Here is a 55,351-nt window from a genome sequence, read left to right as displayed (position 1 = left end):
GTGGCCGACCACGTGCACGGCGCCGTCGTCCGCCTGTTCGGCGATCGACGCGGCGGCCCGGTCCACGACGCGGCCCGCGGCCGCGGACAGCGTGTGGTCGTCGGAGGCGAAGAGGACGTCGGAGGCCAGCGTGACCGTGACGTCCCCGTCCTCGGCGGACGTCGTGGACCCTGCGTCGTAGGCGTGGGTGAAGGCGCGCAGCTCGGTGGTCCACGCCTCGCGGGCGCCGCCCACCTGGTCGACGGCGTCGTCGAAGCCCTCGGCTGCCGGGACCACCGGCACCTGCACGGTGCCGAACCCGGGGAACAGGACGTCCACCGACTCGTTCTCGGGCGCGGCGAACACGGCGGTCGCCGCGCCGCGCACGGCGTCGTCGTCGGAGTCCACCGGCTCGATCGTTGTCGCCGGGGAGCCGTCGGGCGTCAGCGCCACGGGATGGACCACGCCGTCCGTGGTGTCGAAGAGCCGTACGCCACGGCCGTCGGTGACGGAGTTCCCGAGCCCGCCGAACGCCAGCAGCACGGTGGACGACCGCAGCGGCCGCTCGGGGTCGACGGGGGTCGCGGTGAAGTCGTACCGCAGGACCGCCAGGTCGCCGTCCACCTCGACGGGACGCACCTCGAGGTGCATCAGCGCGTCGTGCCACTCCCTGTCGACGGCGACGACCTCGCCGGGAGACGTGGTGTCTCCCGGCGAGGCCGTGGGCGCCGGTGCGCCGGACGGGGGCTCGGTCGGCCCGCTCGGTCCTGGGTCGACCAGCCCGCAACCGGACAGGACTCCTACCAGGCCGGCCGCGAGCGCGGTGAGCATCATCCGGCGCATCAACACCTCCGTCGTCGTGGTCAGGACTACTCGCCGCCACCGCCGCCGGCGCCGCCGATGTCGGTGACCGCCTCGGTGAGCTGCGTGACGATCGCGTCGCCCACCTCGGTGCTCGCCGCGATGACGATGCCGACGACCGCCACGACCAGCAGGACGGCGCCGACGTACTCGACGGTGCCCTGCCCGCGCTCGTCGTCCTGCGCACGGAGCACCGCACGCGCCACGTGGTCCCGCAGGGCCGCCTTGGCGGCGACTGTCTTCTCGGTCAGCTTGTTCATGAGGTCCTCCATACGTCGAAGTCCGGTCGTCGGCCGCTCTTCCGGGCTGCGGCCACACCAGCAAACCTAGGGAGCGGCGGTCCGGACGCCCAGGGTTCCCGGCCCTACCCGGGGGCCCGTTCCGGCTGGGCCCACGGCACTAGCGGCGCTCGGGCCGGACTGGAGCCAGCGCACGATGGCCTGGCTCCTCGTGGTCACGCCGAGCTTGGCGAAGAGGCTGTTCACGTGGTTCTTCACGGTCTTCTCCGAGATGAACAGCAGGGCCGCGATCTCGCCGTTCGACAGCCCGTCGGCGACCCGGTCCATCACCTCGGCCTCGCGCCGGGACAGCAGGCCGCGCACGGCCGGGGCGGTACCGGGTGCGGTGAGTCCCGCGGAGACGCCGGAGACCACCTGGCTCCCGTTCCGGCACAGCCGGATCGCGTCCACCATCGCCCGGGGCTCCAGCGCGCCGTGCACCAGGTACCCGGCCGCGCCGGCGGCGAGCGCCTCGGACACCGTGGCGGCGTCGTCGGTGTGGGTGAGCATCACGACCGTCGCGTCGGACAGGCGTGGGAGCAGCTCGAGGCCGCTCGTGCGCGGCATCCGGACGTCCAGGAGCACCACGTCGACGTGGCCGCCGCGTACCTGGGCCACGGCCTCGTCGGGGTCTCCCGTGTCGGTCACGGACGTGACACCCTCGGTCCCGTCGAGGAGGGTCCGCAGCCCCATCCGGATGATCGGGTTGTCGTCCACGGCGAGTATTCGCATCACGCCACCTCCGCTGTCGGTTGACGGTTGCCGCCGTAGGGCCGCGGCGTCCGGTTCGGCGCGGCGCGGGTCGCGCCGCCTTGCTCGTCGCCCGGGGTGCCGGGGGGCTCGGCGGGCAGCACCACCCGGACGACGGTGCCGCCGTCGGGCCCCGGTGCCCAGGTGGCGTCGCCGCCGCACAGCTCCGCCCGTTCCCGGACGCCGCGCATCCCGTACCTGCCGCCTGGTGCGACCCCGCCGGGGAGGCCGACGCCGTCGTCCGAGACGCGTACCTCCACGGTCCCGTCGCGCATGGTCAGGGTGATCTCCACGCGGGAGGCGCCCGCGTGCTTGCGCACGTTCTCCAGCAGCTCGGTCACGACGGCCCGGACGTGCTGGGCGCGGCCGGCGCCGGCCTGGTCCACGCCGGGTCCCGCCTGCACGACCGCCGGCGTCCCGGTGCGGTCCGTCCAGAGCCTGGCGACCTCCGTCACGGGCCCCGCCATGCCGTCCCGTTCGTCGCGCAGGTCGCCGAGGGCGCGCCGGGTGTGCTGGTGCGCCGTCGCGACGGCGCCGCTGAGCGCGCGCGCCACCTCGAGGGTGGCGGGGCGCGCGCCTTCCCGGTCGAGCCGGTCGGCGAGCCCGCGCGCGGTCAGGGCGAGCCCCGCGAGGTCGCCGGCGACGGTGTCGTGCAGGTCGCGGGCCAGGCGCAGCCGTTCCGCGAGGGCCGCCTGGTCCGCGCGGGTGGTCGCCAGCGTGACCGACAGGAGCGCCTGCCTGCGCAGGCGTCGGCCCAGGTGGGTGCCGGTCCAGGTCATGACGACGGTGAGCGCCGCACCGGCGATGCCGGTGACCAGGCCCCGCCAGCCGTCGGTGTAGGCGGTGAGCTGGTACAGGCACAGGGGGCCGGCCATGACCAGGGCGAGCCGGAGCCCGGCGAAGAGTCCCCAGAGGGCCGCGGTCGCCGCCGCGTAGACCGTCATCAGGGGCGACCCGGCCAGCGGCAGCAGCGCCACGACGGCCACGGCGGTGTCGCCGGCCAGGAGGATCCCGTTGCGCGCGTAGGTGCGCCCCCGGGTGTCCCAGTTCAGGGCGGGCACGAACGAGAAGGGCGCGGCGAGGACCACGAGGAACACCCCGAGCCAGCCCGCGCCGTCGAGCAGGGCGAGGACCAGGGCGAACGCGAGCACCGCGAGCCGCACCTGGCACAGCAGCCGCACCGCGGGGCCGATGGCCCGCTGGGTGGTCGCGTCCATGGCGTGGGGCGGGCTCAGCCGCTCAGAAAAGTTCACCGAGCACCCCCGCGTTCGCGATCAGGACCGCGGACACGATCAGGATCAGGGCGCCGGGCAGGATCGTCGCCGTCACCGCCAGCGACACCATGGGCGCCGCGCGCGCCGCGCGCTGACGGATGTTCTCCGCGTGCTCGCGGCGCACGTCCGACGCGATGCTCGTGAGCGCGTCAGCCAGCGGCACGCCCAGCTCCTCGGCCTGCAACAGCGCTGTCACGAACGTCCCCACGGCGGCGGACCGGTTGCGTTCGCGCAGCGCGACGAAGGTCTGCCTCCTGGACGCGCCCACGTTCATCTCCTGCAGCGCTGTGCGCATCTCCGCGGCCAGGGCGCCACCGTGGAAGTCGCACACCCGCTCCAGGGCCTGGCGAAAGCCCAGGCCGGCGGTCACGGTCACGCTCAGCACGTCCAGGAAGTCGGGCAGCTCCGTGTCGATCTGGTGCCGCCGCTTGTTGGCCTCCCCGTAGAGCCAGATCCGCATCCACCCGCCCAGCACCAGCGCGAGGGGCACGCCGATGACCCAGAGGTCCTGGAGCGTGAACAGCAGGCCGAACAGGACGCCGAGCACCACGAGGGCCGTCTCGCGGCGCACGAACATGGTCAGCGTCACGCCCTCCGGCCGCCCGGCGCGGCGGATCGCCGTGTCGAGCCGCTGCAGCCGCTGCCGGCCGAGCATCCGCACCGCGGCGGGCAGCAGCGGCGCCCCGATCCGGTCCAGCACGGCCGCGAACCCGCGCGGCCGCGGCTCCGCGTCCGGCGCGTACTCGGCCTCGATCTCCTCGAGCCCGGTCGTGGTCAGCAGGCGGCCCGCGGCCATCCCCACGACGACCAGCAGTGCGGCGGCCGCCGCGATCAGGAGCTCCAGCACGTCACACCTCCACCCGCGCGAGCCGGCGGACCAGCACGTAGCCGACGACGAACAGCCCGGTCGCCACCAGCAGCACCACCTGACCGGCCAGGTTGGTGAGCATCAGGTCCACCACCCCGGGGCTGAAGGCGTTCATCAGCGCCACGGCGCCGAACGCCAGGACGATCACGGTGTACCCGGAGAACTGGGCCCCCATCGTTGCGGTCACCACCTCACGGCGCAGCCTGCGCCGCTCCTCCAGCGTCTGCCCGATCCCGGACAGCGCGGTCACCAGCTCACCACCGGACCGGCCCTGGATCGTCAGCGTCTGCACCAGCACCGACAGCTCCCGGGACGGCAGCCGGTCGCTCAGCGAGGCGAGCGCGTCCCGCATGGACCGGCCGACCGCCATCTCGGCGCCCACCTGCTCCACCTCGGACGCCGCCGGCTCGGTCATCTCGGCCGCCGCGAGCTCGAGCGACCGGCGCACGGCCAGCCCGGCCGACGCGCCGTTCGCCAGGAGCCGCGCGAGCTCCGGGAGCTGCGCCACGAACCGGTCGACGCGCTGCTTGCGCCGCCGGTCCAGCCAGCGCCGGGCGCCCACCGCCACCACCAGCACGGCGAGCCCCGCCGTCGCCCAGCCGAAGACCGGCAGGATGCCCAGACCCACCACGAGCGCCGCAGCCCCCGCCGCCGTGAGGAACAGCGACGGCGACCAGGCCGGGAGGCCGGCGCCCGCCAGGAGCGCGACCAGCCGCTGCCCCCACCGGAACCGGACCAGGTGCACGTCCAGCCGGGTGAACACGGGCACGCCGGCCGGCTGGTCCAGGTCGGCCGTCTCGACCATGCGCCGCTCGGTCTCGGCGTTGCTCACCAGCGTCGCGACGGTCGCCGCCGCCATCACCAGCGTCACCAGCAGCCCCAGGGCGATCAGCAGCACGGTCATCGGGCGCCACCCCCCTCGGCGGGCGCGGCGACCTGCGAGGTCGGCATGATCTCGCCCGCCCGGCGCAGCCGCTCCACCAGCTCCGACGGGGCGGTGAAGGGCACGAACTCGCCGGCCACCGAGCGGTCGGGGCCGATCGGGTCGGGGACGAACCGCATCAGCGGGGTCAGGGCGTACTCCTCGCGCCGCTGCGAGGTGACCGCCTGCACCTCCGTGACGCGGCGGGACCCGTCCTGCGCCCGCTCCAGGTGCACCACGAGGTCGATCGCCGAGTTGATCTGGTCGCGCAGGGTCGCCGCGGGGAGGTCGAGCTCGCTCATCGACGCGAGCGTCTCCAGCCGGCCCAGCGCGTCCCGCGCCGTGTTCGCGTGCACGGTGGCCACCGAGCCGTCGTGGCCCGTGTTCATCGCCTGCAGCATGTCCAGGGTCTCGCCGCCGCGGACCTCACCCACGATGATCCGGTCCGGCCGCATCCGCAGCGCGTTGCGCACCAGGTCGCGGATGGCCACCGCGCCCCGGCCCTCGACGTTCGCCGGGCGGGACTCCAGCCGCACCACGTGGCCCTGCTGGAGGGACAGCTCCGCGGCGTCCTCGATGGTGACGATCCGCTCGTGGTCGGGGATCAGGCCGGACAGCGCGTTCAGGAACGTCGTCTTGCCCGAACCGGTACCGCCCGACACGACGATGTTCAGCCGCGCCCGCACGCACGCGCCCAGCAGGCTCGCCGTGGTCAGGTCGAGCGTGCCCCGGTCCACCAGCTCGCCCATGCGGAACGGCGTCGGGAACCGGCGGATCGTCAGGGTGGGCCCGTCCAGCGCCAGCGGCGGGATGATCACGTTGACGCGCTCGCCGCTGGGCAGCCGCGCGTCCACCATCGGCGACGACTCGTCCACCCGGCGGTTGACCTGCGACACGATGCGGTCGATCGTCTGGTAGAGCTGCTCCGCCGACGCGAACCGGGCGGGCACCCGCTCGACCTTTCCGTACCGCTCGACGAACACGTCCTGCGGCCCGTTCACCATGATCTCGGTGATGGACTCGTCCGCCAGCAACGGCTCCAGCACGCCCAGCCCGAGCGCCTCGTCCGTGATGCGCTGGACCAGGGCACTGCGCTCGCGAGCCGACAGGACCGGCCCGTCGACCGACAGGATGCGGGACAGGACCCGCTCGAGCCGCACCCTGCGCTGCGACGGCGAGAGCCGGGCGAGCTCGTCGACGTCGATCTCCTCGAGCAGCCGCTCGCGGTACACCTTCGCGAGGTCGTTGTCCTCGTCGTGCCGCTCGTCGGCGGCCAGCCGGTCACGTAGCGCCATGTCAGTCCTCCACCGGGAACGCAGCGGTACGGGTCAGGGAGACGTCGACGAGGTCCATGCCCGCGACCCCGAGCGGCGCGGTCACCGTGACCCGCACGCTCGCGGTCCCGTCGCCGACCGTGGCGGTCACGTCGTGCACGAGCGCGTCAGGGACCGCCTGGTCCACCACGCCCTGCCAGTCCCCGCCCGTGCTCAGGGAACGGGCGCCGTTGCGGGCCGCCTCCTGCGCGATCGACGCCGTCTGGGCGACCGTGATGCCCTGGATCGCCAGGAGGGCCACCAGCAGCATGGCGACCACGAGGCCGACGAGCTCGACGGTCGCCTGGCCGCCTTCCCTGCGCGTCCTGCCGGTCATGGCTCAGCCTTCCCGGTACACGGCGGCCGACGAGGACGCCGACAGGTCCACGCCGGGCAGGATCGTCGAGACCGTCACCCGCACGCTGACCGTGTCCGCCAGCACCTCGATGTCGGAGTCGCCCACCGCCTCGCGCATCGTGCCGGGCAGCCGGTCGCGGACGTCCTCGCGCACCTGCCGCAGGACCTCCTCGCGCGGTGCCCCCACCGCGTCGTAGTACCCGAGCACGCCCACGGTGCGGGCGCCCTCCTGCGCGGCGGCCCGCGCGGCCAGCAGGCCGGAGGCCCACCCGATGCCCTGCACGCACAGCAGCACCACCATGAGCGCCACCATGATCACCACGGGCAGCTCGACCGTCGACTGGCCGGCCTCGGCGTCGGCGCGCCCGGCCCGCCTGCGGCCCGCCTCCTTGGTCCGTCCCTGCCGGGTCGAACCGGTGACCAGCGCCTCCACCTCGGTGGGCCCGTCGGAGCCGCCCTCCTGCGCCGGGGCCGCCTCCGGCCGGATCGCCGCCGCGCCGGCCTTGGCGACCGCCGTGTGCACGGGCGTCGGCGTCTCCAGCAGCGTCGCGGTGTTGACCGCCCCGGAGAACGCGGGACCGCCGTCGGGCACCGTGAACGCGACGGGGCGCTCCACGATCCGCTCCACCAGCGCCGGGGTGACCTCGTCCCGCGGGGTGCGCCGGTTGAGCACCAGCTCCACCGCGGCGGGCCGCCGGATCGCCAGCCGGTCCCACTGCGCGAGGCTGCGCCGGGCGGCGCGCAGCGCCGGGAGGTCCGGCGTGGTGACCAGCAGCACCCGGTCGGCGAACTCGAGCGCCGTGGCGCGCGGCTCGTCCAGGTGGGTGCCCACGTCGATCACCGCGAGGCCGGACTCGAAGCGCAGGGCGCTCACGATCGAGCGGGTCGCCGCGGACGTCATCTCCTCGCCCCGCTCGCCCTCGCTCGGGGCGGGGAGGAGCCGCAGCCCGCCCTGCACCTCATACGTGGTCTCGCGCAGCATGCGCCCGGTGACGTCACCCTCGACGGCGGCGAGGTCCACGATCGAGCGCCGGGTGCGCACGCCCGTGTAGGCGGTCAGGTCGCCGGCCCCGAGGTCGAGGTCGACGAGGGTGGTGTCACCCGAGCGGCCCGCGCGGGCGAGCAGCAGCGCCAGCACGGACGTGCCGACGCCGCCCTTCGCCCCGGCGATCGCCACGACCTGGCCCGCGCGACCGCCGTTGCGCTCCGCCGCGATCGACGCCCTGGCCATCGCCGACCACGACGCGACCGACTCGAGCCGGGTCAGCACCTCCTCCAGGCCCGCGTTCCGGGCGATCACGGACCGGGCGCCGACCTCCATCGCGGCGGCCATCGCCCGGCTCATCTCGGCCGGGCCGTGGGCGTCCACGACCATCACGATGCCGGTCAGCGGCGTGGCCAGCCCGACGCTGCGGGCCACGGCGTGCCCCCGCCCGTCGTCGGCGGCCTCGTCGACCACCACGATCCCGATGTCCGGCTGGCGGTCGAGCGCCGTCAGCACGCCGGCCCCGTCGGACACCGCAGCGGCCAGCTCGAACCCGTCGGACTCGGCGAACACGTGGCCCAGGTGGTCCCTGACCTCGTGCGACGGCGTCGCGAGCAGCACCTTGGTCACCATGGTCACCCCTCGCCCTTCGGCGCGGCGCCGTCGTAGACGCGCTGCTCCGCCGGGAGCATGTCCTCGTCCCCCGCGCCGCGCAGGGCGAGGCGCATCTTCACGGAGAAGGACTCGACGTACGCGAGCGTCAGGGCGTCCTCGGTGCTCAGCGCGAACGTCACGGGCAGGCCGCTGCCGGTGGACAGACCGTCGGGGTCCTCCACGGACTGCGGCAGGCCCACCTCGAGCACCAGCACGTTCGAGACCCACACCCGGGACACGGGCTTCGCGTCCCCGGTGCCGCCCATGGTCGCGATGATGTCCACGTGGTCGCCCGGCTCCACCTTGCCGGCCACACCGGTCTCGGCGTCCACGAGGATGGCCACCTCGCGGAACCCCGGCTGCACGCCGGGCCGCTCGATCAGCATGCCGCCCTGGAGCATGGAGCCCTTCTCGTACGCGGTGGCGGCGACCAGCCCGTCGGCGTCCTCCGCGTCCCGCACCGCGGTCTCGGGGACCCAGCGCTCCGGTACCTCTACCTGCTCCAGCATGGACTCGTCGATGGGCTCGAGGGCGTCCACCGACCGGTTGAGCTGCAGCACGGTCGCCAGCGGACCCACCTGGGAGCTCACGGTGCGGACGTAGTAGAGGACGCCGACGAACACGGCGACCGCGAGGATCGAGGTGACGACGAGAAAGAAGACTCCTCGGCGCTGACGCGGGTTCAACTGACCACTCCCTGGGTGTCGAGCAGGCTCTGGCGAGATGGCTCGCCCCGGTCGGGCCGCGCGGTACGGGCGCGGCGCTCTGTGATGTCGCAGAAGATGCAGGCCCCGGCCACGGCCCGCCCGCAGGCGTCGCACGCGCCCCAGAGGTACGACCGGGACAGCGCGCCGGCGACGGCGGTGCCCAGCGCGCCGTCGATGGTCGACACCTCCAGCCAGCGCGACGCCGTCCAGCCGGCGTCCGCGTCGGTCAGCTCGGTGTCGGGAGTGCGGGGCAGCAGGTCGGCGTCCTCGTCACGGACCACCGGCCGCGCCGAGCGCGCCACGACGAGCAGGTCGCCGCCGTCCGGCACCCCGAACCGGCCGCTGAAGCGGCCTACCGTGCCGCGGCCGGTGTCGACGACGAACGCCGTGCGCGGCAGGTAGCTGCCGGCGTGCTGGCGGAACGTCGGCGTGGGGCGCTGCAGCGAGGCGACGCTCGAGACGAGGGCCCGCGTGGTGGTGCGGGAGAGCACCTCGTCGGCCACCGCCCGCGCCGACGACGCGGTGAGCCCCTGCGCCGAGAGGCCCGCGAGCATCACCGCCCACGCCGTGACGGGGACGTCGACGTGCAGCAGCCCGATGCGTTCCGGGCCGAGCACCAGGCGGGCCGAGCGGGCGAGCCTGCGGGCCGCCTCGTCACGGGTGGTCAGGACGACGTCGTCGGCCAGGAGGCCGGCGACCGCCTCCGTGACTGCCGCCAGCGTGGGCTCCACCCGGTGCACGGCCGGATGTACCCCCTCCGGCCCCCCGATCGCGATCACCTGCACGGTGCCCCCTCGTTGAGTGCACGGTCCCGGTCGACGACCAGACCCGCCCTGACCACTGCCTCCACGCGTTCACGCATCCCACGCAGGTTCGGCACGCCACAGCCACAAAGGCATGTGTTCGGCCACGCCTGCACCACGGACTGTACAGATTCTGTCACTAAACGTATACATGTCGGGCGGTACCAGTTATCTTTTGAGCGTTTTCCCGTACATGCCCGCTCATCTGAGCGGCCTGCTTCCGGCCCTGCCGGCGCTGCCGAGAGGAACGCACGTGACCCAGAACCAGCTCGTGGTGGACGGCCGGACCGTCGCCGAGGTCGTCGTCGCCGACACGGTCCTGACCAGGGCGCGAGGGCTGCTGTTCCGCCGCGTGCTGCCCGAGGCCCTGCTGCTGACGCCCTGCTCGTCGGTGCACGGCGCCTGGATGCGGGTGCCGCTCGACGTCGCGCTCCTCACCGCGGACCTGCGCGTGGCGCACGCGCAGGTGCTGCGCCCCTGGGCGGTGACGAGACCGCGCCGGGGCGTCACCCAGGTGCTCGAGGCCCCGGTCGGGAGCTTCGAACGCTGGGGGCTGCGGGCGGACAGCCAGGTCGCCCTGGGCGAGGGGTAGCCGGGGTGGCGGTTCATGGGGATGTCGGCGCTCATGGGTTGTCGAAGCTCGAGCCACCGCGGAAGGTGGGGGTCGGCGGGGCGGAGAAGTCGCTCGTGTAGTAGTCGTCGGGCGCCTCGAAGTCCTTGGCGCGGCACTGGGGCGCCGGCGAGGTCGTCTGCTTGTTCCCGTCGACGTCGATCACCTCGAACGACGACTCCGACAGCGCCCGGTTCTCGTCGACCGACGTGAAGTCGACCTTGAACAGGTCCAGCCCCTCCCACTTCAGGCCGTACCCGCCGCCCTCGGTGACCCGGTCCATGTCGTACTCGAGCCGCCGCACGTTGGCGTGGTCCTCGGCCGTCTCGTAGAGCTCGCCGCCCTCGGAGTCCTGCCCCTGGATCTCGACGTCGCCCTTGCGCAGCGTGCCGTCGTCGTTGCGGGGGAAGATCTGGTCGATCTTCGGGCCGAGCTTCTCGCGCAGCTCCGGGTACTGGTTGAAGTCGATGATCAGCTCGGTCTTGGAGAGCGTGCCCTCCTCCTCCTGCTTGCTGTACCCGCCGGTCGCCTTGAACCCGTAGGGCAGCACCAGGTCGAGATCGATCCCCGCCTTGTAGAGGGTCTTCATCACCTGGTCGTCCATGGCGATGGTCAGGCGTGACAGCTCGCCGTCCGGGTTCCAGAGCACGGACGTGCTGGTGGTGCCCTTCCACTCGCCGCCGAACTGCCCCTTGCCCTTGCCCTTGCCCGAGCTGTCCTCCTTACCGTTCTTGTCCTTCGTGAACGGCTGCTTGCCGCTGAGCTCCGCCCCGATCAGGAACCCGCCGATGTCGGACGACGTGTAGGTGGCCATCACGCTGCCGTCCGACCACTGCCGGTCCTCTACCTGGACCTCGCCCTCGTAGCCGCCCTCGACGCTGCCCTTGATCTCGACGGGGCCGGTCTTGGGTCCCCACTTCAGGCCGCCCTTGAACTTGACCTTCGTGATGTCGCTCGTCGAGGTGGCGACCAGGTGGTGGTCCGGCTCGTCCTCCTGGAGCTGCATCACGTCACCCACGTCGGGCATGTGGTCCGGCGGTGGCGGGCAGTAGGAGGTCATCATCGGGGGCGGGCAGTTTCGGCCGCCCCCGCTGGCCACGATCTCCGCGGACATGCTGTATTTCTTGTACCAGTCGACCCAGTCCTGGGCCTTCTGCATGTCCGTGAACTCGTACGTGTAGTCCTCGCCGTACCCGGTGATGCCGGCGATGTCGAACGCGATGGGCGTGCCGCCCACGTCGCTGCCGCTCGCGCCGATGCCGAACTCCACACCCTTGAGGATGTGGATGCGCACGCGTCCGTCCCCGAGCTTCTCGATGAGCGTGCCGTTGCTGTCGCCCCAGCGGAAGAACAGGAACTGGATGTTCGTGCTGTCCACGTGGCCGGTGACCTCGACCACGCAGGGCGGCTCCATCGAGGCGTACTTCTCGGAGATGCAGTTGGACAGCTCCCCGGACCGGGCGGCGCGCTCCTTGCCCTCCGGGGCGTCCACGTAGGCGGCCCACTCGGCCTCGCACCCCTTGGGCACCGGCAGCTCACGGCAGCCCACCTGGACCTTGGGCGGCGCGTCCTCGTCGATCTCGCCGCTGGTGGGCATCGCGTTGGCGCAGCTCTCGTCGTTCGGGTTCTCCTGCGGGCCGCCCCGGCCGTCGAGCACGCAGTCCACGAAGTCCTGGATCTCCTCCTCCAGGTAGACGCGGTCGCCGCGGTCGCGGTCGAGGTGCCCCTCGGGCATGTTCGCGGAGAAGCAGATCGTCGGCCCGGGGTACCAGACGCAGTCGATCTGCACGACGGCGGTGTCCCACTGGGACTCCGGCTTGTCCACGAACTCGAACGTGACGTCGTCCTCGCAGTCCCCCGCCGGGGGGCTGTACCCGTCCCCCGGCGACTCCTCGCCGCCCGGATCGCCCGGTCCCCCGCCGGCGCCGTCCCCGCAGTCGTCGGCGCCGTCCTCCTTGACGATCGGCGACACGGCACAGATGAGCTGCTCGCTCACGTCGGCCGCCACCGGCGTGGCCGCGGCGAACACGATGGCGACGACCAGCAGCACCAGCCCGGTCACCCCGACGTACTCCGGCAGCGCCTGCCCGGCCTCGCGATCGCGTCTGGTCATCCTCGAAAACTAGGGGCGACCGGTGAACTCGAACTGTCCGGCAACCGTCCCGCCGGGGTACAGGATCATGATGTTTCCGCAGGTCATAGGCCTGTAGCCCCAGGGCATGGGGCCACGGGCCCACGGCGTGCACGGCTTTCACCCGCGCCGTCACCGCTGCTTGAACTTCACGGTCTTCTTGTCCGGGTCGTAGTCGTAGCTGCCGGTGAAGCCCCAGTTGATCCAGCCGCCGTCGCCCTTGTTCTTCACGGTCCCGCTGTTGAGCGCGATGACGTCCATGCCGTCCACCTCTGCCAGGTGCACGAGGCCGAAGGGGTTGTAGAACGAGAAGTTGTCGAAGTCCTTGACCACGAGGATGTTCTTGTCGGGGAAGGCCGCCGAGTACTCGTCCAGCAGGGAGTGGATCCGGTCAGCCCGGTCACCGGGCACGTCGCCGTCGTAGTCCGTGCCCGGATACGTCCCCTCGGTGAACTTCGGCGTGTCATTGTCCACGTGCCGCGCGCCGATGTCGTGATCGGAGTCTGAGGTCGCCGTCGGCGGGTCGGAGAAGTCGTCGCTGTAGTAGGCGGGCGGCTGCACGAAGTCCTTGTCCTTGCACTTCGGCGCCGGCGACATGGTCTGCTTGTTGCCGTCGACGTCGGTCACCTCGAACGACGACTCCTTGAGCGTCCGTTCCTCGTCCACCGACGTGAACGACACCTTGAACAGGTCGAGCCCCTGCCACGTGATCCCGCCGCTGCCGCCCTCCGTCGCCCTGGTCGCGTCGTACTCCAGCTCACGCACATTGGCGTAGTCCTCCGCATAGTCGTACAGCAGCCCGCCGTCGGAATCGTTCCCGTCGATCTCGACGTCGTCCTTGATCAGGTTGCCGTCGTCGTCCCGCGGAAAGACCTTGTCGATCGTGGGGCCCAGCTTCTCCCGCAGCTCGGGGTACTGGTTGAAGTCGATGATCAGCTCCCGCTTCGAGATGGTCCCCTGCTCCTCGGAGGTGGAGTAACCGCCGCCCGCTGTAAAGCCGTAGGGCAGGGCCACGTCGATGTCGATCCCCGCCTTGAACAGGGTGCGCATCACCTGGTCGTCCATCGAGATGATGAGTTTGGACAGCTCTCCGCCCTTGCCCCAGGCCACGGTGGTGCTCGTGGTGCCCTTCCACTCCTTGCCCACCTGACCCGACCCGGCGCCGCCGCCCGAGCTAGTCGGCTTGCCCTTCTTGTCCTTGGTGAAGGGCTGCTTGCCGCCGAGCGACGCGCCGATCAGGAATCCACCGATGTCCGACGACGTGTACGTGGCCGTGCGGCTCCCGTCCGACCAGCGCCGGTCCTCGACCTGGACCTCACCCTCGTAGCCGCCCTCGACGCTGCCTGTCAGCTCGAACTGGCCGGCCTTGCCGGTCAGGCTCAGGCCACCCTTGAACTTGACCTTCTTGATGTCGCTGTCCGCCTCGGCCAGCTCGTGGTGCTCCGGCTCCTGACCCTCCAGCTCCTGCAGGTCGCCGATGTCGGGCATGTGTTCCCGCGGCGGGCAGTAGCTCTGCGTGGCCGGGTTCGGTCCGCAGTTGCGGCTGATCGGGCTGAAGACGAGCTCCTCGGTCAGGTTGTACTTCTTGTACCAGTCGATCCAGTCCTGGGCCTTCTGCATGTCGGTGAACTCGTACGTCTTGTCCTTCCCGTAGCCGGTGATGCCCGCGATGTCGAAGCTCACGGGCGAACCGCCCACGTTGTCGCCGCTCACGCCTGCACCGGTCTCGACCCCGCGCAGCACGTGGATGCGGATGCGGCCGTCACCGAGCTTCTCGATCAGCGTGCCGTTGCTGTCGCCCCAGCGGAAAAACAGGAACTGGATCTCGGAGCTGTCGACGTGCCCCGTGGCCTGCACGACGCACGGGACCTCGATGGAGTCGTACTTGTCCGAGATGCAGTTGGCCAGGTCGCCGGACCGTGCCGCCCGCTCCTTCCCGGGCGCCGCGTCCTCGTAGGCGGCCCACTCGGCCTCGCAGCCCTTGGGCACCGGCCACTCACGACAGCCCACCTGGACCTTCGGCGGCGCGTCCTCGTCGATCTCGCCGCTGGTGGGCATCGCGTTGACGCAGCTCTCGTCGTTCGGGTCGTCCTGCGGACCACCCCGGCCGTCGACCACGCAGTCCACGAAGTCCTGGATCTCCTCCTCCAGGTAGACCCGGTCCCCGCGGTCCCGGTCCAGGTGTCCCTCGGGCATGTGCTTGTCGAAGCACGCCGTGGGGCCCGGGTACCAGTCGCACCCGATCTGCACGACGGCGGTGTCCCACTGCGAGTCGGGCTTGTCCACGAACTCGAACGTCACATCCGTCTCGCAGTCGCCGGACGGCGGGCCGTAACCGTCACCGGGTGCCCCTTCGTCACCGCCGCCGGCGGCCCCGTCCCCGCAGTCGTCGGCGCCGTCCTCCTTGACGATCGGCGACACCGCGCAGATCAGCTGCTCGCTGACGTCGGCGGCGACAGGCGTCGCGGCGGCGAGCACGATGGCGACGACCAGCAGCACCAGCCCGGTCACCCCGACATACTCCGGCAGAGCCTGGCCGGCCTCGCGATCGCGCCCGGCCCGGCTCGCCCGGGCCGCGCGAGCTACCCGGGCCGCGCGGTCGCGCTGCCTCTGGCGGCGGCAGTTCACCGTGTCGTCGCTTCCCATTAACCCAACGTAGGGAGCGAGACCGCAGGTCACGACGGCCCAGCGACCCAACTCGCACCCAGAGCGGCCTGGGCCCCCGGGCCCAGGCCGCTCCGGCACGGCGGGCCTCAGCGCTGCCGGAACTTCACCGTCTTCTTGTCCGGGTCGTAGTCGTAGGTGCCGCTGAAGCCCCAGTTGATCCAGCCGCCGTCGCCCTTGTTCTTCACGGTCCCCTCGTTGAGGCCGATGACGTCCATCCCGTCCACCGTCGCCAGGTGCACGTACCCGAAGAGGTTGCTGAACGAGAAGTTGTCGAAGTCCTTGACCACGAGGATGTTCTTGTCGGGGAAGGCCGCGGAGTACTCGTCGAGCAGCGAGTGGACCCGCTCGGCCCGGTCGCCGGGCACGTCGCCGTCGTAGTCGGTGCCCGGGTAGGTGCCCTCGGTGAACTTCGGCGTCTTGTTGTCCACGTACTCGGTCCCGATGTCGTGCTTCGAGTCCGCGTTGGCGGTCGGCGGGTCGGAGAAGTCGTCGCTGTAGTACGCCGGGGGCTCGACGAAGTCCTTGTCCCGGCACTTCGGTGCGGGCGACACGGTCTGCTTGTTGCCGTCGACGTCGGTCACCTCGAACGACGACTCGTTGAGCGTCCGTTCCTCGTCCACCGACGTGAACGACACCTTGAACAGGTCGAGCCCCTGCCAGGTGAGACCACCGTTACCGCCCTCGGTGACCTTGGTCGCGTCGTACTCCAGCTCGCGGACGTTGGCATAGTCCTCGGCGTTGTCGTAGAGCACGCCGCCGCTCGAGTCGTTCCCGTCGATCTCGACGTCGTCCTTGATCAGGTTGCCGTCGTCGTCGCGGGGGAAGACCTCGTCGATCGTGGGTCCCAGCGTCTCCCGCAGCTCGGGGTACTGGTTGAAGTCGATGATCAGCTCGCGCTTGGAGATGGTCCCGGCCTCCTCGGACTTGTTGTAGCCGGCACCCAGGGTGAAGCCGTAGGGCAGCGCGACGTCGACGTCGATGCCCGCCTTGTAGAGGGTGCGCATCACCTGGTCGTCCATCGAGATGATCAGCTTGGAGAGCTGCCCCTCCTTGTCCCAGGCGACGGTGGTGCTGGTGGTGCCCTTCCACTCCTTGCCCACCTGGCCCGACCCCGACCCGCCACCGGAGCTCGTCGGCTTGCCGTTCTTGTCCTTGGTGAAGGGCTGCTTGCCGCCGAGCTTCGCGCCGATCAGGAACCCGCCGATGTCCGACGACGTGTAGGTGGCCGTGCGGCTCCCGTCCGACCACCGGCGGTCCTCGACCTGGATCTCGCCCTCGTAGCCGCCCTCGATGCTGCCCGTCAGCTCGAACTGGCCGGCCTTGCCGGACAGGCTGAGGCCGCCCTTGAGCTTGACCTTCTTGATGTCGCTGTCCGCCTCGGCCAGCTCGTGGTGCTCCGGCTCCTGACCACGCAGCCTCTCGGCGGCCTCCTGGTCGCTGTAGTCGCAGTGCACACCGGCGCTCACGGACCAGCAGTACGGCTGGGTGGCGTTCACGTTGTCATATCTCTTGTACCAGTCGATCCAGTCCTGGGCCTTCTGCATGTCGGTGAACTCGTACGTCTTGTCCTTCGCGTACCCGGTGATGCCGGCGATGTCGAAGCTGACGGGCGCGCCGCCCACGCCGTCGCCGCTGAGCCCCGCGCCGGTCTCGACCCCGCGCAGCACGTGGATGCGGATGCGCCCGTCGCCCAACTTCTCGATGAGCGTCCCGTTGCTCCCGCCCCAGCGGAAGAACAGGAACTGGATCTGGGTCTCGTCCACATGGCCGGTGGCCTGCACCACGCAGGGGATCTCGATGGACTCGTACGTGTCGGAGATGCAGTTGGCCAGCTCCCCCGACCGGGCGGCGCGCTCCTTGCCCTCCGGGGCGTCCACGTAGGCGGCCCACTCCTCCTCGCACCCCTTGGGCACCGGCAGCTCACGACACCCGACCTGGACCTTCGGCGGCGCGTCCTCGTCGATCTCGCCGCTGGTGGGCATCGCGTTGACGCAGCTCTCGTCCTCCGGATCGTCCTGCGGACCTCCGCGGCCGTCGAGCACGCAGTCCACGAAGTCCTGGATCTCCTCCTCCAGGTAGACCCGGTCGTCACGGTCCCGGTCGAGGTGCCCCTCGGGCATGTGCTTGTCGAAGCAGACCGTCGGCCCGGGGTACCAGACGCACCCGATCTGCACCACGGCGGTGTCCCACGGCGAGTCCGGCTTGTCCACGAACTCGAAGGTCACGTCCTGCTCGCAGTCGCCGGACGGCGGGCCGTACCCGTCCCCCGGTGCCCCCTCGTCGCCGGGCTGCCCCGGCCCGCCGGCGCCGTCCCCGCAGTCGTCGGCGCCGTCCTCCTTGACGATCGGGGACACGGCACAGATGAGCTGCTCGCTCACGTCCGCCGCCACCGGCGTCGCCGCGACCAGCACGATGGCGACGACCAGCAGCACCAGCCCGGTCACCCCGACGTACTCCGGCAGCGCCTGCCCGGCCTCACGATCGCGTCCGTTCCGGCCCGCCCTGCCGCGCACCGTTGCGCGGGGGTTCACCTCCACGTCACTGCTCATTAACTCAAGGTAGGGACCGACGTCGCAGGTCACGACGGCCCGACGGCCCAACTCGCACCCAGGCCGGCTGGGCCCGTGGGCCCAGCCGGACTGCTGCGCGGTCAGCCGCCGGCGGTCGCGCCGTCCGCCATGCGGGCACGAGCGCGGTGGTGGCGCTTCTCCACGGGCACCAGCTCGGTCGCCTTGGGCAGGCCCATAGCAGGAGTACCGACGAACACGCTCTCCGCCCGCTCGACGAGGAAGGTCTCGTGCCACACCCCGACGGCCTCGGGATGCTTTCTCGCCATCGCGTTGAACCTGGCCCATGCCGGGCGGTGGCTGCGCGAGCCGGCGGACGCGTAGTCGTAGAGCTTGTCGGCGGAGGACCAGTACTGCACGGCGAACGGTCCCCGGCCGTTGAAGAGGAGCTCGTAGCCGAGCAGCCCCGAGTCCGGGTCCTCGACCAGCTCGCGCATCATCGGCGGCATCGCGAGGAAGACCGGCATCCAGAGGTCGGGACGCCACCACTTGTTGAACGTCATGCCGATGTGGAACACCACCAGCTCGCCGTCGTACCGATGGGTGACGCGGCCGGGAACGATCTTCGACATGTCTTCTCCTCAGTTAGAGAGTGGCACTATCCAGATTAGATAGTGCTACTCTCGAATGCAAGGGGGTAGTGCAGATGCGCATGGCAGAGCTGTCCGCGACGTCCGGGGTTCCGGTCGCGACCATCAAGTACTACCTGCGGGAGGGCCTGCTGCCGGAGGGTGTGCGCACGTCAGCCACGCAGGCCAGCTACGGGGAGGCGCACGTCCAGCGGCTCAGGGTGGTCCGAGCGTTGGTCGACGCCGGCGTGAGCGTCGCCGGCGCACGGAAGGTCGTCGCGACGCTCGAGGAACCACCGGACGACGCGTCGGAGCTGCTCGGGGCGGCGCACGCGGCGGTCGCGCCGCAGGGCGACGCCGACCTTCCGCTGGCCGCCGCCGAACAGCTGGCCGCACGGCTCGGCTGGGAGCCGGGGATGTGCGAGACCGAGCGCCTCGCGGAGCTCGCGAGAGCCCTCGACACGCTGCGCAGGGCCGGGTTCGAGGTACCACCGCACGTCATGGACGCCTACGTGGCGGGCATGCGGAACATCGCCGCCGCCGAGATCGAGGGCATCCCCACCGACAGCCCCGAGGAGGCGGTCCGGTACGTGGTGCTGGGCACGGCGCTGGCCGAACCGCTCCTCCTGGCACTGCGCCGGGTGGCCGAGCAGGTCGCCTCGTCCGAACGGTTCCCGCCGGCCCGCTGACGACGCCCCGCGCGGCGTGACGCACGCCTCGGCGCCGGCCTGTTGACCGTGTTCTCACCACACGGTTTCTACTGACGTGCATCGGCGATCCCGCCGAGCGAGAGCCACCCCGCGCTCACCGCGCCACGTCGAAAGAGACGCCAGTGTCAGACTTCAACCCTTACGAGGGCCTGCAAGACCTCGTCGCGCACGTGCCAGAGCTCGTCCAGCCACTCGTGGTCGCCCTCGCAGGCGCCATCCCGTACATCGAGGGTGAGGGGTCTGCGGCGCTGGGCATCTTCGCGGGCATCCACCCGGTGGTGGCCGCCGTGTCCGGCGCCACGGGCAACATCATCGCGGTGCTGCTCGTCGTCCTGCTCAGCTCACGGGCCCGCACCGCCACCCTCGCGCTGCGCGCACGCCGCACCGCGGCCGCGACGGCCGCCTCGCCCTCCGCCGTGCCCGGTGGCACCACCCTGCTGGCGGAGGCACCGGCCGGCACGCCTGGAACCGGCACGACGGACCAGCCGTCCGACGGCGAGGAGAGCGAGCCGTCCGGACGTCGCGCCAAGGGCCAGAAGCGGCTGCGCCGCTGGCTGGTCCGCTTCGGCGTCCCCGGAGCGAGCCTGCTCGGCCCCCTCGCCCTGCCGACGCACCTCACCGCCGCGACCCTCGTCGCCTCGGGCGTCAGCAAGCAGTGGGTCATCCTCTGGCAGGTGATCGCGATCGTCCTGTGGACGCTCCTGCTCACCCTCGGCGCGACCGGCCTGATGACCGCCGTCGAGGCCGCCTGAGCGCACCCGGAACCGGGCAGCCGCGCCCCTGGTGCAGCTCCCGGCACGGACGTATCGTCGAGACGAGCCGCGATCAACGAGGATCGCGCGCCGGATCACCGAGGAGATCGGCCATGTCCAGGAACCACTCCACCATCGTCCGGCCGGCCGCCGCAGCGGCCCTCGGCCTCGGGCTGGCGCTCGTCGCGGGACCACCCGCAGCAGGAGCACCGAACTCCGTACCGCTCAACGTGGGCCAGGAGACCACGGGCTCCAACACCGGCGCGAGCGGTTCGTTCACCTACACCATCGACGGCGACACCCTGTGCTTCACGCTGACCGCCCGGAACTTGTCCGTGGACGCCACCGCCGCGCACATCCACGTCGGCGCCCGGAAGGTGGCGGGCCCCATCGTCGTACCGCTCGACGTCGGCGCGGGCACGGACTTCAGCGTCAGCGACTGCGTGACGGCCGACCCCGCGCTGCTCGGCGCGATCGACGACTCCCCGCGCGACTACTACGTCAACGTGCACACGCCGACGTTCCCGGGCGGCGAGATCCGGGGGCAGCTCACGCACTGAGGCCGCACCTCACCCGCGGCTCCGCCATCTGCTGAGGAGCCGATCGAGCCCTTCGCGGAGGTGGGCCACCTCCGCGGTACTGAGAAAGCCCGAGAACTCGGGGTACTCGCGGACCAACGTCAGGAGCTGATGTGCGGTGACCTGCTGCTCCGTCTGCGCGGGGTCCACTCCTGCCTCGTCGCAGTAGGCGCTCAGCGCAAGGTCGCGAGGTATGGCGGCTCCCGTCGGTACTGCGCGGGTGAACGCGAAGGCGAGATCAGCCGCGGACGGCCCGACCCGCGCGGACTGCCAGTCCACGAGCATGGGCTGCCGGTTCGCGCCGCGGAGGACGTTTCCGATGTGGCAGTCGCCGTGGACGAAGGACGCGGGACCGGAGCGCGCCACTTGCTCCAACAGCTCAAGGTCTTGGAGCACCCACTGGACCCGTGCTGCATCGCCAGGGCCGTGCCACAGCCGCCGCGCGAACGTCTTGAGGTCTCCGTGCGAACGGGCGCGTGCCTCATCGTCCCGACGAAAGCTGTTCGGTACTCGCCGCACGTCGCGGTGCAGGCGTCCGAGTATCCTCGCGAGGTCCCCCCAATCGTCTGCGCTCCACTGCGGAGCAGCGGGCGCGGGATCGTGGTGAGCGAGCGCGACGGCCAGCCACGTGGCAGCGCGGTGGTGTGCGATGAGACGTGGGGTCGGGATGGCGTACACGGGCGCGAGCTGCGCATATACCGCCAGTTCACGGTAAGCCTGGTCTCGCGCGGTGTCGGAATCGAGAACCGTCACCTTCACGATCGCTGGTTCGCCGTCGCGGGTGACCGCGCGTGTGAGGGCGGATCCTGACATCCCGCCGATCGGGGCGTCAGCAGTGCCGGCGGCACGGAGCCCGAGGATCCGCAGTACCTGGTCAGGGTGAGGGGCATGCATGTCACTGAGGCTAGAGAGTTCCGGGCTGCCCGCGTCATACCCCGGGCCAAGCCGCTCGCCCGAAGCCACAGCAGGCGTCAGGCCGACGGCGGCCGTCGCCCCTGTCGGTGGACCCGCATCAGCAACGGCAGGCAGACCAGCAGCGCCAGAACGCGGAGCGTTCCTGCGATCGGGTAGCCGGCGCGGACGCTGATCGCGTGCGCCACCATGCCCCCGGCGAGAGCACCGACAGGGATGAGCCCCCAGCCGAGCATCCGGTAGACGCTGTTGACGCGGCCGAGCAGGGCCCGTGGTACGAGCTCCTGGCGAAGCGTCACCGTGATGACGTTCCAGATCACCGTGGCCAGGCCGCTCACGGCGAGCAGGCCGGCGAGGATCCAGGCGTCCGGGCTGAGTCCCACGAGCAGGAACGCCGCCGCGTTGACGGCCAGCGCCGCGACCAGTACGGGAATCTGCCCGAACCCCTTGACCAGTCGGGGTGCGAGCAGCCCGCCGAGAACGCTCCCCACCGCCGCCGCCGCGAGCAGCACTCCATACCCGGCGGCGGTGACGCCGAGCTCACCGGTGGCCAGCAGCACGAGGGTGACGTTGCCGAGCTGGAAGCAGAACGTATTGACGCCGAGCAGCAGGGCCAGTGTGCGCAGCAGCCGGTGACTGGCAAGCCAATGGAGGCCCTCCAGGACCGCCCGTCGGGCCGGCTGGGCGGTTCCACGTACCCGCGGTGCGCCGCGCAGCGTCGTCAGCAGCAGGACGGAGACGACCAAGGCCCCGGCGTCGAGCCCGAAGGGCAGGGCGATCGCCACGCCGAAGAGGAAGCTCCCGACGGGAGGCCCGACGAAGCTCTGCCCGATCGTCGCGGCCAGGTACTGGCGGGCGTTGGCCTGGGCGAGCAGGTCCTGCTCGACGATCTCCGGCACGACGGACTGGCTCGCGATCCCGAAGACGACCTGGCCGACTCCGACGAGGAAGGCCGCGACCATCAGGGACGCGATGCCCATGGCTCCCGCGGCGGCCAGGACCGCCAATGCCGTGACCACGACAGCCTGAAAGACCTGGGCGGTCCGCATCAGTGCGATCCGGTCGCACCGGTCGGCGATCGCTCCTACCGGGAGGGAGAACAGGAGCCACGGTACGAAGCTCGCGGCGGCGACCACCGAGACGAGCCGGGCATCGGCCGTGAGGGTGACCGCGAGCAGCGGCAGCGCCGTGACGAGCGCACCGGTGCCGACCTGGTCGATCGCTCCGGCCCACCACAGCCGCCAGAAGCGCGCGGGAAGCCTGCCCGGTGTCGATGCCATGCCCGCAGCCTGCGAATGCAGCAGTCAGCGCACCACGATTGAGCCCTGCGCTACATGGTCAGTGCTACATGGTCAGACCAGGATCATAGGAGCATGGCTCTGAGCATCGAGATCAGCACGGCCGATCTCGCAGCCACGAGGTTCGCCGTCTCGCCGCTGGCCGAGACGATCTCCGGCCTGCAGCAGCTCGCGCGGCCGGCCCCGTCCCCACGGGTCAGGGCCTGGGTCCGATGGGCACGTGACGAGCTCGAGCGTCAGCCGCTGCGGCTCGCGGCGACCTGGCCCCTCCTGGTCAGCGACCGTCCGTCCTGGCCTCAGTTCCTCCTGCCTGCGCCGGCCACCACCCGGAGCACCATCGACGACGACCTGGACGCCCTGCGACGGACCACACCGCGGGACGTCGTCCAGAACCTGCACCGGGTCTTCGGGAAACACCTTCCGCCCACGGCGCAAGCGCTGGCGGACGCGCCGCGCGAGCGGCTCGCTCTGGTGGCCACGGAGCTGCGCGTGGCGCACGACCGTCTCGTTCGCCCCCACTGGCCTCGCCTCCAGGCTCTGCTGGAGACCGACATCGCCCACCGTGCCGCGCAGCTCGCCTCCGGCGGAGCCGCACGGCTGTTCGCCGACCTGCACGGGGACGTCGCCTGGTCGGACGGGCGCCTCACCGTCCTGACCGACCCGCGGAACGACGCCACCGCACCCGGAGGACTCGTCCTGCTCCCTGTGGCGCTCGGGAGCGATCGGGTCATCGTCAAACGCAACACCACTACCTGGACGACGCTGCGCTACCCTTGTCGAGGGATCGCGGCCCTCGATGCCGTGCTCGACCAGGCACCAGCAGCCGACGACACGGTTCGGCTCGTCGGACGGAGCAAGGCAGGTCTGCTTCGCGCCCTGACCGCACCTGCCACGACCACCGACCTGGCCCACGAGCTTGGCACCACCGCGAGCGCCATCGCCCAGCACCTCACCGTCCTGCGTGCCAACGGGCTCGTGAGCCGCCAACGGCACGGCCGCCGCGTCATCTACATCACCACGCCGCTCGGCCGGTCGCTCCTCGACGCCGGTGACCGCGACACGGATACAGCGTGAACCACCGACCACGGGATGCCACACCTGCCAGCACCCCGGGCCTTTTCTTCGAGGCTGCCGCTCACACGGTGTTCAGCTGCGCCCGCTTGCGCGCGTACGAGCGCGCGGCCCGTACCCGGTCCCCGCAACGGGTCGAGCACCACTGCCTGCGACCGTGGGTCTTGAGCAGGAACCGTATGCACGGTTCCGCCTCGCACTGCGCCAGCAGCTCAGCGGCGTCACCTGCGAGCAGCGCCACGGCGTCCTCGGCGATCACGGACATGGCGTGCTCGACGAGCCGGGTGGCCGGGTGCTCCAGCGAGCGGAAGAAACCCTCAACGGGGGCGTAGTGCAGCAGTGACGCGTTGGGGGCGGCGACGAGTGCGGCGTTGATCCCGGCGAGCACCCCGGGGTCGACGTCCGCCCCCGTGACGCGCGCCTCGAAGGCTTTGCGGATGTCGGTGCGGAGGCCGACCATCCGGTTCTGGCAGTACGACTGCAACGCTGCGGCTTCGCCGACGAGGTCGCGCGCGACAAGCCAGGCGGTCGTCGCCTCGGGAGTGCTCAGAGCGTCGTGGACCTTCCCGCCCGGCAGACGGATCTCGCTGTTCACGAGGTCGATGCTGATGTGCTCCCGCGCCCCAGGGCTTGGTGGAAGAGGCGTCTCGGACATGTCTCTCATGGTAACAGCGTTGACTTACCGTGATCCCCTGCTACGCTCGGCCTCACGCGAAACTGCGCTCATTGCCGTGAGAAGTGAGGTTTGGTTTGAAGTCCGCACCGACGTTCGGTTCCGCTCCGTTCGCCCTGTCCGTACACACCGGGGGCGGCCCTGGCGTCGGTCGCACTGCCGAGGACGGACTCGCGGACACCATCGGGATCGCCAGGGCGGCCGACCGCCTCGGCTACCACCGGTTCTGGATGTCGGAGCACCACGCGATGCCCGCCCTGTCCGTCGCCTCTCCGCCGCTGATGATCGCCCGCCTCACCGCGGACACCGAGCGCATCCGCCTCGGCGCGGGTGGGGTGATGCTGCCGAACCACGCCCCTCTGCTGGTCGCGGAGCAGTTCGGGATGCTCGACGCCCTCGCCCCGGGCCGGATCGACCTCGGACTGGGGCGGGCGCCGGGGACCGACGGCGCGACGGCCGCGGCACTGCGCCGCGCGGCCGGAGCGAACGACGCGTTCCCGCAGCAGGTCGCGGAGCTGCTGGGCTTCCTCGCCGACGACTTCTCGCCCGACCATCCCTATCACCAGGTGCACGCCGTGCCTGGCCCGTGGCAGAACGCGCAGAACCTGGTTCCGGCCTCGGAGACGTCCCCGCAGGTGTGGATACTCGGGTCCTCGACGTACTCCGCGCACCTGGCGGCACGACTCGGCCGCCCCTACGCGTTCGCGCTGCAGTTCGGCGACGCCGACATCACCACGGCCCTGCGGATCTACCGGGAGAACTTCACCGCCTCTGACGTGCTCGACCGCCCCTACTCCCTGGTGAGCGTGAGCACGATGGTCGCGGAGGACGCCGCGGAGGCCCGGCGTGAAGCGTCGACGTCGGCGATGGCGATGCTGCGAATGTTCAAGCGGGAGCCCTATGCGCTCCTCTCGCCCGAGGACGTCGCCGCACATCCCGTGACAACCGAGGAACGGGCGGTCCTGGACATGTACACGAACCGCGCCTTCGCGGGAACCGCCGAGACCGTAGCGCACCGTCTCGGAGATCTGCACGAGCAGACAGGCGTCGACGAGGTCATGGTCGTGCTCGGCACCCATTCCCGCGGCGCCGACGAGCGCACCGTCACGCTCCTCGCCGAGCACTACGGGATGCCCGCGCACCCCTGAGACCTGCCGGCACCCGCCGGAGATCAACCCCGCCACATCAACCAAGGAGACCTCATGCCCGCACCCCGCCGCGCCCTGATCGTCATCGACGCCCAGCAGGAGTACTTCGACGGACTGCTGCCCATCCAGTACCCCGCACGCGACGAGTCGGTCGTCCGCATCACCGAGGCGATGGACACGGCCGAGCAGGCCGGCATCCCGACCGTCGTCGTGCAGCACCAGGCCCCCGCGGACTTCCCGGTCTTCGCCCCGGAGTCGCCGACCTTCGAGCTGCACCCGGAGATCGCGAAGCGGGCCGACGACGCGGCGCACCGCTTCACCAAGCCGTTCTCCAGCGTCTTCGCGGACACCGGCCTCGCGGAGTGGCTCCGCGAGCGCCAGATCGACACGGTCACCCTCGTCGGTTACATGACGAACAACTGCGTCATCGGTTCCGCCGCCGCTGCGGAGCCGCTCGGGTTCGCCGTCGAGGTGCTGTCCGACGCGACCGGCGCCATCGACATCGTGAACTCCGCCGGTTCCGCGCCGGCACAGCAGGTGCACGAGACGCTCATGGCCGTCCTGAACTCCAACTGGGCCGCGGTCGCCACGACGGGCGTCTGGGCCGAAGCGGTGAGGTCCGGGAACGCCCTCGCGGGCGACAACCTCATCGAGTCGGCCGCTCGTGGGCGCGACACCGAGTAGCTCGACGTGAGGCAGGGGCCGGTACGCGTCGTCGTTCCGGCCCCTGTCTTCCACGCCGCGGCGTCAGGGAAACTGGTGAGCCGCGGACCTCACCGACAATCTGAACTCCGTGCAACGACGCCGGGAGGGCTCATGCAGCACAGGCCACACGTCCAGCTAGGGCTGATCGCAGCGACCCAGGTACTGGCCATGGCCATGTGGTTCTCCGCGTCGGCCGTCCTGCCGTCGCTGCGGGAGGCCTGGCAGCTGGACGGCGCGCAGGCGGGCTGGCTGACGGCGACGGTGCAGCTCGGGTTCGTCGCCGGCGCGCTGACCTCCGCGGTGCTCAACCTGCCCGACCGCCTGCCGCCGCAGCAGCTGCTCGCGGCCTCCGCGGTGGGGGCCGCTGCCGCGACCGCGTCGATCGCCCTGTTCGTCGACGACTTCGGGGTCGCGGTGGCCCTGCGCTTCGTCACGGGATTCTTCCTCGCCGGGGTCTACCCCGTCGGCATGAAGCTCATGACGTCCTGGTTCGGGTCCGCCGGCAGGGGCCTCGCGCTCGGCGTGCTCGTCGGCGCGCTCACGCTGGGCTCGGCCCTGCCGCACCTGGTCAACGCCTCCGGGACCCTGCCCTGGCAGAACGTGCTCCTGACCGCATCGGGTCTCGGCCTCGCGGCGGCGGTCGTCGCGACGGCCCTGGTCCGCTCCGGCCCGCACACGTCGTCCGGCAGCCGCCCTCACCCGCGGTACGTCCTGGAGATGTTCCGCCGGCCGCAGCCGCGCGACGCGAACCTCGGCTACTTCGGGCACATGTGGGAGCTGTACGCGCTGTGGACCTGGCTGTCGGCCTTCGTCCTCGCCGCCTCGCCGGACCACGAGCGGACCGCCGGGCTTCTCACGTTCACGGCCATCGGCGTGGCTGGCCTGGCCGGTTCGCTGCTCGGCGGCTGGGCGGCCGACCGGTTCGGCCGGGCGCGCACCGCGGGAGCCGCCCTCGTCGTCAGCGGATCGTGCTGCCTCATGTCACCCCTCTTCTACCTGGCACCCTGGCCCGCGCTGATCGTGTTCCTGATGGTGTGGGGGGCGTCCGTGATCGCGGACTCCGGCGTCTTCTCCACGGCGCTGAGCGAGGTCGTCGACCAGCGCTACGTGGGCACCGCGCTGACCGCACAGACCGCGATCGGATTCCTCATCACGGTCCTGACCATCAACCTGGTCCCGATCGCCGCCGGCATGGTCGGCTGGCAGTACGCCTTCCTCGTCCTGGCGCCCGGGCCCGTGGTGGGTGCCCTCGCGATGCGTGCCTTCGGCAGGCGCCCCGCCGCGGCGGGTGCCTGAGTCCACGCGCACGTGCCTGGTCTACCCGGCCGCGCGCGTGGCGTCCCGCCACGTGAGGTAGCCGCCGTCGAGGTTGCGGACGTCGTACCCGAGCTGCGTGAGCAGCCGGGCCGCCGTGTGCCCACGCTGCCCGACCTGGCAGTGCACGACGACGGGAGCATCGGCCCGGATCTCGTCGTGCGCCCGGGCACGGAGCTCGTCGAGCGGGACGTTCCGCGCCGTGGAGGGTGCGCCGTCGACGACCGGCTCGACCGTCCCCCGCGCGTGCTCGGCGGGTGTGCGCACGTCCACGAGCGTCGCACCAGCGCGGACCAGATCGTCCAGCTCGTGCCACTGGACGGCGCGGGTGTCGCCGGTGCGCAGGTTGTCCGCGACGTATCCGAGCATGTTGACCGGGTCCTTGGCCGACCCGTAGGCGGGCGCGTAGGCGAGCTCGAGGTCCGCGAGGTCGGACGCCGTCAGACCTCCCGCGATGGCCGTGGCCAGCACGTCGATGCGCTTGTCGACGCCGTCGCGGCCCACCGCCTGGGCGCCGAGGATCAGGTCCGTGCCCGGGTCCACGAGAAGCTTGAGCGCGAGCGGGCTGGCACCCGGGTAGTAGCCCGCGTGCTGGCTCGGGTGGGTGTGGATGGCGCGATAGGGCCGCCCCTCGGCCCGCAGCCGCTTCTCGTTGCGTCCCACGGCGGCGGCGGTCAGGCCGAACACCCCGACCACGGCGGTCCCGACGGACGGGCGCATGCCGGTCCGGCCGAGGATCACGTCCGCGACGTGCCGTCCGTGCCGGTTGGCGAGGTTCGCGAGCGGGATGAGGGCGACCGGTTCCGGCTCGCCGGGTGCTGCGAGGGCGTCGCGCTTGACCACGGCGTCGCCCACGGCGAACACGTCCGGGACCGAGGTGCGCAGGTCCTCGTCCACCATGACGCCGCCGCGCGGGCCGAGGGTGGCACCGGCCAGCTCGGCGAGCTCCGTGTCGGGCCGGACGCCGACGGCGGCCACCACGAGGTCCGCCGGGACCTCGCCGGCCTCGACACCGGCTGCGTCGGCAAGCCTCGCCGTGGTGGGCGTCAGGGCGGATACCTGCGTGGACGTCCGGACATCCACGCCATGGGACTCCAGCTCGTCGCGGACGCGGACGGCCAGCTCGGGGTCGAGCGGCGGGAGCACCTGGTCGGCCAGCTCCACGAGGGTGACGTCGAGGCCGCGGCGCACGAGGTTCTCGACGACCTCCAGGCCGACGAAGCCGCCGCCGATCACGACGGCGGTCCGGGCCGGCGCACCGTCCGCCGCTGTGCCGATCGCGGTGGCGAGCCGGTCGGCGTCGGCGACGTCGCGCAGCACGAGCGCGCGCTCGATACCGGGAACCGGCGGCACGACCGGGCGGGCGCCGGGGCTCAGCACCAGGCGGTCGTAGGTCTCGGCGTACTCGTCACCGGTCCCGAGGTCGCGCACGGTCAGCTTGTGGGCAGCCGCGTCGACGGCGGTCACCCGGTTCCGGACGCGCACGTCGAGCCGGAACCGCGCGGCGAGGGACTCCGGGGTCTGCAGCAGCAGCGCGTCACGGTCCTCGATCACCCCGCCCGCGTAGTACGGCAGGCCGCAGTTCGCGTACGAGACGTGGTCGCCGGCCTCCAGCACGACGATCTCGGCGTCCTCGGCCAGACGACGCAGCCGGGTGGCGGCGGACATGCCCGCCGCCACCCCGCCGACGATGACGATCTTCATGTGGGTCCTCCTCGGGTTTCACCCCACAATACCCCCGGGGGTATGCTGCGTCGAACAGAGCAAGGGAGAACACTGTGTGCAGAGCAGTGACGTGCAAGACGTGCGGCAGGACGACGTGGGCCGGCTGCGGTCAGCACGTCGACCAGGTCATGCAGGGCGTGCCGCGCCGCGACCGGTGCGAGGGCCACGCCAAGGAGCCCGCCAGGGGCTCGTTCCTGTCACGCCTCTTCGGGCACTGAACGGAGGATCGGATCATGGACCTCGACCTGGACGAGATGAAGAAGGTCTCCAACCGGCTCAAGCGAGCCCAGGGCCAGCTCGCCGCCGTCGTGCGCATGGTGGAGGACGGGGGCGACTGCGCGGACGTCGTGACCCAGCTCTCCGCCGTCTCCAAGGCGCTCGACCGGGCAGGCTTCGCCGTCATCGCCTCGGGGCTGAAGCGGTGCCTGGCCGACGAGGAGAACGGCAAGGCCGACATGCAGAAGCTCGAGAAGCTGTTCCTGTCGCTGGCCTGAGCGACCGCCTAGCTCTCAGCGGGAACGCCGTCCGCCGCGGCCGCCCACCGGCGGCGGACGATCAGCAGGCCGGATCCCACCACCAGCAGCAGGACGGCGACGACGACGGCGGCCAGCGGAGCCGCACCCGTGGCGGCGAGGCCGCCTCCCGGACCGGAGCTGGCCGTTCCACCACCCGGCCCAGGCGGGCCCTCGGAGGTGGTGCCGGGCGACTCCCCGGGCGGCGGGGAGTCGCTCGGGCTCGTGTCAGCACCCTGACTCGGGTCGGCACTCTGACTCGGGTCGGGAGTGCCAGGGCCGGACGGCTCGGGACCGGGAGCACTGGGGCCCGACGGCTCCGGATCGGGAGTACCAGGCTCTGACGGCTCCGGCTCCGGAGTCCCGGGACCGGATGGCTCCGGATCAGGGGCGCCAGGCTCCGACGGCTCCGGGTCGGGTTCCTCGACCGGCGGGGCTCCGTCGTCGTCGGCGCAGGTCTGCGTCAGCGTGTCGGAGTCGTGCTCGAAGCCGACGCCGTCGGCCACGATGGTGAGGGTGCGCGTGGTGGAGACGGTGCCGTGTTCCCGGGTGGGGACCGACCATGTCATGTCGACGCAGTACCTGCCGGGCCGCGTGGTCGCCCATGACGTGTTCGACGTGTCGGACTGTGGCCACACGCTCGCCGTGGTGAGGTCCGCGGCAGTGTCGAACACGGTACGCCGGGGCTTCTCCTGCTCCACCCAGAGGTCACCGGGCCCGCGGAGGCGGTCGATCGTCCAGGTGACGTCGCCGGTCACGTCTTCCTGGGGCATACCAAGGGTGTTCCACCGCAGGTAGGGCACCTCGTCACGGGCCCGGTAGGAGAACTTGCCGCCGTCGTGCCCGAACCGGTAGGTGCCGTCGTCCGCGAGGGAGCCGCGGAAGATGGCGTCCTCGATGTCCAGGCGCTCCGGGAGGGCGTCGCGGTAGCTGCTGGACCGCAGCAGGTCCACGCCGAGGCCGGCGCCGTCGCGGTCGCCGTCGAGATCGAGGGAGACGTCCCAGAACGAGTCTTCCACCAGGGCCGGGCCGTCGGCCGGCACGGCAGGCGGCACGCTCGGTCGCCCGTCGACGTCCGGGTAGTCCGCCGTCGTGCCGCACGGCTGCACGGTGGCCGGGTCGACGGTCTCGCCGACCACGTGGGTGAGCTGCTCGGCGGCGGTGTGCAGCGTGCCGTCCGCCAGCTCGGCGCCGACGGTGACCGCGATGCAGTAGACGCCGGGCTGGTCGAAGTACCAGTTGTAGTGGACGTGGGTACCCACCGGGAGGAGATACCCGGCAGGCAGGCCGTTCCTCGTGCTCGCGAGCAGCCCGGCGCCGTTCTTCTCGGAGCCGTAGTTGAAGGCCCGGCCCGTGTCGAGGACGACGTGACCCGGGGCCGGCGTCCCGCCGGGTCCCGTGACGGCGTCGATCCGCACGCTGACGCTTGCGCCGTCCGCTGTGGCCCGGCGCAGGGTCGGCGACTGGGTGCTCACCCCCGCCCAGGGCAGGCCAGACACCTGGGAGTAGGGACTGTTCCAGACCGACTGTCCGGGCTGCCCGACGAAGGACCAGTCGTTCGCGACGGAGAACGTGTCAGGGAGGGTGATGCGTGCGGTGTCGTCCGAGTGCAGGACGAAGCGGTCCCAGTCGAGCCCGCCGTGCGTGTCGTGGTGGGCGCGCAGGGCCAGCGACTGCTCCCCCGACTCGTCGGTCTCGACCTCGGGTGCGATCGCGTCGATGTGACCGTCGCCGATCACGCGCACCTCCGGCTCGGGGTCCGGATCGGGGCTCGGGTCCGGGTCAGGGTCAGGGCTCGGCTCCGGGTCCGGTCCGGGCGCTTCGCCCGGCACCTCTCCGGTCGCGGTGCCGCACGGCGCATCGCCGGCGACGGCGTCGCCGACGGCGATCCGGATGGTCCCGACGGCGCCCACGGGGCTGCCGTCGGCGAGCGTCGCGGTGAAGCCCAGGTCGAAGCAGTACATGCCGGAGGCGCCGAACGACGCGCCCGTGTTGAACATCTCCCGGGCCGGGAGGGCGTAGGTCGTGTCGAGGCCCTGCGGCGAACCGTCCCGCTGCTCCCCCGTTCCCCAGCGGAACAGGTCGGTCGGCGCGTCCGGGCCCGTCGACCCGTCCGGCCGGCTCTCCGGCAGGCCGTACAGGGCGAACGAGCCTGGCCCGACGACGTTCGACATCGAGAAGTAGAGGCTCGGATCGTCGGCCGCGAGGGTCGCCGGGCGCACGGATCGCGTGCTGAGCCGGAGCGCGGCGACGTCCTGGGTCTGGTCGTAGTCCAGGAGCGAGACGGTGCTCCAGCGCATCTCACCGGTCGGCCCGAGCCAGGAGAACGACGGGTCCGCGGGAACCTCCTGGACCAGCCGCGACGGCACCCGCAGCTGCAGGTCGGGAGCCGTACCGTTCGGCGACGCACTCCCGCGCAACGCACCGGTACCACCCGCGAGGCTCGCCGCGACATTGACGAACTTCGACTCCGCCGTCGTGTCCGCGGCGGCCGGGGCGGCCGGCACGACCGTGACGGCGGCCGCCGAGATCGCGACGAGGAGTGCCGAGCACCTCGACCGCGCACTTGCCCGGGGCCGTCGCCGAGCTGTCGTCCTGTTCCGCACTGATCCTTCTCTTCTCGTCCTCGTGGTTCGGCCGACCTGGTGGTTCGGCCGTGCGCCGGGGGCCGGCCGTCGGACGACCGGCCCCCGGCACTCGATCAGTCGTTGATCACGAACTCGATGTCCTGGTCGGCGCCGTTGGTGCCCGGCGACGCCTCGAGAACGTCGAAGTTCAGGACGAAGGTGTGGCTGCCACCGCACGATCCGGCGTCGAACGCCCATGCGCCGTGCTGGTGCGCGCCGGAGGCGATCGTCAGGACCTGCCCGGTGGCGGTGTCGAGCCCCCCGGCCGAGGCGGCGTACGTGACGTCGCCAGGACCGCTCACGAGGTCGAGCGTGATCTCGTAGTCGCTGGCGCTGTCGTTGTCGAAGCCGATGAAGGGGACGTCGCCCTCGATGTTGAAGTCGTTCGGCACCGTGTACACGCCGTTCGAACAGGTCACGTCGGTTCCGGCGACGTCGAACACCAGCCGGTAGTCGTAGCTGGAGCCCCAGGACGTGAAGCCGCCACCGAACTCGTCGTAGATCGAGCCGACCTGGTGGGTGCTGCTGACCGCCACGACGTCGGCGTGCCCGGACGTCACGTCGGACGCGGCCTGTGCGGGCAGCGCGGCCCCCAGCGAGAGCAGCGCGGCGCCGCCCAGGGCGACCCCCGCTCTGGCGACGTTCCGCAGCGTCCTGCTGCTGGCACCGCTGTGGTTCTGGATGGCGTTGACAGACATCTTTTCTCCTTCGTGCCGGTTCGATGGGGGTGGACTCAGCGGAAGAGAAGCCCTCGCAGGGCAGGCACAAGGGACGGCCTGGACATGCGGGAGCAACAGAACATTCCCGTTATTGAGAATGATTCTCGACATCATCTAAGCGGGCACCGCGCGCCGGTGTCAACGATCCTGTGAGAACGGTTCTCACTGGGCAGGGCACCCGCCCATGAGATTGAGGCCGGTCCGCGAAACTGGTTGACTACTCTGGATGAGAATGATTATCACTCGCGACCGGCGCGCCCCCTTCTGCGCGCAGGGCGCCGGGATGCGATGACCAGGGAGGCGCGGCGGCCGTCGCCACGCTCGATGGTCCACCGCGAGCTGGCGACGAGCGACCGGTTCCGCACCGCGAGCGAGATCCATCTCGCGCTCGCGGAGCGTCGGCACCGAGCGAGCCTCTCGACCGTGTACCGGACCCTGATCACGCTCGCGGACGCCGGGGTCGCCGAGACCGTCCACCTGCCCGCATCGGGAACGGCCTACCGCTTGCGGCCCCGCGAAGCGACGGGTCCGTACCTCGTCTGCGTGCGGTGCGGCAGGGCCGAGCCTGCCCCGACGGCGGACCTCACCCCCTGGGTCCGCACCGTCGCAGCACTGCAGGGCTTCACCGACATCGAGACGCGCGTCGAGCTCTGGGGCCGGTGCGACGCCTGCCGGTGGCGTTATCGAGAATGATTATCGTTTCTGATTGCGTCTGGGCCGCGGCCACCGTCGCCCCCTGCCCAGTTCCCGAAAGGAGCACGCTCCGCCGACGCGCGCGGAGCTGAGAAGCGAATGACACACACCCCACGAACCCGCTCGCGATCGAGGAGCCTGATTGCCCTCGGGCTCACGCTTCCCCTGGCTCTCGCGGCCTGCTCCTCGGGCGAGGCCGGGGCCGGCTCCGCCAGCACGGCCTCGCAGACCACTACCGAAGCGCCGGAGAGCCCGGCGACCGAGGAGGCCACGTACACGCCTCGCCTCGCGATCACGTACGACGGCGGGATCCAGGTGCTCGACGCCGGAACCCTCGAGCCCGTCGGCGAGTTCGAGCTCGACGGCTTCAACCGGCTCAACGGCGCGGGCGACGGCCGGCACCTCCTCGTCTCCACGTCCGGGGGCTTCCAGGTGCTGGACGCCGCCGCGTGGGCCGAGCCGCACGGGGACCACAACCACTACTACACGGCCGACCCCCAGCTGACGGACGTCGTGTTCGACGCGGAGGTGCCCGGCCACGCCGTGCTCCACGAGGGTCGCGTCGCGCTGTTCGACGACGGCACGGGCGAGGTGACGGTCTTCGACGCGAGCGAGGTCGCCGACCCCGAGCGCGAAACCCGTCAGTTCAGCACGCCCGAGGCCCACCACGGCGTCGCGGTCGAGCTGCACGACGGCACTCTCGTCGTCTCCGAGGGCACCGAGGACGCTCGCACGGGCATCCGCGTGCTCGACAAGGACGACAAGGAGATCGCGTCGTCCGACGAGTGCCCCGGGGTGCACGGTGAGGCCGTCGCGGCCGACGAGGCCGTCCTGATCGGTTGCGAGGACGGGGTGCTCGTCTACAAGGACGGCGAGATCACCAAGATCGACAGCCCCGACAGCTACGGCCGTATCGGCAACCAGGCGGGCAGCGAGGAGTCCAGCGTGGTGCTGGGCGACTACAAGTCGGACCCGGACGCCGAGCTCGAACGACCCACCCGCATCTCCCTGACCGACACCAGGACCGGTGAGATGGCGCTCGTCGACCTGCCCTCGAGCTACACCTTCCGGTCCCTGGCCCGCGGTGAGCACGGCGAGGCACTCGTCCTGGGCACCGACGGCCAGATCCACGTGATCGACCCCGACAGCAAGAAGCTGGTCTCGTCGATCCCCGTGATCGACGAGTGGGAAGAGCCGGACGAGTGGCAGTCTCCCCGGCCGGCGATCTTCATGCTCGACGGCTCCGCGTACGTCACCGACCCCGCGACCCGCTCGATCCATGCCGTGGACATCGAGACCGAAGAGGTCTGGCTGAGCGCCGAGCTCGAGGTCGAGCCCAACGAGATCAACGGCATCTCCGGCAACGTCGAGGCGGGGTCCACCGAGTACGGCGAGGGCGACGGCCACGACGACCACGGTCACGCCGAGGACGAGCACGCCGAGGACGAGCACGCCGAGGACGAGGGCGACCACTCGGACACGAGTGACCAGGGCTGACCCTGGCCACCACCCGCAGCGCGTGGTGGCCGTGACACCTCGGGTGTCGCGGCCACCACGCCTGTGCCAGTCCCCCGCCGCACCACCGAGGAGCCCCATGCCCCCCGCACGCCCCCGTGCCCGATCGCTCTCCGCCGCAGCAGCTGCCCTGCTGGTCCTCACCGCGACCGTCGCGTGCTCACCCGTCGCCGAGGATGACGCGGTCGACGTGCTCACCTCGTTCTACCCGCTGCAGTACGTCGCCGAGCAGGTCGGCGGCGAGCACGTGAACGTCACCAACCTGACGCCCGCCGCTGCCGACCCCCACAGCGTGGAGCTCTCACCGGCCCGGGTGCGCGACATCGGCCAGGCTGATCTTGTCGTGTACCTCTCCGGCATGCAGCCCGCGACGGACGAGGCCCTGGCGGCCAACCCGCCCGAGCGCCTGCTCGACACCGCAGAGGCGGCGGGCCTGGAAGCCGGCCCGGGCGGTGGCGCCGTGGCGCCGTCGGGCTCCGGTGCGCTCGACCCTCACTTCTGGCAGGATCCCGCCCGGCTGGCGGACGTCGCCCAGGGCGTCGCCGCCGAGCTCTCCGACGCCGACCCGGCGCACGCGGCCGACTACGCCGCCAACGCGGAGGCTCTGGTCGCCGAGCTGCACACCCTGGACCAGGACTATCGCGACGGGCTCGCGCAGTGCGCGGGAGCGACCCTCGTCGTGTCGCACGAGGCCTTCGGGTACCTCGCCGAGCGGTACGACCTCGTCCAGGTGGGCATCTCCGGGATCGACCCCGAGGCCGAGCCCTCCCCCGCCCGGCTGCGCGCCGTGCGCTCCGTGGTCCAGGCCGACGACGTGCAGACGATCTTCTTCGAGGTGATCACGAGCCCTGAGGTTGCCCAGGCTCTCGCGGAGGACATCGGTATCGACTCCGCCAAGCTGGACCCCATCGAAGGGCAGTCGGATCCGGCCGCGGACTACATGGACATCATGCGAGAGAACCTGGCTGCCCTGGAGTCCGGACTCGTCTGTGCACGCTGACAGGAGGAACTGATGGATCCCGCCGAGTTCTGGGCGACGGGCGACTACGCCGTCGTCGGCGACCTCTGGGCGCAGCCCGGTCGCGACCTCGCCGCGTCCCTGCCGGTCCGGGGACGGGACGCGGTCGACCTGGCGACAGGGGCCGGCACGCCGACAGCGCCGGCGCGAACATCACACCGCGGTGCGGTGCCGTGCGCACGAGACCCCTCGCTTCAGCCCTCGCCCGATGTCGTCCCGCTCGCCTTCGCCGGGATGGTCGCCGCGAGCGCGGCCGCCACGACCGCGACGCCGCAGCCGAGCAGCAGCGCTACGCGGAAGCCGGACTCGGTGGGCAGGGTGTGGTCGCCGTACGAGGTGCTCATGCGGGCCAGGACCACGCCGATCACGGCGGCCGAGGTCGACGTGCCGATGGACCGCATGAGCGCGTTGAAGCCGTTCGCGGCGGCCTTCTCGTGGGCGGGGACCGAGCCGAGGATGAGCGCGGGCATGGCACCGTAGGCGAACCCGACGCCCGCGGAGGCGACGAACGCGGTGAGCGTGAGACCGACGAGCGTGTCCATGGCGAGCGTGGAGAGGCCGTAGCCCAGCGCCATGATCAGGCCGCCGAGGACGAAGGTGGTCTTGGGGCCGCGGGCGCGGGTGATGCGGGCGCCGACCGGGGACATGAGGGTCATCGCGATGCCGGCGGGCGCCATCCAGAGGCCCATCTGCAGCATCGACTGGCCCAGGCCGAACCCGGTCTCGGTGGGTGCCTGCATGAGCTGGGGCAGGATCAGCGACTGCGCGTACATCGCGAAGCCGACGAGGATCGATGCGAGGTTGGTGACCAGCACGGCCGGTCGCGCCGTGGTGCGCAGGTCCACGAGGGCGGCCGGTGTGCGCAGCTCCCACCAGCCCCAGGCGAGGAGGACCACCACCGAGCCGGCGAACAGGCCCAGCACGAGCGGGCTGCTCCAGCCCCACTCTGCGCCCTGGGAGACGGCGAGCAACAGGGCCACGAGGCCGGCGCTCAGACCGAGCACGCCGACGTAGTCGAACGGGGTGCGGACCCTGACCCGCGCGGCGGGGGCCGGGATCGTCCGCCAGATGACCAGGCCGATGACGACGGCGCACACGGTGATCAGCCAGAACAGGAACCGCCAGCTCGCGAACTGCGCGACGGCGGCGGCGAACGGTAGACCGAAGGCGCCGCCGATGCCGAGCGACGAGCTCATCAGGGAGATGGCGCCGGCGGTGCGCTCCTTGGGCAGCAGGTCGTGCAGCATGCTGATGCCGAGCGGGATGAAGCCAGTCGCCAGGCCCTGCAGGCCACGACCGGTGACCATGACCGGCACCGTGGTGGCCATCGCGCACACCGCCGAGCCGACCGCGAGCGGCAGCAGGGAGATCAGCAGCATCTTCTTCTTGCCGTACAGGTCGCCCAGCCGCCCGGCCACGGGAGTGCAGACGGCGCCGACGAGCAGCGTGACCGTGATGATCCAGGACGTGTGCGACGCCGGGGCGTCGAAGATGGCCGGCAGCGAGGCAATGATCGGGACCACGAGGGTCTGGGTCATCGCGACCACGATCCCGGCGATCGCGAGGACCGCGACCACGCGGTTCGGCCGGACCGCGAGAGCGGCGCCGCCGTCGGGCAGGGGGGCGGGGCGGGACGAAGTGGTCGTCACGGGTCTCCTCGGAATGGTTGTTGTGCATCATGCACATTAGGCTTCTGGGCTCAGAATGCCATACCTTGTGCATGATGCATAGCGCCGGCTCGGCGCATGAGACCTGCGCGGGACAAACCGGAGGTAGCCGATGACGTCCCCGATCGACCGGATCGAGTACGAGGCCATGCTGTTCGGCCGACACCTCGCCACGCTCCCCGCCGGACGCTCCCGCCGGAAGGGCGGCCGGCTCGACCAGAGCGCATACACCCTGCTCAGCCTGCTCGACGCCGGGGGGCCGGCCAGCCTGGCCGAGCTCGCGGCCGCCACCGGCCTCGACATCTCGACGCTGAACCGGCAGACGGCGGCCCTGCGCCGGACCGGGCTCGCGGAGCGGTTCGAGGATCCCGACGGCGGCCAGGCCCGTAAGCTCCGGCTGTCCGACGACGGCCGCCGCCTGCTCGCCGAGGAGCGCGAGGCAAGCCAGGAGCTACTCGCCGACCTGCTCGCCGACTGGCCCGAGCAGGACCAGGCGCAGCTCGCGGAGCTCTTGACCCGCTACAACCGGGTGATCGAGGAGCGCTCCGGCCGGCACTGGCCACGCCCCTGACCCCGGTCACGCGGCCCGTCCAGCTCGGCGCGAATGGCGGCCATACCCCGGGCCAGCGCCCGCAGGTCCTCGATCGGGATGCGCATCAAGACGTCGTCCGCGAACTCCGGGCGTGCGGCCACCAGGCGGCGCAGGGCGGCCCGGCCGCGCGCGGTGACGCGTATCCGGCGCACCCTTGCATCGTGGGGGTCGCTCGCGCGTTCGACCATGTCCTGCGCCACGAGCCGGTCCAACATCCCGGACATGGAGGCCATGGAGACCCCGAACGCCTCGGCGAGCCCGCTGCTCGTCATGCCCTCGTCCGTGGTGACGAGCATCGTGAGGACCTTGAGCTGCTGGATCGTGAGCTCGACGGTGAGCAACGGGTTGAGGAGGGTCGGCAGCGCCCCGGTCTCGAACGCGATGCTGAGAGTCCGGACCTGCTCGGCCAGCCGTGCGCGCTCGGCGTCGCCGGTGTCTGTCACGCGCCCACCGTAGTTCGTCAGTCGAGGCACCGCCCTAGTTACTTAGGATCGACCTAACCTATTTACTTAGGCCTGGGTTAAGTTTATCGTCCAGGCATGACAACTTCACCCCAGGCAACCGCGACCGCCGACGAGCCGGGCGCCGAGGAGCTGCACGTCGAGAACCAGGATCTCGAGGCGATCCGTGCGAGGTACGCGGCGGAGCGCGACCGCCGCATCCGCCCGGACGGTGCCACCCAGTACCGACGCGCGGCGGGTTCGTTCGGGTACTACGCCAAGGACCCCTACACGCCGCGCACCGAGCGCGAGCCCCTGACCGACTCCGTCGAGGTGCTCGTGGTCGGGGGCGGCTTCGGCGGCCTGGTCACCGGGGCGCGGCTGCGCCAGGCCGGCGTCGAGAACCTGCGCATGATGGACGAGGCGGGAGACTTCGGCGGCACCTGGTACTGGAACCGCTACCCGGGCATCCACTGCGACATCCAGTCCTACGTGTACATGCCGCTGCTGGAGGAGGTCGGTTCCGTGCCGGAGTGGCGGTACGCGCCCGGCGAGGAGATCCGCCGGCACGCCGTCGCCGTCGCGCGGAGGTTCGACCTGTACCGCGACGCCGTCTTCCACACCCGCGTGACCGCGCTGGACTGGGACGAGGCCGCCGACGAGTGGGTGGCGCGGACCGACCGCGGCGACCGCATCCGTGCCCGCTACGTCATCACCTCCTCGGGCACGCTCTCGGAGCCCAAGCTGCCGGGCATCCCCGGGATCGAGACCTTCCGCGGCCACACCTTCCACACCAGCCGGTGGGACTACGGCTACACCGGTGGCGACCAGTTCGGCGGCCTCACAGGCCTCGCCGACAAGAAGGTGGCGGTCGTCGGCACCGGCGCCACCGGCGTCCAGGTCATCCCGTTCGTGGCACGCGACGCCGAGCACCTGTTCGTCTTCCAGCGCACACCGTCCTCGGTCGACGTGCGGGACAACCGCCCCACCGAACCGGCGTGGGCAGCCTCGCTGCGGCCCGGCTGGCAGCGCGAACGCATGGACAACTTCCTCTCCGTCGTCTCCGGCGAGCCCGTGGCGGAGGACCTGACGCAGGACGGCTGGACGTCGACCGCCCGACTGCAGCGCAAGGTGATCAGCGGCGCCGTCGACACGAGCCTGTCCGCCGAGGAGCGCGAGCGGATCGACGAGCTCGTCGACCTCGCCAAGATGGACCAGATCCGCGCCCGGGTCGACGAGGTGGTCACCGACCCGGCCACCGCCGAGCTGCTCAAGCCCTGGTACCGCTACATGTGCAAGCGGCCGACGTTCAGCGACCTCTACCTGCCGACCTTCAACCGCCCGAACGTCACGCTGGTGGACACCGCCGACTTCGGCGGCATCACCCGAATGACCGAGACCGCCGTGGTGGTCGGCGACGTCGAGTACGAGGTGGACTGCGTCATCTTCGCCACCGGGTTCGAGGTCGGCGTCTCCGGCATCCTGTCCGGCACCATGCCGGTGACCGGCAGGGGCGGGCGCAAGCTGCTCGAGGCGTGGGGCCACGGCCCCCGGACGCTGCACGGCTTCTACAGTCACGGGTTCCCCAACCTCTTCCACCTCGGGTCCGTGCAGAACGCCAACTCCGTGAACTTCACGCACGTCCTGCAGGAACAGGCCGAGCACATCGCCGCCGTCATCGCCGAGAGCCGCGCGGTCGGCGCGCGCTATGTCGAGCCATCGGAGCAGGCGGAGGACCAGTGGGCACGGACCATCCGCGAGTCCGCGCACGACAACAGCGCGTTCCAGGCCGAGTGCACCCCCGGCTACTACAACCGGGAGGGAGCTGGTGTCGGCCCCAGCTCCTCCTACGGGCCCGGGCCCGTCGCCTTCCACCGCCTGCTGCGCGAGTGGCGCGCGAGCGGCATCGGCGACGTCCTGGTGAGCACCCGGTGAGGGGCACGAGGCCGGGCCTGCTCGGATGACACCCCTCCGCAGCCGTGCGCTCCTCGCGGCGGTGGCAGCCTGCCTGCTGGCCGGGTGCGCCGCGCCCGGTACGGCGGACGACGCCGGCGATGTACCCCGCGGGCCGGCGCCGGAGCGCACCGCGAAGAGGGTGCTTCAGGTGACGGAGGCCCATGAGGCGACCGGGATGACGCTGCTGGAGGGACCCGCCTTCGGGCCGGACGGTGGTCTCTTCGTCGTCGACGTCACTGCCCCCGCCGGCGAACCCAAGGTGCTCCGGGTCGACCTCGAGCAGCGTGAGGTCGCCCTTGTCTACACCGACAAGGACAGCGCGTACACGTCCGCGCAGTTCAGTCCGCACGACGGGCGGCTGTACCTCACGGACTTCGCGAGCGGCGGCATCGACAGCATCACCGCCGACGGCGGCGACCCCCGGACGATCTTCGCCGGCGACGTCGAGGGGCAGCCCATGCGGCCCGACGACCTGGCGTTCGACGAGGCCGGCAACCTCTTCGTCACCGACACGACCGGCTACGCGAATCCCTCCTGGGAGGCGCAGGGCCGCGTGGTGCGGATCGACCGGCAGACGGCAGAGGCCTCGGTCCTCGCGCAGGACCTGCCCGCCCCGAACGGCATCTCGTTCACCCCCGACTTCGACGGGCTGTGGGTGAGCCACAACACCGGGAACCGGGTCGACTTCCTCGGGCTCGACCAGGACGGGACCGAGGTGACCACCGCCTATCCCGCCATCTGGTTCAGCGGGGGCAGGACTCAGGTCGACTCGACCGCCGTCGACGCTGCCGGGAACATCTACCAGGGGGTGCACGGTCAGGCCAAGGTGTTCGTCTACAGCCCGACCGGTGAGCTCCTCACGACGGTGTCCCTGCCGCCCAGGGCGAAGGGGCTGTCCTCGGCCACCAACATCGCCATCCGACCCGGCACCACTGACGCCTACATGACGGTCAGCGGATCTGCGGGCGGTTTCGTCTACGAGTTCGAGGCGCTGGCCGAGGGCATCCGCCAGTCGAACGGAGGCTAGCGCGGTCGCTGCCCTCACCACGCGCGCCGTCAGCCCGCCGTGGTGCCGGGCAGCCGCACCTCGAACCGCAGCAGCTCCCAGGCGCGCTTCGCCCGACGGAGCCGGGCGTCGTCGTCCACCTGGGAGAGCGCGCCGGCCACCATCGAGACCGCGAGCAGGAGGTCCTCCCGCGTCGTCCCGGCCGGGACCTCGCTCGCCGCCAGCGCATCCTCCAGGCGGGTGCTCAGCGCGACGGCGACCCGCCCGCCCAGGGCGGCCAGCCGCCCGTCGGGCACGCCGGGCCGGACGAGATCGACGAACGCCACGGAGTCGACGGCGTGCCGGGTGACCAGCCCGAGCAGCTCGGGCAGCCGGGTGCCGGGCATTGCCGCCAGCTCCTCGACCGCGATGACCTGCTCCTCGAAGACCGCCACCACGAGGTCGAGCCGCTCCGGGAAGTGCCGGTAGAGGCTGCCCTGCCCCACCCCAGCGCGCTTGGCGACCGCGCTCAGCGGCGCACCCGTGCCCGCCGACCCGAAGACCTCGCGGGCGGCCGCCAACAGCGCGGCCCGGTTGCCCGCGGCGGCGCGAGGACCGAGGTTGGGCGCTCCCCCGCGGCGCACGGCCGCACGAGGGACGTCGCCGCGCCGGAACTCGCGAAATGCACCGGTCATGGCGCTATCCGAAGTACCGGACACTGTTGTCCGGTACCTTTCCCCCAGTCCCAGGAGCGTCCCATGGCACTGTCCGTCCACTCCACCGTCGGCGACTGGCTCGACCACCCCGTCGGCAGCCAGATCCTCGCTGGTCTCCTCGCGCGGGGCGGCGCCACGCCCGACTCGCTCGCGCCCGCGCGCGGCCTGCCGCTGGAGCAGCTCGTGGCCCTGTCCGACGACAGGTTCTCCGCGGAGGCGCTCGACGCGCTGATCGCCGCGTACCGGGAGGCCGCGCCCGGCGAGGCCGCGCAGGCGGGCGCCGACGGCGGGCAGCCGGCCGGCTGGGCGGAGCAGATCACGCCCGGCCGCTTCGCGGGTCAGACGGTGATCGTCACGGGTGCGGCCTCCGGCATCGGCCGGGCCGTCGCGTCACGGGTGGCGCGCGAGGGCGGACGCGTCGTCGCCGCGGACATCTCCGCCGAGAAGCTGGACGAGCTCGCCGGCACGCTGACCGGTCTCCCCGCCGGAGCCGAGGTCGTTCCCGTGGCAGGGGACGTCTCCGACCCGGGCGACGTCGCACGCATCGTCCGGGCCGCGGGCGACCGGGCGGACGCGCTGGCCAACGTCGCCGGGATCATGGACGACACGTCGGCGATCCACGAGGTCGGCGACGAGCTGTGGGAGCGCGTGCTGCGCGTGAACCTCGAGGGCACCATGCGGCTCACCCGCGCCGTCGTGCCGGGCATGCTGGAGGCGCGCGAGGGACGTGTCGTCAACGTCGCCTCCGAGGCCGGGCTGCGCGGCTCGGCGGCAGGCGTCGCCTACACCGCGTCCAAGCACGCGGTCGTGGGCCTGAGCAAGTCGATGGCCGTGATGTACGCCAAGAGCGGCATCCGCACCAACGCCGTGGCGCCCGGCGGCGTCGCCACGGGCATCCCCGTGCCGGGCCAGGCCGAGTTCGGCGCGGCGGTCCTGCGGCCGCACCAGGTCAACATCCTGAGCCTGGCCATGGCCGAGGAGCTCGCCGCAACGATCACCTTCCTCCTGTCGAGGGACTCGGTGAACCTCAACGGCGCGATCATCGCCGCGGACGGCGGCTGGTCCGCCGTCTGACCGCGGGTCAGCCGGGATCTGGGCAGCGGCGCGCGCACGTGACGAGCCGTCACCGGCGCCCAGGACGTTCGTCGTCCCGACCCGCGACATGTGTCACGCCGGCCAGGTAGGCGTGCACCACCGAGTGCTGTTCGCCGTCCGGTCGACGTGGCGGCACTCGTTGGGCATGACCTCGCGGAGGTCAGATCCAGCCGCGTTCCTCCGCGAGCAGCACGGCCTGCTGGCGGGAGTCGACGGCGAGCTTTCCCAGCACGGCGGAGATGTGGTTGCGCACGGTGCCGGGGGCGAGCGACAGGGACCGGGCGATCTGCCCCGTCGTCTCGCCGCGCCGGCCGGCACGCAGGACGTCGAGCTCACGGCCGGTCAGCGGGGAGCGTTCGTCGCTCAGAGCGTCGGCGGCGATCTCCGGGTCGACGTACCGGCCTCCCGCCGCGACCCGGCGGATGACGGCCGCGACCTCGTCGGCGGAGCGGGATTTGGGCAGGAACCCGGCGGCCCCCGACGCCAGCGCACGCCGCAGGACGCCGGGCCGGGCGTGGCGGGTGACGATCACGCACCGGGTGGCCAGGGTGCGGTTGAGCCGTTCGGTGACCTGCACGCCGTCGAGGTGCGGCATCTCCAGGTCCAGCAGGCACACGTCCGGCTCCAGGCGTTCGGCGTCGGCCACGGCCGCGGCGCCGTCGGCGCACTCCGCGACGACGTCGATGTCCGGCTCCAGGCGCAGCAGCGCGGCCAGCGCGGACCGGATCATGCCCTCGTCGTCGGCGAGCAGCACCCGGATCATCCAGCAGTCCTTTTCTCGGCAGGGGTCGTTCCGGCAGGGCTGTCGACGGTGAGGCTGTCGACGGTGAGGCTGTCGACGGTGAGGCTGTCGTCGGTGAGGCTGTCGTCGGCGGGGACAGTGACGACGACGGTGAACGTCTCGCCGTCACGGCGTACCTCGAGGTCGCCGTCCACCTCGGACGCCCGCCGGGCGATCCCGTCCAGCCCCGCGCCGCCCGCGCTCCCGGGCAGGTCGGGGGCATCGGGGGCGACGTCGTTGGAAATCTCGTAACGCCACGACCCGTCCGTGCGGGTGAGGGACAGGCGGGCCCACCGGCCGCCGCCGTGCCGCAGGACGTTCGTCGTCGTCTCGCGGACGACCGGCCCGAGGGCGGACGCCGGGGCGAGCGTGGCGTCGGGGTCCACTGTGGCCTCGGCCCTGGTGCCGGCGGCGCGTAGCAGGTCGACGGCGTTGGCGAGCTCGTCGCGCAGCGGGACGGAGCGGAAGCGGGTGGCCAGGTCGCGGGTGCCCTGCCGGGCGTCGTCGACGCTGGCGCGTGCGGCGCGCAGCTGTTCCATGCCTGCCTCGGGGTCGCGGGGCATGAGCCGTTCGGCGAGCTCCAGCTGCAGAGCGATGACCTGGAGGTGGTGGCCCTGCAGGTCGTGCACGTCGGTCGCCAGGCGGAGGCGCTCCTGGGTGGCCGCGAGCTTGGCCTCCGAGGCGCGGGCCCGGTCGAGCGTGACGAGCACGTCCCACCACCACAGCGACGAGACGGTCACGATCGGCAGGATGGCGGACAAGAAGAGCACCTGGGGCCAGTTGGCGGCGGGAACCTCCCCCAGCGTGAGGCGGACGTCGATCACACAGAGCGCGACAAGCAGCGCGGTCGCAGCCAGCACAACGCGCAAGCGGACTCCAGGCGGCCAGTTCACCAGCATGGCCACCTGGATCAGCGGTAGGACACCTACCACCCACACCCCGGTGACCAGCCCAGCCGCGAGCCCATAGGCCACCGAGAACAGGAGGGGTGGGAGATGGCGCCGCCAGATAACCAGCGGCGCATCCACGGTGCGATGCCGGTAGTCGAGCAGCAGGGGCAGCGACGCGAGCCACCACAGCAGCCCGCCAACGCCGACGGCTACGGACGTGGGGCGGCCGAACTCACCCTCGACGAGAGTGTCCACCAGGAGGATCACGATGACGAGCTGGGAGACCACGATTGCCAGCGCGACGTACCACCAGGTCGCGCTGATGCTCCGGGTCAGCCGTAGCGCGGTACGGGCCTCGATAGCTGATGCGGCGACGGCGGAGCGATCGGACCGGCTGCTCATTCGCCCAGGCTACGGGCATGACACATGTCATGGATGCGGCGTGCGAAGGCCCCGGCAAGCAGTGACAGCCAGGCACTTCTGGGCAGGGCTCGCGAGCGGTGGACTGGAGTCAGGACCGGGAACCGCCCCGACGTCCACAACCGCAGGAGCACACCATGGACCTTGTCGAAACCCTCCAGGACCTCCTCGGGCAGGTGCCCGAGTTCGTCCAGCCACTCATCGTCGCAGTCGCCGGCGCCATCCCCTTCATCGAGGGCGAGGGCGGCGCCGCGATCGGCATCATCGGCGGTATCAACCCGGTCGTCGCCGCCATCGCCGCGATGGCCGGCAACTTCCTCGTCGTCGCCGCGCTCGTGCTGCTCAGCTCCGGTGCGCGCAACGCCGTCGTGACCCGGCACCGGACGAGGGCGGTCGCACGGGCCGGCGGGCCGGCGGGTGGCGAGACCGTCCTGATGACCGCCCCGGCCGCGGCGGACGACTCCCGGAGCGCCGCCCGCCGCGCGAAGTTCCAGCGCGCCTACGAGCGCTACGGCGTCCCCGGCGTCAGCCTGCTCGGACCGCTGCTCCTGCCCACGCACTTCACCGCCACCATGCTTGCCGCCTCCGGCGTCGGCAAGGCCCGCATCCTGGTCTGGCAGGCCGCCGCCATCATCGCCTGGACCACGCTCACCGCCCTGGTCATCACCGGCGTCATCCAGGCTGTCCGATGAACCGGCACCGCAGTAGGTCCTGAGCGGGCCCCGACCGGTCGGCATGACTCGCGGCCCGTTGAACGCTTCCGAGCCGTCGGTCTCCACCCGGCTCGCCACCGCGACCATCCAGGCGGACGCCGCCGCCCGCCGCCGCACACCTACAGTGGGTGCGTGCCACGTACCTACCGTTCTGCCGTACGAGAGCAAGCCGCCGCATCGACCCGGGCCGCCATCCTGGACACCGCGGAAGCGCTCTTCGCCGAACACGGCTACCCGCGAGTGACCATCGCGCGGATCGCGCAGGAGGCCGGGGTGGCACAGGGCACCGTCTACGCGTCCTTCGGGAACAAGCTCGCCTTGGTGCGCGGGCTCACCGAGCGCGCAGCGGAGGACGACCGCATCAGCTCAGCGCTCTCCGCCATCGCCAAGGCGTCGGACGGCGGCGAGATCGCCGGCCTGGCCGCACGCAGCACCGGAGACGTCGTCCGGCGGCACGGACGCCTCATGGCCGTGCTGGTCAACAACGCGGCCGACACCGAGATCGGCGAGATCTTCGCCGGCACGAACCGGTTGCTGCGCGAACGGTTCCGTCTCATCGCGGCTCGGCTGGCCACCGTGGGCGCGTTGCGCCGTGGCATGACGACCGCCCGGGCGACCGACGTCCTGATGTACTACCTGAGCCCCGAGTCCTGGTTGCGGCTGCGTGGGCTCGGCTGGGGCTGGCCCGCGTGCCAGGACTGGCTCCGGCGCGAGCTGCTCTTCGCGCTGTGCGGGGACCTGGACGACGTCGCCGACGAGTCGCCCAGGGCAAATTCGATGAAGTAGTACGCTAATCAATATGCGGATACTCTTCTCAAGTACGCCCGCCCACGGTCACCTGCTGCCCCAGCTCCCGCTGGCTCGCGCCTTCAAGAACCGTGGTGACCAGGTAGCGGTCATGACCGCCGGTCTCTTCGCTCCGGTACTGGACCCCGAGGGCATCGAGCTGCTCCCGGCCGGCCCCGGCGCGGACGTCCTCTTCGCGGAGTCGGCCCGTCGCACCGGCGTCGACGCCGCTGCGGATCCCGCCCCGGAGGCCGTCGCCGAATTCTTCGCCGGCACCCGGATCGACCTGACGGCGGACGATGCCCTGGCCGCTGCCCGGGCCTTCACGCCCGACCTGATCGTGGCCGAGGCGATGGACTTCGTCGGGCCCCTGGTGGCGGCGGCGCTGGAGGTCCCGCTGGCGACGCTGGCCTTCGGGCCGGCGATCCCCGCGGAGTTCACGGACGGGATCAACCGGGTGGCCGCCGTCCGCTACGCGGAGCGCGGGCTGACGCCCGTCCCTGCTCGGTGGTACCTCGACCCGTGCCCGGACCTGCTCCAGCCGCCCGGCTGGGACGCCCCGCAGACCCGGCTGCCGCTGCGGCCGGAACCGCACCAGGGCCCCGGCCCGACGGCGGTCCCTGCCGCCGTGCCCGAGCGCGGCCACGGACCCCGCGCGCTGGTCACGTTCGGCACCCACTTCTCGGACCCCGCGGTCCTGATCCCGATCCTCACCGAGCTGCGGGACGCCGGCGTGGACCTGGTGGTCACGCTCGGCCTGACCGCACGGACCGAAGACTTCGGTGCCGCTGGCGACGGTGTCACATTCACCGGCTTCGCCCCGCTGGCCGAGCTGCTGCACGACGTCGACCTGGTGGTCACCCACGGCGGCGCCGGCACCACTCTCGGCGCGCTGGCCCGCGGCCTGCCGCTCGTCGTCGTGCCGCAGGGCGCCGACCAGTTCCTCCAAGCAGCAGTGGTCGACGCGTCGGGCGCGGGCATCGCCGTGCAGCCCGGGCCCGACATGCCGCAGGCCGTCGCCAAGGCCGTCGGAACACTGCGCACGGACACCGCATACGCCCACGCGGCCCGCGCCGTGGCCCGGCAGATCCAGGCCATGCCAACACCCGCCGAGGTCGCAGAGCAGCTGGCCGACACCCTGAGCTGACACCACGGTCGCTCCCCGGCCAGGTCCTGGCATGCGTGCTGCCCTGCCCTGCATCACGCCGGGCAGGGCAGCAGCCTTGATGCGGGTGCTGCACCCGCTTATCGAGTGGAGCGCTACGCACGACGGCTGACGCCGGGACCTTGCCCGGCGTCAGCCAGCCCTTCGCTCACTCACTCGGGTGCATCGTCCGAACCGTCCAGCGCCTCCTTGGCCCCTTGATCAGGCGCGGTTCCCATGGCCGGGCCGAGCTCGCACGCTCGCCTCAGCACGTCCAGCTGAGCCGGGTTGTAGAGCGCCTGCAGAGCCTGGCCCACAGCGTTCCTCGCCGCCTCGGCCTCGCGGGGTGTCGCGGCCTTGGTCTCCAAGGTCACCGACCTGTTGGCGCCGACGAACGGCGCCATCCATTCGGCGAGCGCCTGGCGCGTAGCGTCGTCCGCGTCCGCGGGGAGGTCGCGAAACGCTTCGTCGAGGTCCTCGTGGGGATTGGTTGCGAGGAGCTGACGCAACGCGTCCATCGACTCCTCCGAGAACAGCTGGGAGTAGATCGTCAGGAGCGCCCGGTCGTTGTCGCGCAAGGGCTGTGCGACTTCGTGGAACGCGGTGGGCACGTCGGGAGTCGCGCCGGGCCGGGACAGCACGGCCAGCTCTTGCCGGACGCTTTGGATCCGTTCGACCGTCGCCTCCAGCTCGGCGTCGATCTCCTGGAAGACGGAGGGGTGCCCGTGGGCGGCTGTTCCTAGCTCGGCGACCTGCGCCAACGAGAGCCCCAGGCCCGTCAGCCGCTTGATCTGTAGCAGCCGCGTCAGGTGGCGCACCTCGTAGCGCTTGTTGTAGCCGTTGGGCTCGCGGTCGGGCTCCTCGAGCAGGCCGATCTCACGCATCCGGACCAGTGCGGCTACGACTCGGAACGTCAGTGAGCCGTCGTCGCACTTGTGGCGGTGGTTCGTCCGTGATTGATCGCGGCGTCCACTGCTGCGCCGATGCGCTGCAAGGCAATCAGGTCGCGCGGTTCGAGCGAGTCGATCAGGTATTCGCGGACTGCCGCGACATGTCCGGGCGCAGCCGCGACCACGACGTCGTAGCCGGCCTCGGTCAGGGTGGTGTTGGTGCGGCGACCTGCACCGGGTATCCGGGACCTGGCAAGCAGCCCTCGCTTCTCCAGTCGCCCGACGACGTGCGACAACCGCGACAGCGAAGCTGATGTACGCACGGCCAGTGCGCTCATCTGCATGGTCCGGTCCGGCTCCTCGGAGAGGACCGACAGCACCATGTACTCGAAGAAGGTCATCTGGGACTCGCGCTGCATCCGCGCGTCCAGGGCGGCAGGCAAGCTGATCATGATCGCAGAGTTGGCCAGCCACGCCGCCAGTTCGTCGCTGTTCAGCCAGCGCGGCTCGGCGTCCGATCCAACGGGTGAGCCACCTCCGGGCCCGGTGACCGCAGCGGATGGCGTCGTTGCGCGGGATGCCGATCCGCCTTGCCCGGCCCTCTTGCCCTGCCGCTGAGCATCCGCCGCCTTCGCCATGCGGCCAGCCTACGGCGATCGTTATTGACGCATCAAGTTCCAAGAGGTAGAACTTGACGCCTCAAGTTCATCTTGATGCGTCAAGTTCTTGTCGGGTCGACATACCGGCAGTGGGCTGGCGAACCGATCCAGGAGAGGACCATCCGATGCAGACCACGTCGCTCGGCGGGCTTGAGGTCTCGCGCCTCGGTCTGGGAGTCATGGGCATGTCCGCGTTCTACACAGGCAAGGACGAGTCCGAGGAAGGCTCCATCCGTACCATCCGGCGCGCTCTGGACCTGGGCGTCACCCACCTGGACACCGCCGAGGTGTACGGGCGAGGCGCCAACGAAGGCCTGTTGGGCCGGGCGATCAAGGGCCGTCGGGACGAGGTGGTGCTCGCCACCAAGTTCGGTCTGGCGTCCCACACGGGCCGGCCGGGGGCGGACAGCACGCCGGCGAACGTCCATCTCGCCGTCGAGGGGTCGTTGCGGCGCCTGGGCACCGACCACATCGACCTCTACTACCAGCACCGGGTCGACCCCGACACCCCGATCGAGGACACCATTGGCGCCCTGGGCGACCTGGTCACGCAGGGCAAGGTCCGCTACATCGGCCTGTCCGAGGCCGGCCCCGCCACCATCCGCCGCGCGCACGCGGTCCACCCGGTGGCCGCCGTCCAGAGCGAGTACTCGCTGTGGACGCGGGACCCCGAGGCCGAGGTACTGCCGATGCTGCGCGAGCTGGGGATCGGACTGGTGCCGTACTCCCCGCTGGGCCACGGTTTCCTGACCGGGAACATCCGTTCCCTGGACGGCCTGGACGCCGACGACTGGCGTCGCACCAACCCACGCTTCACCGGCGGCAACCTCGAACGCAACCTGCGCATCGTGGACGAGGTCCGGTCCGTGGCGATCGAGGCCGGAGCCACCCCTGCCCAGGTCGCCCTGGCCTGGCTCCTGGCCCAGGGCAGGGACATCAACCCCATCCCCGGCACCCGACACATCGATCGGCTCGAGGAGAACATCGCGGCCGACAGGATCCGGCTCACCCCGGACCAGATCGACCGGCTGAACAACCTGGCACCCGCGTCCGGCGACCGCCATGACCGGGGCGGCATGGCCGCCATCGACCGGTGAGAGGCGGCCCGGCGACAAGCCGCACCGCACGAGACGACCGTGCCGCAACCGCTGCGGGCCGAGCAACAGACAGAGCAGCAGACCGAATGGAGCAGCAGATCATGGCGAGCAGTGTGATTCGTGTCGGGATCATCGGCGCGGATACGAGAGCGAGCTGGGCCGGGGCATCGCACATCCCCGCGCTGGCGGCCCAGCCGCAGCTCGTGCTGGCAGCGGTGGCGACCCGGCGTGAGGAGAGCGCACGAGAGGCCGCCGAGCTGTTCGGCGCCGAGCGCTGGTACGCCGACCCGTACGAGCTGATCAGCGACCCGACGATCGACCTCGTCACCGTCGCCGTCAAGGTCCCGGCACACCGCGAGCTCGTGCTCGCGGCTCTCGCGGCGGGCAAGGCCGTCTACACGGAGTCCCCGCTGGGCGCGAGCGTCGCCCAGACCGAGGAGATGGCCGCAGCGGCCGGCACCCTGCACACGGCAATCGGGCTGCAGGGCAGCCTCAACCCGTCGGTGCGCCGGGCGGCCGAGATCATCGCCCAGGGCCGGCTCGGGCGGCTGCTGTCGGCCCGAGCGACCGCGACGACCTTCGGGAACGGCCCGGAGTCGGTGAGCGCGTACGAGTACTTCGACAAGGCGGCCGCCGGCGCAGGCTTCATGACGATCGCGGTAGGCCATGTCCTGGACGTGATCGAGACGATCCTCGGCGACATCACCGAGATCGACGCGCGCACGGAACTGCTCTGGCCCGAGGTGAAGCTGACCGACACCGGCACGACCACCACCCGTGAGGTACCGGAGCACCTCGACGCGATCCTCAAGACCGCCTCCGGCACCCCGGTGGGAGTGCAGGTCCTGGCGGGTGTGCCCGTGCCCGACGCCCGGTTCAGCCTCGAGGTCCGTGGCGCCGACGGCTGGCTCAGGCTGACCGGCAACCACCCCGCCGGCGTCCAGGTCGGCGACCTCACACTGACCTCGAACGTCGACTTCGAAGCGCCCGACCGCCCTGTCGCCACGGGAACCGGTCCGGCCGCCGCCGAGATCTGGACCGGTGCCTCCATCAACGTGGGCGAGGTGTACGCGAGCCTCGCGCGCGACATCGACGAGAACACCTTTGCGACGCCGGGCTTCGCTCACGCGCTGCACAACAGTCAGCTCGTCGCGCGAGTCGAGGAAGCCGCCCGCAGCGGGCAGCGACAGTAGAACTCCTCAGCAGGGTGCGGGCGGCCACGGCGGCGCCCGCACCCTGCTGTCGAGCGGACTCGGCGGTGACGCCTAAGGCGTCGATGAAGACGATCGCAGAGCTCGCTGTCTCAGCCGTGGGACCAGGACACCGCGTTCATCGCCACATCAGCAACCCGGCGCAGTTCCGCCTCGCTCCTGCCCGTCGCCGCCTGAACGGCGATGCCGTACGCGACCGTCGTGATGTAGGCCGCCAGCGTGCGCGGATCCTCGGTCTCCGGCAGATCACCCTCGGCCCGCGCACGCAGAAATCGGGACTCGAGGCGCGCAGCGCCGTCCTGGCGCCAGTCGACGAGGACCTTCTGGGCAGTGAGCCCGTTGTCGCCGGCGGACAGCGCAGCCTGGACGCCAAGGCATCCGTGGGGTGCCTCGCGACTCGTGCTGGCAGCGGCTGCGCCGCGGAGAATGGACTCGGCCACTTCGCGTGCGGTCGGCTCGGACAGCGCACGGATTCCGTAGGAGGCCGGGCCTTCGGTGTACCGCTCGACCGCTCGGCGGAACAACTCGTCCTTGTTCCCGAACGCCGCATACATGCTGCTGCGAGTGATGCCCATCGCCTCGGTCAGGTCCGTCAGGCTCGCCCCCTCGTATCCTTTGGCCCAGAACACCCTCATGGCTTGTTCGAGGGCGTAGTCGGGATCGAACTCGCGAGGTCGCCCCAGGTTGGTCTGCGATACGGGCATGGCACTCATCATGCCCCCTTACGGACCAGACAGTCCAGATAACGCGAAGGATCAGGCGTTCAAGCCGCCGTCGATGGTGAGCCCGGCTCCGGTGATGAACGCCACCGAGGTGCCCGTGACGAAAGCGACAGGGGACGCCCCGGTTCAGGATGCGGTCATCGTGGAGTAACTGGCCGCTTCCACCCGGAGCGCAGGGTTCGGGATGCTGACCGACCGCTTCGGCGTGACCTGGAGTACTTCTGCGCGTATGAGCGTGCCGCTCGACGCCGCACTGGCTGCTCTGGCCGAGGCGATGAGCGCGCTGTACAACCCCGCGCAGCGCGATGTCATGACGCTGGCGATCGAGCTCGCGCCGGCCGAGGACGGCGCGAACACCCAGGCCTGACGCCCCGAGCCGTGACACCTGCCCGCACGGTTGGGGGCTTGCGAACAAATCTCTGCTCGTCTACGTTATATCTGTACCGATCGGTACTGAAGTGATGCACTGGACCTCCCGGGCGCGACCTCGCCACCGGGCCTCCGTGAGCGAGCAGGTCGAAGCACGCCGCAGCGGAAGTGCCGCCGGCTCGATATGAGAAGGAGAAGGATCACCATGAAAGCCGCCGTCCTCACCTCGTTCGGTGAACCCTCCGTGTTGCGGGTTGCAGAGGCTCCGCGACCGGTGCCGGGTCCGGGTCAGGTACTGGCGCGGGTTCACGCCGCCGGGGTGAACCCGGCGGAGATCCTGGCACGCGCCGGAGCGTTCCACCTGCGCGCTCCCGCCATCATCGGATTCGAGTTCGCCGGCGTCGTCGAAGCGGTCGGCCCGGGCGTCGACGAGGGCGTGGTCGGCGACCGCGTCGCCGGGTGGCCGGACTCCGCCACCCAGGGCTCCTACGCCGAGTACACGGTCAGCAGCAACTTCGCGACGATCCCCGACGGCGTTTCCTTCGAGGCGGCCGCGGCTACTGTCATCGGCGCCGACAACGCGGCGAGGGCGCTCGGGCTTCTGAACCTTCGCCCGGGTGACACGCTCGTGGTCACCGGCGCGAGCGGTGCTCTGGGTGGCGCCGCCGTGCAGTTCGCGCGACAGCGGGGTGTGACGGTGATCGGCGTCGCCGGGACTGCCAACGCCGACTTCGTCAAGAGTCTCGGTGCGATCCCTGTCGCCCACGGCCCGGGCCTGGTCGACCGCATCCGCGAAGCCGCTCCGGGCGGGGTCGATGCCGCGCTCGACACCGCCGGCAAGGGACTCCTTCCCGCCCTCGTCGATCTCCTCGGCGGCCCCGACCGGATCGTGACGCTCGCAGACCGCGATGCCGCACGATACGGCGTCGCATTCAGCCCGGGAGGCAGCGGGAACCGCGACCGCGGCCCTGTCCAGGAAGCCCTGAATCTGATCGCCGCCGGCGCATGGACCGCACGCATCGGCCGGAGCTTCCCACTCGACGAGGCCGCGGACGCCCATCGACTCGTCGCCACGGGCCACACCCACGGCAAAGTCATCCTTCTTCCCTGACTCGGCCGACCGGCCATTCCACCACGACAACAATCAACTGGAGAATCCGAGATGCCTGCAGTCCTCGTCCATGGTGTACCTGATACCCACCGGCTCTGGGACACCGTCCGTTCCTATCTTCACCGCGAAGATATTGTGACGATCGATCTCCCCGGGTTTGGCGTACCCCTACCAGCGGGATTCACGTCGACAAAAGAGGAGTATCTCGACTGGCTTGTTAAGAAGATCGAAGAAATCGGCGAACCCGTCGACCTGGTCGGTCATGACTGGGGGTCTCTGCTGACGGGCCGTCTCGCGTCTATCCGACCAGATCTGGTGCGGACATGGACAGGCATCAGCGGGCCAATCGATCCGGAGTATCCGTGGCACTATCTTGCCAAGATCTGGCAAACGCCAGGCGAGGGCGAGCAATGGATGGCGGACCTCGACCTCGAGGCGTTTGCAGCAAGCCTCAACGAGGCGCAGATGCCACGCGACGCGGCAAACGAATCGGTTCGGCATCTCGATGCCACCATGAGAGCAAGCATTCTCGCCCTCTACCGTTCGGCGATCGAGGTCGGGGCGGAGTGGAAGCCAGGTTTGAGCAACGTGACCGCACCAGCGCTAGTGATCTGGGGCCTGGACGATCCGTTTCTTCCTCACCGCTTCGCCGACGAGCTCGGTAATGCCACACGCGCACGTGCCGTCTTCAAGCTGCGCAGCTCGCACTGGCCGATGATCGAGCGTCCGGCCGATGTCGCGCGCGAACTCGAGGCCCACTGAGGTTTTCTCGCCTCGTTCCTCGGCGCAGTGATGCGTTCTCGAGGAGCCGGTCGATCGCGGGGGCCGGGGTGCGGGTGCTG

General features: G+C 71.3%; 55 protein-coding genes (1 of these 55 cut by a window edge). 26 read left to right on the top strand and 29 right to left on the bottom strand.

Features of this window, described 5'->3' with window-relative positions:
- The 11 genes from ACYVK7_RS19160 to ACYVK7_RS19110 all read right to left on the bottom strand — a co-directional run.
- A protein-coding gene (locus tag ACYVK7_RS19160) for an OmpA family protein (protein ID WP_460889309.1) crosses the window boundary here: on the bottom strand, positions 1-822 show its 5' portion. It extends 723 nt beyond the left edge of the window; 822 of the gene's 1,545 nt are visible here — the first part of the coding sequence; its start codon is at positions 820-822; the stop codon falls past the left edge of the window.
- A 26-nt stretch (positions 823-848) separates the two neighbouring features.
- Positions 849-1,100, bottom strand: a complete 252-nt coding sequence (locus ACYVK7_RS19155; protein WP_460889308.1) for a hypothetical protein — start codon at positions 1,098-1,100, stop codon at positions 849-851.
- 66 nt (positions 1,101-1,166) lie between these two features.
- Positions 1,167-1,850, bottom strand: coding sequence for a response regulator transcription factor (locus ACYVK7_RS19150; protein ID WP_460889307.1), 684 nt, complete (start codon positions 1,848-1,850; stop codon positions 1,167-1,169).
- The gene (locus tag ACYVK7_RS19145) at positions 1,850-3,121 is read right to left on the bottom strand and encodes a sensor histidine kinase (RefSeq protein ID WP_460889306.1); all 1,272 of its coding nucleotides are present in this window, start codon (positions 3,119-3,121) and stop codon (positions 1,850-1,852) included. The genes ACYVK7_RS19150 and ACYVK7_RS19145 overlap by 1 nt, the downstream gene beginning before the upstream one ends.
- On the bottom strand, positions 3,108-3,989 hold the full coding sequence (locus ACYVK7_RS19140; RefSeq protein WP_460889305.1) for a type II secretion system F family protein: 882 nt from the start codon (positions 3,987-3,989) through the stop codon (positions 3,108-3,110). Before ACYVK7_RS19140 ends, ACYVK7_RS19145 begins: the two co-directional genes overlap by 14 nt.
- 1 nt (position 3,990) lies before the next feature.
- Positions 3,991-4,914, bottom strand: coding sequence for a type II secretion system F family protein (locus ACYVK7_RS19135; RefSeq protein WP_460889304.1), 924 nt, complete (start codon positions 4,912-4,914; stop codon positions 3,991-3,993).
- Positions 4,911-6,227, bottom strand: coding sequence for a CpaF family protein (locus ACYVK7_RS19130; RefSeq protein ID WP_460889303.1), 1,317 nt, complete (start codon positions 6,225-6,227; stop codon positions 4,911-4,913). Before ACYVK7_RS19130 ends, ACYVK7_RS19135 begins: the two co-directional genes overlap by 4 nt.
- 1 nt (position 6,228) lies before the next feature.
- Positions 6,229-6,582 carry a TadE family protein gene (locus ACYVK7_RS19125; protein WP_460889302.1) on the bottom strand — a complete coding sequence of 118 codons (354 nt, stop codon included), beginning with the start codon at positions 6,580-6,582 and terminating at the stop codon, positions 6,229-6,231.
- Between the two features lie 3 nt (positions 6,583-6,585).
- On the bottom strand, positions 6,586-8,226 hold the full coding sequence (locus tag ACYVK7_RS19120) for a hypothetical protein (RefSeq protein ID WP_460889301.1): 1,641 nt from the start codon (positions 8,224-8,226) through the stop codon (positions 6,586-6,588).
- Entirely contained in the window at positions 8,223-8,927 is a 705-nt protein-coding gene (gene cpaB / locus ACYVK7_RS19115) for a Flp pilus assembly protein CpaB (protein ID WP_460889300.1), read from the bottom strand. Before cpaB ends, ACYVK7_RS19120 begins: the two co-directional genes overlap by 4 nt.
- Positions 8,924-9,733 (bottom strand): hypothetical protein, encoded by an 810-nt coding sequence (locus ACYVK7_RS19110; protein WP_460889299.1) that lies wholly within the window; start codon positions 9,731-9,733, stop codon positions 8,924-8,926. Before ACYVK7_RS19110 ends, cpaB begins: the two co-directional genes overlap by 4 nt.
- 271 nt (positions 9,734-10,004) lie before the next feature.
- Here ACYVK7_RS19110 and ACYVK7_RS19105 point away from each other — a divergent pair, with 271 nt between their 5' ends.
- Complete coding sequence (locus ACYVK7_RS19105) at positions 10,005-10,343, top strand: DUF192 domain-containing protein (RefSeq protein WP_460889298.1); 339 nt, start codon at positions 10,005-10,007, stop codon at positions 10,341-10,343.
- Between the two features lie 31 nt (positions 10,344-10,374).
- Here the strand turns inward: ACYVK7_RS19105 and ACYVK7_RS19100 are convergent, their stop codons facing one another.
- From ACYVK7_RS19100 to ACYVK7_RS19085, 4 genes are all read right to left on the bottom strand, one after another.
- Positions 10,375-12,474, bottom strand: a complete 2,100-nt coding sequence (locus ACYVK7_RS19100) for a hypothetical protein (RefSeq protein WP_460889297.1) — start codon at positions 12,472-12,474, stop codon at positions 10,375-10,377.
- 150 nt (positions 12,475-12,624) lie between these two features.
- Positions 12,625-15,138: a hypothetical protein gene (locus ACYVK7_RS19095; protein ID WP_460889296.1), complete on the bottom strand. Its 2,514-nt coding sequence runs from the start codon at positions 15,136-15,138 to the stop codon at positions 12,625-12,627.
- Positions 15,139-15,245: 107 nt separating this feature from the next.
- Entirely contained in the window at positions 15,246-17,708 is a 2,463-nt protein-coding gene (locus ACYVK7_RS19090) for a hypothetical protein (protein ID WP_460889295.1), read from the bottom strand.
- 101 nt (positions 17,709-17,809) lie between these two features.
- Positions 17,810-18,298, bottom strand: coding sequence for a DUF4188 domain-containing protein (locus ACYVK7_RS19085; RefSeq protein ID WP_460889294.1), 489 nt, complete (start codon positions 18,296-18,298; stop codon positions 17,810-17,812).
- Positions 18,299-18,378: 80 nt separating this feature from the next.
- Between ACYVK7_RS19085 and ACYVK7_RS19080 the strand changes: the two genes are divergently transcribed.
- From ACYVK7_RS19080 to ACYVK7_RS19070, 3 genes are all read left to right on the top strand, one after another.
- Positions 18,379-18,984, top strand: coding sequence for a MerR family transcriptional regulator (locus ACYVK7_RS19080; RefSeq protein WP_460889293.1), 606 nt, complete (start codon positions 18,379-18,381; stop codon positions 18,982-18,984).
- Positions 18,985-19,127: 143 nt separating this feature from the next.
- A complete protein-coding gene (locus tag ACYVK7_RS19075; protein ID WP_460889292.1) occupies positions 19,128-19,757 on the top strand; it encodes a small multidrug efflux protein in 630 nt (209 codons plus the stop codon).
- A gap of 113 nt (positions 19,758-19,870) precedes the next feature.
- Positions 19,871-20,317, top strand: coding sequence for a CHRD domain-containing protein (locus ACYVK7_RS19070; protein WP_460889291.1), 447 nt, complete (start codon positions 19,871-19,873; stop codon positions 20,315-20,317).
- Positions 20,318-20,326: 9 nt separating this feature from the next.
- On the opposite strand, the gene ACYVK7_RS19065 is transcribed toward ACYVK7_RS19070, so the two are convergent.
- Together ACYVK7_RS19065 and ACYVK7_RS19060 are read right to left on the bottom strand one after the other, a co-directional pair.
- On the bottom strand, positions 20,327-21,148 hold the full coding sequence (locus ACYVK7_RS19065; RefSeq protein WP_460889311.1) for an aminoglycoside phosphotransferase family protein: 822 nt from the start codon (positions 21,146-21,148) through the stop codon (positions 20,327-20,329).
- A 158-nt stretch (positions 21,149-21,306) separates the two neighbouring features.
- Positions 21,307-22,527, bottom strand: a complete 1,221-nt coding sequence (locus ACYVK7_RS19060; RefSeq protein ID WP_460889290.1) for an MFS transporter — start codon at positions 22,525-22,527, stop codon at positions 21,307-21,309.
- 93 nt (positions 22,528-22,620) lie between these two features.
- Between ACYVK7_RS19060 and ACYVK7_RS19055 the strand changes: the two genes are divergently transcribed.
- A complete protein-coding gene (locus tag ACYVK7_RS19055) occupies positions 22,621-23,619 on the top strand; it encodes an ArsR/SmtB family transcription factor (RefSeq protein ID WP_460889289.1) in 999 nt (332 codons plus the stop codon).
- A 61-nt stretch (positions 23,620-23,680) separates the two neighbouring features.
- Here the strand turns inward: ACYVK7_RS19055 and ACYVK7_RS19050 are convergent, their stop codons facing one another.
- Positions 23,681-24,271, bottom strand: coding sequence for a CGNR zinc finger domain-containing protein (locus ACYVK7_RS19050; RefSeq protein WP_460889288.1), 591 nt, complete (start codon positions 24,269-24,271; stop codon positions 23,681-23,683).
- A gap of 95 nt (positions 24,272-24,366) precedes the next feature.
- On the opposite strand from ACYVK7_RS19050, the gene ACYVK7_RS19045 reads away from it, so the two are divergent.
- The 3 genes from ACYVK7_RS19045 (at position 24,367) to ACYVK7_RS19035 (ending at position 27,438) form a co-directional block, all read left to right on the top strand.
- Positions 24,367-25,437: an LLM class flavin-dependent oxidoreductase gene (locus tag ACYVK7_RS19045; RefSeq protein ID WP_460889287.1), complete on the top strand. Its 1,071-nt coding sequence runs from the start codon at positions 24,367-24,369 to the stop codon at positions 25,435-25,437.
- A gap of 54 nt (positions 25,438-25,491) precedes the next feature.
- A complete protein-coding gene (locus ACYVK7_RS19040) occupies positions 25,492-26,121 on the top strand; it encodes a cysteine hydrolase family protein (RefSeq protein WP_460889286.1) in 630 nt (209 codons plus the stop codon).
- A 132-nt stretch (positions 26,122-26,253) separates the two neighbouring features.
- A complete protein-coding gene (locus ACYVK7_RS19035; protein WP_460889285.1) occupies positions 26,254-27,438 on the top strand; it encodes an MFS transporter in 1,185 nt (394 codons plus the stop codon).
- A 21-nt stretch (positions 27,439-27,459) separates the two neighbouring features.
- On the opposite strand, the gene ACYVK7_RS19030 is transcribed toward ACYVK7_RS19035, so the two are convergent.
- The gene (locus ACYVK7_RS19030; RefSeq protein WP_460889284.1) at positions 27,460-29,160 is read right to left on the bottom strand and encodes an FAD-dependent oxidoreductase; all 1,701 of its coding nucleotides are present in this window, start codon (positions 29,158-29,160) and stop codon (positions 27,460-27,462) included.
- A gap of 86 nt (positions 29,161-29,246) precedes the next feature.
- Here ACYVK7_RS19030 and ACYVK7_RS19025 point away from each other — a divergent pair, with 86 nt between their 5' ends.
- Entirely contained in the window at positions 29,247-29,399 is a 153-nt protein-coding gene (locus ACYVK7_RS19025) for a hypothetical protein (RefSeq protein ID WP_460889312.1), read from the top strand.
- A gap of 15 nt (positions 29,400-29,414) precedes the next feature.
- Complete coding sequence (locus ACYVK7_RS19020) at positions 29,415-29,675, top strand: metal-sensitive transcriptional regulator (protein WP_460889283.1); 261 nt, start codon at positions 29,415-29,417, stop codon at positions 29,673-29,675.
- A gap of 8 nt (positions 29,676-29,683) precedes the next feature.
- Here the strand turns inward: ACYVK7_RS19020 and ACYVK7_RS19015 are convergent, their stop codons facing one another.
- Both ACYVK7_RS19015 and ACYVK7_RS19010 read right to left on the bottom strand, forming a co-directional pair.
- Entirely contained in the window at positions 29,684-32,200 is a 2,517-nt protein-coding gene (locus tag ACYVK7_RS19015; RefSeq protein ID WP_460889282.1) for a choice-of-anchor M domain-containing protein, read from the bottom strand.
- Between the two features lie 194 nt (positions 32,201-32,394).
- A complete protein-coding gene (locus ACYVK7_RS19010) occupies positions 32,395-33,018 on the bottom strand; it encodes a hypothetical protein (protein ID WP_460889281.1) in 624 nt (207 codons plus the stop codon).
- 309 nt (positions 33,019-33,327) lie between these two features.
- On the opposite strand from ACYVK7_RS19010, the gene ACYVK7_RS19005 reads away from it, so the two are divergent.
- From ACYVK7_RS19005 to ACYVK7_RS18995, 3 genes are all read left to right on the top strand, one after another.
- Positions 33,328-33,732: a Fur family transcriptional regulator gene (locus ACYVK7_RS19005; protein ID WP_460889280.1), complete on the top strand. Its 405-nt coding sequence runs from the start codon at positions 33,328-33,330 to the stop codon at positions 33,730-33,732.
- Between the two features lie 99 nt (positions 33,733-33,831).
- The gene (gene aztD / locus ACYVK7_RS19000) at positions 33,832-35,229 is read left to right on the top strand and encodes a zinc metallochaperone AztD (RefSeq protein ID WP_460889279.1); all 1,398 of its coding nucleotides are present in this window, start codon (positions 33,832-33,834) and stop codon (positions 35,227-35,229) included.
- Between the two features lie 97 nt (positions 35,230-35,326).
- Complete coding sequence (locus ACYVK7_RS18995) at positions 35,327-36,247, top strand: metal ABC transporter substrate-binding protein (protein ID WP_460889278.1); 921 nt, start codon at positions 35,327-35,329, stop codon at positions 36,245-36,247.
- A gap of 212 nt (positions 36,248-36,459) precedes the next feature.
- Here the strand turns inward: ACYVK7_RS18995 and ACYVK7_RS18990 are convergent, their stop codons facing one another.
- On the bottom strand, positions 36,460-37,914 hold the full coding sequence (locus ACYVK7_RS18990) for an MFS transporter (protein ID WP_460889277.1): 1,455 nt from the start codon (positions 37,912-37,914) through the stop codon (positions 36,460-36,462).
- 130 nt (positions 37,915-38,044) lie between these two features.
- Between ACYVK7_RS18990 and ACYVK7_RS18985 the strand changes: the two genes are divergently transcribed.
- Positions 38,045-38,503 carry a MarR family winged helix-turn-helix transcriptional regulator gene (locus ACYVK7_RS18985; protein WP_460889276.1) on the top strand — a complete coding sequence of 153 codons (459 nt, stop codon included), beginning with the start codon at positions 38,045-38,047 and terminating at the stop codon, positions 38,501-38,503.
- On the opposite strand, the gene ACYVK7_RS18980 is transcribed toward ACYVK7_RS18985, so the two are convergent.
- Positions 38,452-38,967, bottom strand: coding sequence for a MarR family winged helix-turn-helix transcriptional regulator (locus tag ACYVK7_RS18980; RefSeq protein WP_460889275.1), 516 nt, complete (start codon positions 38,965-38,967; stop codon positions 38,452-38,454). The genes ACYVK7_RS18985 and ACYVK7_RS18980 overlap by 52 nt on opposite strands.
- Positions 38,968-39,063: 96 nt before the next feature.
- Here ACYVK7_RS18980 and ACYVK7_RS18975 point away from each other — a divergent pair, with 96 nt between their 5' ends.
- On the top strand, positions 39,064-40,899 hold the full coding sequence (locus tag ACYVK7_RS18975) for a flavin-containing monooxygenase (RefSeq protein WP_460889274.1): 1,836 nt from the start codon (positions 39,064-39,066) through the stop codon (positions 40,897-40,899).
- Between the two features lie 25 nt (positions 40,900-40,924).
- Positions 40,925-41,947: an SMP-30/gluconolactonase/LRE family protein gene (locus ACYVK7_RS18970; protein ID WP_460889273.1), complete on the top strand. Its 1,023-nt coding sequence runs from the start codon at positions 40,925-40,927 to the stop codon at positions 41,945-41,947.
- A gap of 29 nt (positions 41,948-41,976) precedes the next feature.
- Here ACYVK7_RS18970 and ACYVK7_RS18965 read toward each other — a convergent pair whose 3' ends face one another.
- Positions 41,977-42,600: a TetR family transcriptional regulator gene (locus ACYVK7_RS18965; protein WP_460889272.1), complete on the bottom strand. Its 624-nt coding sequence runs from the start codon at positions 42,598-42,600 to the stop codon at positions 41,977-41,979.
- 63 nt (positions 42,601-42,663) lie between these two features.
- Between ACYVK7_RS18965 and ACYVK7_RS18960 the strand changes: the two genes are divergently transcribed.
- Complete coding sequence (locus ACYVK7_RS18960) at positions 42,664-43,695, top strand: SDR family NAD(P)-dependent oxidoreductase (RefSeq protein ID WP_460889271.1); 1,032 nt, start codon at positions 42,664-42,666, stop codon at positions 43,693-43,695.
- Between the two features lie 181 nt (positions 43,696-43,876).
- Here ACYVK7_RS18960 and ACYVK7_RS18955 read toward each other — a convergent pair whose 3' ends face one another.
- Both ACYVK7_RS18955 and ACYVK7_RS18950 read right to left on the bottom strand, forming a co-directional pair.
- Positions 43,877-44,479: a response regulator gene (locus ACYVK7_RS18955; protein WP_460889270.1), complete on the bottom strand. Its 603-nt coding sequence runs from the start codon at positions 44,477-44,479 to the stop codon at positions 43,877-43,879.
- The gene (locus tag ACYVK7_RS18950) at positions 44,476-45,789 is read right to left on the bottom strand and encodes a sensor histidine kinase (protein ID WP_460889269.1); all 1,314 of its coding nucleotides are present in this window, start codon (positions 45,787-45,789) and stop codon (positions 44,476-44,478) included. The genes ACYVK7_RS18955 and ACYVK7_RS18950 overlap by 4 nt, the downstream gene beginning before the upstream one ends.
- A gap of 155 nt (positions 45,790-45,944) precedes the next feature.
- Between ACYVK7_RS18950 and ACYVK7_RS18945 the strand changes: the two genes are divergently transcribed.
- The 3 genes from ACYVK7_RS18945 to ACYVK7_RS18935 all read left to right on the top strand — a co-directional run bounded on the left by ACYVK7_RS18945 (position 45,945) and on the right by ACYVK7_RS18935 (position 48,453).
- A complete protein-coding gene (locus ACYVK7_RS18945) occupies positions 45,945-46,499 on the top strand; it encodes a small multidrug efflux protein (protein ID WP_460889268.1) in 555 nt (184 codons plus the stop codon).
- 153 nt (positions 46,500-46,652) lie between these two features.
- Positions 46,653-47,306 carry a TetR/AcrR family transcriptional regulator gene (locus ACYVK7_RS18940; protein WP_460889267.1) on the top strand — a complete coding sequence of 218 codons (654 nt, stop codon included), beginning with the start codon at positions 46,653-46,655 and terminating at the stop codon, positions 47,304-47,306.
- A 13-nt stretch (positions 47,307-47,319) separates the two neighbouring features.
- Positions 47,320-48,453 (top strand): glycosyltransferase, encoded by a 1,134-nt coding sequence (locus ACYVK7_RS18935; RefSeq protein ID WP_460889266.1) that lies wholly within the window; start codon positions 47,320-47,322, stop codon positions 48,451-48,453.
- Between the two features lie 170 nt (positions 48,454-48,623).
- Here the strand turns inward: ACYVK7_RS18935 and ACYVK7_RS18930 are convergent, their stop codons facing one another.
- The gene (locus ACYVK7_RS18930; RefSeq protein ID WP_460889265.1) at positions 48,624-49,334 is read right to left on the bottom strand and encodes a helix-turn-helix domain-containing protein; all 711 of its coding nucleotides are present in this window, start codon (positions 49,332-49,334) and stop codon (positions 48,624-48,626) included.
- A 29-nt stretch (positions 49,335-49,363) separates the two neighbouring features.
- Entirely contained in the window at positions 49,364-49,978 is a 615-nt protein-coding gene (locus ACYVK7_RS18925; RefSeq protein ID WP_460889264.1) for a MarR family winged helix-turn-helix transcriptional regulator, read from the bottom strand.
- Between the two features lie 146 nt (positions 49,979-50,124).
- Between ACYVK7_RS18925 and ACYVK7_RS18920 the strand changes: the two genes are divergently transcribed.
- A complete protein-coding gene (locus ACYVK7_RS18920) occupies positions 50,125-51,096 on the top strand; it encodes an aldo/keto reductase (protein ID WP_460889263.1) in 972 nt (323 codons plus the stop codon).
- A gap of 86 nt (positions 51,097-51,182) precedes the next feature.
- Complete coding sequence (locus ACYVK7_RS18915; RefSeq protein WP_460889262.1) at positions 51,183-52,289, top strand: Gfo/Idh/MocA family protein; 1,107 nt, start codon at positions 51,183-51,185, stop codon at positions 52,287-52,289.
- A 110-nt stretch (positions 52,290-52,399) separates the two neighbouring features.
- Here the strand turns inward: ACYVK7_RS18915 and ACYVK7_RS18910 are convergent, their stop codons facing one another.
- Entirely contained in the window at positions 52,400-53,011 is a 612-nt protein-coding gene (locus ACYVK7_RS18910; protein ID WP_460889261.1) for a TetR/AcrR family transcriptional regulator, read from the bottom strand.
- On the opposite strand from ACYVK7_RS18910, the gene ACYVK7_RS18905 reads away from it, so the two are divergent.
- The 4 genes from ACYVK7_RS18905 to ACYVK7_RS18890 all read left to right on the top strand — a co-directional run bounded on the left by ACYVK7_RS18905 (position 53,010) and on the right by ACYVK7_RS18890 (position 55,271).
- Positions 53,010-53,180, top strand: a complete 171-nt coding sequence (locus ACYVK7_RS18905; RefSeq protein WP_460889260.1) for a hypothetical protein — start codon at positions 53,010-53,012, stop codon at positions 53,178-53,180. The two genes, ACYVK7_RS18910 and ACYVK7_RS18905, sit on opposite strands and share 2 nt — an antisense overlap.
- 33 nt (positions 53,181-53,213) lie before the next feature.
- Entirely contained in the window at positions 53,214-53,396 is a 183-nt protein-coding gene (locus tag ACYVK7_RS18900) for a hypothetical protein (RefSeq protein ID WP_460889259.1), read from the top strand.
- A gap of 207 nt (positions 53,397-53,603) precedes the next feature.
- Positions 53,604-54,509 carry an NADP-dependent oxidoreductase gene (locus ACYVK7_RS18895; protein ID WP_460889258.1) on the top strand — a complete coding sequence of 302 codons (906 nt, stop codon included), beginning with the start codon at positions 53,604-53,606 and terminating at the stop codon, positions 54,507-54,509.
- Positions 54,510-54,560: 51 nt separating this feature from the next.
- Positions 54,561-55,271, top strand: a complete 711-nt coding sequence (locus ACYVK7_RS18890; protein ID WP_460889257.1) for an alpha/beta fold hydrolase — start codon at positions 54,561-54,563, stop codon at positions 55,269-55,271.
- The last annotated feature ends 80 nt before the right edge of the window (positions 55,272-55,351 follow it).

The organism is Promicromonospora xylanilytica (assembly GCF_054782895.1).
This window is presented reverse-complemented; position numbering and strand designations above follow the sequence as displayed.

What these genes read in the sequence shown, in the direction of transcription:
- ACYVK7_RS19155 (WP_460889308.1), bottom strand. Translation starts at nt 1,100, where the DNA reads ATGAACAAGCTGACCGAGAAGACAGTCGCCGCCAAGGCGGCCCTGCGG.
- ACYVK7_RS19150 (WP_460889307.1), bottom strand. Translation starts at nt 1,850, where the DNA reads ATGCGAATACTCGCCGTGGACGACAACCCGATCATCCGGATGGGGCTG.
- ACYVK7_RS19135 (WP_460889304.1), bottom strand. Translation starts at nt 4,914, where the DNA reads ATGACCGTGCTGCTGATCGCCCTGGGGCTGCTGGTGACGCTGGTGATG.
- ACYVK7_RS19130 (WP_460889303.1), bottom strand. Translation starts at nt 6,227, where the DNA reads ATGGCGCTACGTGACCGGCTGGCCGCCGACGAGCGGCACGACGAGGAC.
- ACYVK7_RS19125 (WP_460889302.1), bottom strand. Translation starts at nt 6,582, where the DNA reads ATGACCGGCAGGACGCGCAGGGAAGGCGGCCAGGCGACCGTCGAGCTC.
- ACYVK7_RS19100 (WP_460889297.1), bottom strand. Translation starts at nt 12,474, where the DNA reads ATGACCAGACGCGATCGCGAGGCCGGGCAGGCGCTGCCGGAGTACGTC.
- ACYVK7_RS19095 (WP_460889296.1), bottom strand. Translation starts at nt 15,138, where the DNA reads ATGGGAAGCGACGACACGGTGAACTGCCGCCGCCAGAGGCAGCGCGAC.
- ACYVK7_RS19090 (WP_460889295.1), bottom strand. Translation starts at nt 17,708, where the DNA reads ATGAGCAGTGACGTGGAGGTGAACCCCCGCGCAACGGTGCGCGGCAGG.
- ACYVK7_RS19085 (WP_460889294.1), bottom strand. Translation starts at nt 18,298, where the DNA reads ATGTCGAAGATCGTTCCCGGCCGCGTCACCCATCGGTACGACGGCGAG.
- ACYVK7_RS19080 (WP_460889293.1), top strand. Translation starts at nt 18,379, where the DNA reads ATGGCAGAGCTGTCCGCGACGTCCGGGGTTCCGGTCGCGACCATCAAG.
- ACYVK7_RS19070 (WP_460889291.1), top strand. Translation starts at nt 19,871, where the DNA reads ATGTCCAGGAACCACTCCACCATCGTCCGGCCGGCCGCCGCAGCGGCC.
- ACYVK7_RS19065 (WP_460889311.1), bottom strand. Translation starts at nt 21,148, where the DNA reads ATGTCAGGATCCGCCCTCACACGCGCGGTCACCCGCGACGGCGAACCA.
- ACYVK7_RS19060 (WP_460889290.1), bottom strand. Translation starts at nt 22,527, where the DNA reads ATGGCATCGACACCGGGCAGGCTTCCCGCGCGCTTCTGGCGGCTGTGG.
- ACYVK7_RS19055 (WP_460889289.1), top strand. Translation starts at nt 22,621, where the DNA reads ATGGCTCTGAGCATCGAGATCAGCACGGCCGATCTCGCAGCCACGAGG.
- ACYVK7_RS19050 (WP_460889288.1), bottom strand. Translation starts at nt 24,271, where the DNA reads ATGTCCGAGACGCCTCTTCCACCAAGCCCTGGGGCGCGGGAGCACATC.
- ACYVK7_RS19040 (WP_460889286.1), top strand. Translation starts at nt 25,492, where the DNA reads ATGCCCGCACCCCGCCGCGCCCTGATCGTCATCGACGCCCAGCAGGAG.
- ACYVK7_RS19035 (WP_460889285.1), top strand. Translation starts at nt 26,254, where the DNA reads ATGCAGCACAGGCCACACGTCCAGCTAGGGCTGATCGCAGCGACCCAG.
- ACYVK7_RS19030 (WP_460889284.1), bottom strand. Translation starts at nt 29,160, where the DNA reads ATGAAGATCGTCATCGTCGGCGGGGTGGCGGCGGGCATGTCCGCCGCC.
- ACYVK7_RS19020 (WP_460889283.1), top strand. Translation starts at nt 29,415, where the DNA reads ATGGACCTCGACCTGGACGAGATGAAGAAGGTCTCCAACCGGCTCAAG.
- ACYVK7_RS19010 (WP_460889281.1), bottom strand. Translation starts at nt 33,018, where the DNA reads ATGTCTGTCAACGCCATCCAGAACCACAGCGGTGCCAGCAGCAGGACG.
- ACYVK7_RS19005 (WP_460889280.1), top strand. Translation starts at nt 33,328, where the DNA reads ATGACCAGGGAGGCGCGGCGGCCGTCGCCACGCTCGATGGTCCACCGC.
- aztD (WP_460889279.1), top strand. Translation starts at nt 33,832, where the DNA reads ATGACACACACCCCACGAACCCGCTCGCGATCGAGGAGCCTGATTGCC.
- ACYVK7_RS18995 (WP_460889278.1), top strand. Translation starts at nt 35,327, where the DNA reads ATGCCCCCCGCACGCCCCCGTGCCCGATCGCTCTCCGCCGCAGCAGCT.
- ACYVK7_RS18985 (WP_460889276.1), top strand. Translation starts at nt 38,045, where the DNA reads ATGACGTCCCCGATCGACCGGATCGAGTACGAGGCCATGCTGTTCGGC.
- ACYVK7_RS18975 (WP_460889274.1), top strand. Translation starts at nt 39,064, where the DNA reads ATGACAACTTCACCCCAGGCAACCGCGACCGCCGACGAGCCGGGCGCC.
- ACYVK7_RS18970 (WP_460889273.1), top strand. Translation starts at nt 40,925, where the DNA reads ATGACACCCCTCCGCAGCCGTGCGCTCCTCGCGGCGGTGGCAGCCTGC.
- ACYVK7_RS18965 (WP_460889272.1), bottom strand. Translation starts at nt 42,600, where the DNA reads ATGACCGGTGCATTTCGCGAGTTCCGGCGCGGCGACGTCCCTCGTGCG.
- ACYVK7_RS18960 (WP_460889271.1), top strand. Translation starts at nt 42,664, where the DNA reads ATGGCACTGTCCGTCCACTCCACCGTCGGCGACTGGCTCGACCACCCC.
- ACYVK7_RS18955 (WP_460889270.1), bottom strand. Translation starts at nt 44,479, where the DNA reads ATGATCCGGGTGCTGCTCGCCGACGACGAGGGCATGATCCGGTCCGCG.
- ACYVK7_RS18950 (WP_460889269.1), bottom strand. Translation starts at nt 45,789, where the DNA reads ATGAGCAGCCGGTCCGATCGCTCCGCCGTCGCCGCATCAGCTATCGAG.
- ACYVK7_RS18945 (WP_460889268.1), top strand. Translation starts at nt 45,945, where the DNA reads ATGGACCTTGTCGAAACCCTCCAGGACCTCCTCGGGCAGGTGCCCGAG.
- ACYVK7_RS18935 (WP_460889266.1), top strand. Translation starts at nt 47,320, where the DNA reads ATGCGGATACTCTTCTCAAGTACGCCCGCCCACGGTCACCTGCTGCCC.
- ACYVK7_RS18930 (WP_460889265.1), bottom strand. Translation starts at nt 49,334, where the DNA reads ATGCGTGAGATCGGCCTGCTCGAGGAGCCCGACCGCGAGCCCAACGGC.
- ACYVK7_RS18925 (WP_460889264.1), bottom strand. Translation starts at nt 49,978, where the DNA reads ATGGCGAAGGCGGCGGATGCTCAGCGGCAGGGCAAGAGGGCCGGGCAA.
- ACYVK7_RS18920 (WP_460889263.1), top strand. Translation starts at nt 50,125, where the DNA reads ATGCAGACCACGTCGCTCGGCGGGCTTGAGGTCTCGCGCCTCGGTCTG.
- ACYVK7_RS18915 (WP_460889262.1), top strand. Translation starts at nt 51,183, where the DNA reads ATGGAGCAGCAGATCATGGCGAGCAGTGTGATTCGTGTCGGGATCATC.
- ACYVK7_RS18905 (WP_460889260.1), top strand. Translation starts at nt 53,010, where the DNA reads ATGGCACTCATCATGCCCCCTTACGGACCAGACAGTCCAGATAACGCG.
- ACYVK7_RS18910 (WP_460889261.1), bottom strand. Translation starts at nt 53,011, where the DNA reads ATGCCCGTATCGCAGACCAACCTGGGGCGACCTCGCGAGTTCGATCCC.
- ACYVK7_RS18900 (WP_460889259.1), top strand. Translation starts at nt 53,214, where the DNA reads ATGCTGACCGACCGCTTCGGCGTGACCTGGAGTACTTCTGCGCGTATG.
- ACYVK7_RS18895 (WP_460889258.1), top strand. Translation starts at nt 53,604, where the DNA reads ATGAAAGCCGCCGTCCTCACCTCGTTCGGTGAACCCTCCGTGTTGCGG.
- ACYVK7_RS18890 (WP_460889257.1), top strand. Translation starts at nt 54,561, where the DNA reads ATGCCTGCAGTCCTCGTCCATGGTGTACCTGATACCCACCGGCTCTGG.